Here is a 57,671-nt window from a genome sequence, read left to right as displayed (position 1 = left end):
TGTATCTGCCTCCGAGGTGAGTGGGCCGGTAGACGCCGCCCGAGTCGCAGAACCGACCGGCAGGTGCATTGCCGCCAGGCGTGTCCGTGGGGGCCGCCGGCTCGGATGTGACGGCCGCGGGGTCCGTAGGCGCGTCGGTGAGGTCCGTCTCCGCGGGATCGACCGGCGGCAGCGTGCTCAGCGTGCCGTCGTCGTCGTTGCCGTCGATGGAGAACCATCCTTGGAGGTCGACGATGAGCTGGACGGTGCCGCCGCTGGCGTTGTAGATGCTCACCGCGCCCTGGTCACCGGGCTGGGCGATCACCAGGTCGGTGGTCGGGGTGTTCGCCTGGAAGTTGTCCACCGACGTCGTCGACGGCATCGGCTGCCCGGTCGGCCACACGCGAAGATAGCCGGAGTTCTGCTGTCCGGTCGTGGTCAGGTTGAGTACGGCCGCGCCGAAGGAGGTGGGGATACCGTCATGGCCCGCCACGGTCACGCTGACGCTGCTGTCGGCCGGGATGGCGGTGGCGGTGCGGGTGTCGAGCAGGCGGTCCTGGGTGGCGGTGAAGACCCCGTCACCGGAAGTTGCCTGGGTGAAGTAGCCGTAGACGTCGAGGACCACGTCGACCGACTGGGTGGACGACCCGTTCTTCAGGGTGATCTGGCCATTTGCGCCTACGGGGATCACCGCGCCCTGCGACGTGGTGACGCTCTTGTAGTCGACGACCGGCTGCCCGGCCGATCCTCCGGTGGCGTACGCGTACAGGGTCCCGGCACTGCCGGGAGAGGGGACGGTGATGTTGGCGTAGACCGACGCCTCGTCGGTGATGCCGTCCTTACCGTCGATCTGGACGTTCAGCGTGCCACCGGGTGCGATCTTCGCCTGCGTGGCGCCGGTGCCGTCACGGGTGTCGACGAGTCGTGACTGCGTGACCGGAACGTACCCGCCCGGGGAGGCGGTGCCGCCGTCGGAGGTGAAATAGCCACTGACGCTCACGATGAGGTCGACGGTGCCGCTGGAGTTGTAGGCGTCGATCTTCCCGTCCGAACCGACTGCCACGATGGCCGAGTTGCTTGCGTCGGCGCTGCTGGAGAAGTTGATGACGGACGCCGGGTTGGGCCTGGAGGTGCCGTCGGGCCACAGCTCCAGGTAACTGCCGGACGAGGTGGCGTTGGCCGCGGTGATGTCCAGCGACACGGCCGAAACACCGGAACTGGGGATGCCGCCCTGCCCCAGTACCTGGAAGGCGGCGGTCGAAGCCGCACCGAGCGCGCTGCCGACGCCGAGCGCCGAGCGCGTGTCAACGATTTTGGCAGCGGGCGAGACAGCGGAGAAGTTCCCGCTCGTAGTGGTGGCACCTGCCTGGGCGATGCTGGTCAGGCCGAAGCCGGCAAGGACCGTGAAGAAGACGACAGCCAGGGACAGACGTCTGTGTCTTGTACGTCTTGCTTGCAACATATGTGAACCCCCCTATATTTCACGGAATTCACTCCCCGATAGGGGGCATGTCCATGTCGGAGGATCGTAAAGATCACCTACTTAAACAAACAACGATCTTTGACTAAAGGACACATAAAGAAGAGGAGGGCTGATGGGCTCTGACCTGCACGAATCCATCGCCCGATCACCCCTGGCGCCCCGTCAATAATCAGCACAGCACCAGCAGTTCACCGCCTACGCCCTCGTTTATCGATGAGAACCACCGACGCCTCTCCGAGACCACCGCCCTACCCCTGAAGTCCGAACTCGGAGAGACCGCGATCGGCACCGGCATCAACGGCCACCCTCCTACGCCGTGCCCGGGTGGCGTCGGCCTCGCAGCGGTGCTGGGCACAGACTGCCTCGGCCGGGGCCAGCGCATGGTCAGGCTCGGGGAACACACGTCGGCCGAGTTCCCGCATCGCACGGGTCTGCCGTTCGACCGCCTCCGTGACGTCCAGGTCCGCCAACCAAAGTGGGGCGGCGCCCCCCAGCGACGGCTCTCCGGTGACACCGCTGCCGAGCACACCGCGGAGAACACATGAATCGCAGCATCGAAGCCCTGGCACAGCCACCCGCCGACGCCGGGACAAACCGAGTCCGCCGTTCAGAAGGCACTGAAGGCAGCCCACAAGACACGCACCCCGGTGAGCGTGGCCCCCATCGCCAGAGCGGCCGGAGTGTCCACCGACTTCATCTGCCGACATCCCGTCGTCCTACGCCCGCAGGTCGAGGCGCTCCGCCGGGCACGACGTGATGCCATCCCGGGCGACGCAGCTCACGCCCCCGAGGCTGAGGCTGCCGCCAGTACGCTGGTCCACCGCCTCATCCAACAGCCGGCCGCCGGCCGCCGCAAACACCGTGAAGAAGGTGCCCAACTGCAGGCCGCTCTCGCTGCGGCACACGGCGAACTGCCCGCCCTGCGACGGCACTTGCAGGGGTGAGGCGGCCGCCCGGCGGGCCATCTCGACCGTCAGCAGCCTCCCAGGAATGACGACGCTACAAGATCTTGCCGCTCGCCTGGACCGAGTCGAGACCGAACTCGCACTGCACCGGCCGGCCCACGACTACTGCGTGTGTGCCGACCACCGCCACCCAGTCCGCTGAAGGCATTTTGGACAGCGGACGCCGTGTGGGAGACCAGCTCGGACCAGATGTTCACGGGGATCGAAGCCATCTGCGCGGCGGTCGAGCAGCAGCGGCAGGCATTCCCGATCATGCAGCATGCCACCGCCAACCACACGGTGGAAATCGACGGCGCTGTCGCGACCGGTCGATCTGACGTCGTGGTCCTGGCCCAACTTCGCGATCACCGCTGGATTGCCGGTGGAGGTACCTACGAGGACGAGTAGCGGCGCAAGGGAGGGTTCTGGCGCATAGCGCGGCGCCGGGTAGTACGTCCCTTCGACCCTGCGCCTTTGGCACCGAGTGACGGACCCGTCCATGTCGACGAACCAGTCCGGGTCAATGCTGGCGGTGCTGATGAGCCGCATCGGTAGAAGGCGTTCGTCAGCGGTATACCGCTGACGAACGGGCCAGGACGACCAATCCTTCACAGCGCCACCACGCAGGAGACGACGTGGTCGCGCAGGCCCACCTGGTGGCCGACCCAGAGATACGCCCTTCGTAACGTTCCCTGCGCCGAACGCGCAACCCATCGTGTTCCGCCCTCGCGAACCATCGCGCTCCCCGAAGCACGCGACCGGCACACTCCATGCGATCACTTGCAAACAACCGTGCTCTGTCATACGTGTGGCTGAGCCCCGCAGTTGGTTCTGACCGCTCTTCCGTGAGGCCCACGCCATCCGCGGGACACTGCCAGACGGTGGGCATCGCCGGATGCCCTGCTCCGCAGTGTCAGGGCGTGCTGAGATGCTGGCACCATCAAGTCCAGGTGGTGGGAGTGGTGCATGGGGACGTGGGGGACCGGTCCATTCGACAGCGACATGGCCGCAGACTTCGTCGATGGCCTTGCAGGGAAGTCGCCTGAGCAGGTAATTGAAGCGATGGCGAGGGCTTTCCAGCGAGTGGTGGACTCAGGTTCGCGCGTGGATGGTGGGGACGCGGCCGAAGCCGTTGCCGCTGCTGCTCTTGTCGCGGCCCAGATTCCGGGCAGTCAGGTAGTGATCGATCCTGATGACGGTCCTTCTGAGCCGTTGCCTGTCCTGCCGCTCTTGCTCCGGCCCGTGGCCGGTCGGGCACTTCGTTGTGTTCTGCAGGACGGTTCGGAGCTGGCCGCAGGCTGGGTCGAGAGCAGTGATGCCCAACAGTGGCGAACGACGGTTCAGACGATCACTCGTGCCCTGGACGTCGCCCCCTGACGGCTGGCCCTCGAAGGGCTGGACTGCAGGATCGTTCCGCCAGGGGATGACGTCGACATGAAGTTGGAATCGGTCGAAGACTTCCTCTTCCCGGGCCTGAACCTCACGGTGCGCCAGGCCGTGCTCGCGGACGACTATTTGATGATCGACGCGGCGGGCTGCGGACCCCCAGGACCATGCCCTCAGTGTCAGCATCCTGCCGCACGCGTTCACAGCCGCTACTGGCGTCACATAGCCGGGCTGCCCGTCGGTGGTCACCGGGTGATCGTCCGACTCTGCGTGCGTCGGTTCCTCTGTGATCAAAGCCAGTGCCGACGCCGGACATACGTGGAACAGGTGGCGGGCCTGACCGAGCCGCGCCTTCGTACCTCAACGGCGGCCCGGTCGGCGATGAGAGCGGTCGCCGTGGAACTCGGCGGCCGCCCGGGTCAACGCCTATGCACGAAACTGCGGATCCATGGTCGGCGGACGAACCTCCTGAGGCAGTTGGCCGCTCAGCCCGTGCCGGACCAGGCCCCACGGATCCTCGGAATCGACGAGTTCGCGTTCCGCAAGGGCCGGACTTACGGCACCGTCCTCGTCGACGTCGAGTCCTCCAGGCCGGTGGACGTGCTGCCGGATCGAGAAACTGGCACGGTCGCCGCCTGGCTCCAGGAGCATCCCGGCGCCGAGATCATCTGTCGAGACCGTCTGATGGCATTCACCAAGGCCATCAGGCAGGCCGCCCCGGACGCGCTGGAAGTGGCCGATCGTTGGCACCTCCTCCAGAACCTCTCGGCGGCCGTGGAGAAGACCTGCCGTCGGCATCGTGAGTGCCTACGGCGACCAGCCGGACCAGAGTCCAACCCACCGTTGGCCACTCCGCAGACGCCGCTCCTGGACCGGGTCCGACGACGCCACGCGGAGGTCAACGAGCTGGTCGACACCGGCCTGTCGCTCAGCGCCATCGGCCGCCGCCTGCAGTTGGACCGCAAGACGGTTCGGCGCTACCGGAACAAGGACCTGGCGGGGCTCCTCGCCTCCGCGCAGGACCGCGGGCACGGTGTCCTCGACCCGTTCATTGAGCACGTGCAGCACCGCTTCCAGACGGGCTGCACCAACTCGATGCAGCTCTATCGCGAATTGCTCGCTCTCGGCTACACCGGCGGATACCACGTTGTGAACCGCTACGTGATGGCCATCCGGGAGGGCATCGCGGTCCCTGCCCGCTCGATGACTCCCCGTCCTCGCGATATCACCTCATGGATCATGCGCCCCCAGGAGACACTTGGGCTCTCTGACGTTGCCCGGCTGGAGGCTGTTCGGAGTGCCTGCCCAGAGATCGCCTTGGCCTGCGACCTCGCGCGGGAGTTCACCGACATGCTTCGCGACCGTCGCGGCCACCTACTCCGGGATTGGATCCAGAAGGCCGAGCTGGGCGGCCCCGACGCCATTGGCATCTTCGCCGACTCCATCCGCCAAGACCTCCACGCCGTCACCGCCGGCCTCACCCTGCCCTACAGCTCCGGCATCGTGGAAGGACACGTCAACAGAATAAAAACGATCAAGCGGCAAATGTACGGTCGAGCCTCGTTCGCTTTGCTCAGAGCCCGCGTCCTCCTTGTGCCGTAGCTATCACGGAAGAGCGGTCAGAACCCCGCAGTTGGCCATTCAGCGCTCCAGTTGGCCACCGCGATCGTGGCAACGGTGAGCTGCGACGGGCCCGTGTCGGCCGGATGTCAGCCGTCGGGCGGGGCTGTCGGTGATCCATAGGCAATGTGTCGGGGACCGCTGGAACCGTGGGCGTCGAGCTGGCCTACAGGGCAGCCGCAGCCGCCTTCACCAGCAAGGGAGCCCCGCCGCAATGACGTCCGCATCCTCCGTCCTGCCCTGGGATGTTCAACGGCTACCGCGTGCCGATGGCAGCGTCTTCCTGGTCACCGGCGCCAACGCCGGCATCGGGTACTTCGTCGCGGAGCAGTTGTCCGCGACCGGAGCCACTGTCCTGCTGGGCAGCCGGAATCCCGCGAAAGCCGAAGTCGCCACGGCCTCGATCCGCTCGTGTGTCCCTGGCGCACGAGTGCGGGCCGTACGGCTGGACCTCGCCGACCTCTCGTCGCTCAGAACAACGGTGGAATCACTGGATGTGGACTGCCTCGACGCGGTGGTCCACAACGCCGGCGTCGCGCTCGACGACCCGCCGCGCAGGGAGACTGGGGACGGTCACGAGCTCATGTTCGGCACGAACCACCTCGGGCACTTCGCGCTGACCCACTGGCTGATGCCGCTGTTGTCGGCCGCACGGACGGCCCGCATCGTGACCACGGGCAGCTTCGCGGCGAAGTCCGAGCGGCTCGACGTCGACGACCTCCAATCCCGGAGGGACTACCGGGCGAAGCGCGCCTACGCATGCTCCAAGCTGGCGCAGATGTACTTCGGCCTCGAACTCGACCGCCGCCTGCGCGCCCTCGACAGCACGGTGGCAAGCGTGGTGGTCCATCCCGGCGGTGCGCTGGACTCCCTGACCCCGTCACGGCCGCCGGTCCATGTGCGGACCGCTGGTGCGCGGCTCGGCGGGGCACCAGCCGCCCTCCTCGTCCAGGGCAAGGACGCCGGCGCATGGCCTGCGGTCCGCGCGGTGCTCGACCCGACCGTGCGCGGAGGACAGCTGTGGGGACCGCGCGTCTTCAGCCTGCGCGGCAAACCCCACCGTGAACCGGTGTGGGACCACCTCGCCGACACTTCCGTAGCGGCGCGCTTGTGGGACGCAAGCTGCGACCTGACCGGAGTCGACCTCGGCGCCATCCCCGGATAACCCCGGCCGAGGGCCGGCCAACAAGCGTGCTCAGGGTCGTCGACTGCGGCGCTCAGTCATAGCTCGGAAGCGGCGGTCAGGCCCGAGGTGAACGGCCGCTGCACGGGGGCGGATTGGTCACCCCGTCACCCCGTCACCCCGTCACCCCAGCACGACCAAGCCCGTCGAACGGCTGGGGAGTCCCCACAGGCACCCGAGCAAGCGATACCGAACCGGACATCAGGTCACGTACCGCCCTCTGAGTTCTTCCGCCCAGCGACGCCCCTTCCCAGCAACGCGCCGACACCGTACAGGCCGTGCTGGCGGCACAGGGCAGTGATGGCCGCTACATCTCCAGGGTCGTACCCATGCCGTGGGTGCGGGCGACGTCATGGACCACCGCCGCCGCGGCGACGTCGAGCGCGGCATGGCCCGTCGACTTGAAGACGGTCAGTTCGGTGGGTCCCCGACGGCCGGGATGGCGGCCGTCGAGGACCGAGCCGAGGAGGGTGATCCGGTGCGGCGGGATGCCTTGCAGTTCGTGGGCCCCGGCCGGCGGAGCCGAGGCAGCGGCACCCGGCCATTCGACGAAGAGGGATCCGGCACGGACGGTGCCGGGGGCGAGTTCGTGACCGTGGGAACCGCCGACGGAGCTGATGTGGGCGCCCTTGGCCGGCCACGACGGGTCGAGCACAGGTACGCGGGCGCTGGTGCAGCAGAACACGACGTCCGCTCCGCGGGCAGCCTCCTCCACCGATCCCGCGGAGGCGTTCGGGTGCAGTTCCGCGAGCCGCCGGGCGCGCTCAGGGTCCTGCCCGCCTACGACGAGAGGAGCGTCGGCGTCGATTGTCGCGAGTAGTTCGACCTGGGCGCGGGCCTGAACTCCCGTGCCCAGTACGGCGATCCGGTCCGGGTGTGGGCGTGCCAGCGCCCGCATCGCGATCGTCGCTACGGCGGCAGTGCGTACGGCGGTGACAGGCTCGGCGTCCATCAACACGAGCGGGCGGCCGTCGTGTTCGTCGAAAAGGGCTACGACTCCCCTGTGCGCACTGCCTCCTGTCCGCCCGGGCACGGCGAAGACCGACACCAACTTGGCGGCCAGACCGAGGCCCGGCACGTAACCCGGCATCGCGCCGAGGAGTCCCCCGGGCGCTTGCGCGGCGATCCGGGCAGGGGCCGAGACCTCGTCACGGCTCATCGAGACGAGCGCCTGAGTGACCGCTGTCAGCACCCGCGCGGGATCAAGGCAAGCCCGGGTCTGCGAGCGGTCGAGGACCAGTACGCCGCTCACGCGGGATCCGCCTGAAGCGACGAGGAAAGGCCCGTCAGCACGTCCTGCAAGGCGTCCGTCGCGTCGCGGAGCTGCCGTTTCAGCTCGGACAGGTGCGGCTCGTCGAACTCGGCGTCGAGCCCGACCAGGGTGAGCGCGCAGATCGGCCACCCCCTTGCGGAAACCACGGCACGGCTCACCGACGCGACGAGCTGCTCGGCACGACCGCGCTCGAAGGCGTAACCGGTGCGCTCGGCCTCCTCGATGTCCGTCAGGAGGCCTTCCGGGCCGAGGAGCGGATGGCCGGCCTCCTCCGCCAGGCGAAGATAGGGGCGCCGTGCGTCCTTGTCGAGGAGTGCCACAAGTGCCACGGGACCGGCGAACCTGTGGACAGGGAGCATCTCGTCCCTCAGGTGATTGATCATCTCCAGCCGACGCGGTCGTACGACGTCGATCACACGCGAGCGATCGGCCTCCAGCACCTGGAGGTTCACCATCATGCCGGTGCGCTCCGAGAGTGCCTCCAGCGTCGGACGACCCACCGCGACAAGGGAGTTGCGCGCCGCCGAGTGCGACAACTGAAGCGCTGCAGACCCGAGGAGGTAGTGGTCGTCGGTGCGCAGTACCCAGCCTCGGCGGATCAGGTCGATCAGGACACGGTAGGCGGTCGCGCGATGCAGGCCGACCTCGACCGCGAGTTCACTGAGGCGGAGTGGGCGGTCGGACCGGGCGAGTGCCTCGATCAGGTCCAGTGCCTTGTCGACAGCGGAACTGGCTGGCTTCGACATGCGCGGCGCCCCTTGTCGCACTCCGGTGCTACATTCTCGATGTTGCGCACGATGATACACACGTTACGCCTGACGTAACACCACTGCTCGAGTCCCCACCACGGAGAGGTCAATTCGATGGGTCATGAGGTTCTCGGTGCGCCCACTCCCTGGGCCCCGCCCGCGACGGGCGCCGTGGTGGTCTACCGAGGGGCGACGGTGATCGACGGAACGGGCGGCCCGGCGCGGACGGCGACGTCGATCGTCACCGACGGCGCGACCATCCGGGCGGTCGTCCCCGATGCCGAGATCACCGACACCACGGCGACGGTCGTTGACCTCACGGGACGTTTCGTCGTCCCCGGCCTGATCGATTCCCATCAGCACATCGCGACGCCGCCCGATCGCGACGCCGCCGAGGCCGTGCTGCGCCGACAGGTCCACGGCGGTGTCACCGCGATCCGGGTCATGGCCGACGACCTCCGCCAGGTGGCCGAACTCGCCCGCGCCGCGCTGGTCGGCGAGATCCCCGGACCCGACATCCACTTCGCCGCGCTCATGGCCGGCCCGACCTTCTTCGACGACCCGCGCACCCAGCAGGTGTCACAGGGCGGAACGCCCGGCGCCGTACCGTGGATGCAGGCGATCACCGACGAGACCGACCTCCCCCTGGCGATCGCAATGGCTCGGGGCACCGGTGCCCGGGCGGTCAAGATCTACGCCGACCTCGCCGCCGGCACGGTCGCCGCGCTCACGGCCGAGGCCCACCGACAGGGGCTCGCCGCCTGGGCGCACGGCACGGTCTATCCCGCGAGCCCCGGTGAGGTCGTCGACGCCGGCGTCGACACCGTCTCGCACGCCTCGGCGCTCGCGCACGAGGGCGCCCGGCTCCCGCTGACCACGTACAAAGACAAGCCGCCTTTCGAGTACGACCGGTTCGCGGACGGCGACGACCCGCACCTGCAGAGGCTGTTCGAGCGCATGCTGGAGCAGGGCACGATTCTTGACGCGACCGCCGGCATGTGGGCGAACTGCTTCGCCGCCGAGGTGACGGACCCCGAGTCACAGACGCGTGTTCGGGCCAACTCTCACATGGCCGCCCGGATCACCGCCCACGCGTACCGCGTCGGCGTCCCCGTGTCCGCAGGCAGTGACTACGAGACCGCCCCCGAGCACCCCTCCCCCGCACTGCACGACGAGATGGCCTTCCTCGTGCGGGAATGCGGCATTCCCGCCGCACAGGTCATTCGCTCGGCCACTCTGGTCGGCGCCATGAGCATCGGCGCACAGGACGTCATGGGCACGCTCGAAGAGGGCAAGCTCGCGAACCTCACCGTCCTGTCGGCGAATCCCCTCGACGACATGACCCATCTCGCCGACATCGAGTTCGTCGTCAAACGCGGCCGCCGCTACGACCGTAGCGACTACCAGCCTGCCTCCCCCGGCCGCTGACAGCCGCCGAACCCCGGCCACGAGACATGCGCACCCAGAAGGGACACGACGCCCGATGACCGCCAATCCCCTTGCGGACACAGACCACTTCACACGCGACTACATGATCATCAACGCGCTGGGGGTGCTGGACAACCCCAACGCGCCCCGCTCGTCGGCGACCGCCGGCAACCTCGTCCAGACCGGCGAGGACATCACCGTCGACGCGCGCACGCTGGCCGAGGCGCACGCCTCGGGGCTGACCGCGGTGAACATCACGCTCGGATACGTGATGGGCGACATGGACCCCTACGAGCACACGCTGCACGACATAGCGGTCTGGGACACCATCCTGCGGAACAACGCGGCCGACCTCGTCAAGGTGCACACGGCGACCGACCTCCACCAGGCCCGGCGCGACGGCCGGATCGGCGTCATCTACGGCTTCCAGAACGCCGTCGCGCTCGGCGACGACATCACCCGCGTCGACACCTTCGACCGGCTCGGCGTCCGCGTCGTCCAGCTCACGTACAACCAGGCGAACGCACTCGGCGACGGTTCGATGGAACCGCGCAACCGCGGCCTGACACCCTTCGGCCGCGAGGTGATCGAGCGCCTGAACGACCGTCACCTCATGGTCGACCTCTCCCACAGCGGGGAGCGGACCTGCCTGGAGGCAGCTGAGATCTCCCGGCAGCCTGTCTCCATCAACCACACCGGCTGCCGTGCGCTCACCGACCTCCCGCGCAACAAGACGGACGAGGAACTGCGCCTGGTCGCCTCGCGCGGAGGGTTCGTCGGCATCTACTTCATGCCGTTCCTCCACTCCTCGGGCCATGCCCGCGCCGCCGATGTCGTCGAGCACATCGACCACGCCGTCAACGTCTGCGGCGAGGACCACGTCGGTATCGGCACCGACGGTCCCGTCACCGCCATTGACGACCTCGACGCCTACCGGGCCGACCTCGCCGAGCAGGTCGCCCGGCGCCGCGAGGCCGGCGTCAGCGCGACGGGCGAGGGCGACGACGTCTACCCGTTCGTCGTCGACCTGCGGGGTGTCGACCAATTCCGCGAGCTGATCCGGCTGTTGGAGAAGCGCGGTTACCGTTCGGAACGCATCGAGAAGATCCTCGGCACGAACTTCGCGGACTACGCGGAGCGCGTCTGGGCTTCTTGATACCGGCGTCAGAGGGAGCCGGCCGTCGTGATCGGCGGCATTTCCTAGCTGCCGTCGAGCAGCGCCGCGCCGGGCTGATAGGTGCCGCCATAGCGAGAGAGCTGCCGTCGCCTGGTGACACCGCCAAACCGACGGCTCCAGCTCTCACGGCGGGGTACCCGTCCGCGCTCACTCCTCCATCGCGCAGCCCGTCCGCTCCTGTCCGCATCACCGCCCTCGTCCAAGGCATCCTCGGCCTCCACATCGACGCCTGAGGCTGAGGCTGGGAAAGGCGCTCTGTTCCCGTTCGAGGTTTCGGGGCGCGGTCCGGCCCATCGCGGGCGGGGCGGGTGCAGTTCGTCGTGGGTTGGTCAGACCTGGACCAGTCCGCCGTCGACGAAGTGCTCGGCGCCGGTGATGAAGGAGCTTTCGGGTCCGGCGAGGAAGACGGCGAGTGCGGCAACCTCCTCGGGGCGGCCCATGCGGCGCAGTGGGATGTCCGCGGCCAGCACGCCGTGGAAGTCCTGCGCGCTCTGGCCGAGCCGGTCGGCTATGCGGTCGATGGCGGGGGTGGCGATGGGGCCGGGCGTGATGACGTTGACGCGGACGCCGCGCGGGGCCAGTTCCGCGGCCCACGTCCGGCCCAGGCTGCGTACGGCGGCCTTGGAGGCGGCGTATACGCCCATCCGGTCGGCGCCCTGGTGGATGGTGGAGGAGGCCAGCAGGATCACCGAGGCGGGCTGGGCGAGGAGGGGCAGCGACTTCTGCACGGTCAGCAGACTGCCTTTGGTGTTGACGCCGAAGACGAAGTCGAACTGCTCCTCGGTGACGTCCTGGAGGCGGGCGCCGTCGCCCAGGCCGGCGTTGGCCACGACGACGTCCAGCCGGTGGCCGTCGGCGCGGACGATGTCCATGACCCGGTCGAGGTCGGCGGCGCGGGAGACATCGGCCGGCACGGCGACCGCATCGGGACCGATGGCCTGTGCTGCGGCCTCGAGCTCGTCCTTGCGGCGGCCGGTCAGGTAGACGCGGGCACCGTCGTCGGCGAAGCGCTGGGCTATGGCCCGGCCGATTCCGCTCGAGGCTCCGGTGACAAGAGCTGTCTTTCCGTTCATGGAGGGCATGGCACTGATCCTTTCGAGATGGCAACGGCGTTTGCGCTGCTCGTGGCCATGGCCGGGACAGCCGACCGACTTTCTTGACTGCCTCGTCCAGAACGTACTCGATTCTGGACGAGACAGTCAAGAATTGCTATCGTTCGGCCATGGGACGACCCCGAAACTTCGATGAGAGCGAGGTCCTGCGCGCCGCCAGGGACCAGTTCTGGTCGACCGGATACGCGGCGGCGCGGGTGGACGACATCGCCGTCGCCACCGGCCTGGGCAAGGGCAGCCTCTACGGCGCCTTCGGCGACAAGCACCAGCTGTTCCTGCGCACCTACGCCGACCACTGCGCCGGGCTGGTCGAGGCCGTACGCCGGGCGCTCGACGGCCCGGACGCCGACGCGTACGAACGGCTGTCCGCGCATGTGATGAAGGTGGCAGAGGCCACCGCGTCGGACGTCAGCCGACGGGGCTGCCTGCTCGCCAAGGGCGCCGCCGAACTGTCGGAACAGGACCCGGCCGTCGCGGCGACGGCCCGCCGGACGTTCACGGCCATCGAGGAACTGATCACCTCCTGCGTCGCGGGAGCACAACGCGCGGGTGCCATCGCGCCGGACGCGGACCCGGCCCGGCTCGCCGGGCTCCTGCTGGCCGTGCTGCGCGGCATCGAAGCGCTGGGCAAGGGCGGCGGCAGCCCCGACTCACTTCGCGCTATCGCCGAAACGGCCCTGGCGGTCCTGCCACAGCCGTAGAACGACCGGGACCCCACGGGCGGACAGGTTGGTCTTGCCGGCATCTCATCCACCAGGAGCTTCACCTCCTCCCGCACTCAACTCACCGCCAACTCGGCCCGCCCTCGGTCATGTTGAAAACAGCTCAATGAGCAAAAGCCGCCGGGTCAGTGACCGACCCCTGCGAGCAGGTCAACCCCGGAGAGCGCCGATGCGCCGCAGCCACGACTGGACCTCGGCATCGGCCTCCGCGACGTCCTCGCCGCGCACCGCCAGCCCTTCCCCGATGGTTGCCCCCGAGCAGACCGCCGCGTAGTCGCGCTCGGTCGTGCCCAGTCCGCTCATCGCATACGTCGTGACCGGATGGACCGTCCTGCCGCGGAAGTCGTGCCTCTCGGCGAAGGTCGACATGATCATGGGTGCTCGGACGTTCCAGATGGGGCCGCCCAGTAGCACCACGTCGTAACGGTCGATGGAGGACAGGGGGTTGGCGATTGCCGGCCGCGTATCGGCGTCCTGTTCGCGGACGTTGCGCGCGACTGTGGCGTCGTAGTCCTCGGAGTAGGCATCGGCGGCTTCGATGCGGTGCACGTCGCACTCGACGTGCTGGCTGATCATGCGGGCGAGGACCTCCGTGTTTCCGACCTTGAGGTTGGTTCGTCCGCCGTTGAAGTAGTTCTCGCCCGGCCGGGAGAAGTAGGCCAGCAGGACCCGCTTCCCGGACGAGGGCGTCGCCGCAGGTCGCTCACTGGCTTCCGGTGCCGCCCCGCTGGACTGCGACGTGGAACAGCCTGTGATCTGGACACCGGTCATGACGGTCGCTCCTCCCAGAAGTACACCGCGCAGGAGCGTCCGTCGCCCTGGTGCGGCGGCTTGGCTCTTCCCTGTGCCGAATCCGCCGGTCGTCATCCGCTGGTTCCGTGAGGGGAACGGAGGGCGTCGAGATCCGCGCGCACTGCCTGCGGCTCGGCTTCGACGGGAAGGTCGGACGGGTCCAACACGCCGTCCACGGAGCCGGATTCGTCGTTCTTCAGGGCGGCGAAGAGTTCCGTCCAGTCGGGCGGCTCCTTCCCCTCTTCGGCGATGAGCTCGAACGTCTTGCCCAACGCGGTGTCCGTCAGCAGGCTTCGGACGAGTGTCTCGGCGATCTGGTCGCGGGCGATCCCGCCGTCGGCCGTGCCGCCCTGCTCCAGGACGAGGCGCCGCTGGGTGGGGCCGGCCTGGTCGAACCAGCCTGGTCGGACGATGGTGTAGGGCAGGCCGCCGGCCCGCAGAAGGCGCTCGGAGCGCCGCTTCCAGGGGGAGTTGCCCGGGATGTCGCTGCGGGTGGCGTAGATGGAGGTCATCAGTGCCACACGCGGCCGGGCGCCGTCGAGGACCTGCAGGATGTTGCGTACGCCGCCGTAGTCGACACGGCGACGGGTATCGGGGTCGCCGCCGGAGCCGTGAGTGAGGACGATGGCGTCGGCTCGGCTGACCACGCTCCGCAGGGAGGCGGGATCCTCAAGGTCGCCCCGCACCAGTTCGACGCCGGGGAGCAGTCGCTCGGCACGGCTCACGTCGCGTACCAGTGCCCGCGGGTGCAGGCCGTGCCGCTGTGCGGCCTGCACCGCGAGCCGCCCGATGCTGCCGGTCGCGCCGACCATGAGTACGTCGGTGATGTTCTGCTTCTGGGACACGGTGAGGTCCTGGTCCGTGAGGTGGGTGCCGTCTGAGGGCGGCAAGGAGTACCCCTCCCGGGCGGGTGGTCGGGGCCGTACGGGAGGAGTACTCGCGCGAGAGCTTGTCCGGTGCGGTGGCGCTGCCGCCTGTCGGCTCAGGCCTCCAGGCGCCGTGCGCTGAGCCAGTTGACCATCGCCGGGTCGTGGTGGTCGAAGAACAGAGTCGCCCCGGTCTCCAGCGTGGCGATTGCCGCCATCTGGTCGTCGGTGAGCTCGAAGTCGAAGATGTCGAAGTTCTCCGCCATGCGGTCGGCGCGGACCGATTTGGGGATCGCGACGACGCCGCGCTGGGTCAGCCAGCGGAGTACGACCTGGGCCACGGACTTGCCGTGCTTCGCGCCGATCTCGCTCAGGACCGGGTGGGTGAAGATGTCGTTCTTGCCTTCGGCGAACCCGCCCCATGACTGGATCTGGACCCCGTGCTCGCGCATGAGTTCCTGGTCGGCGGTGCGCTGGAAGAAGGGGTGGGTCTCGATCTGGTCGACCGCCGGGGTGATCTCGTTGTTGAGGACGAGGTCGAGGAGCCGGTCGGGGTAGAAGTTGGCGACGCCGATCGCCTTGGCACGGCCTGCGCGGTTGAGGGACTCCATGGCGCGCCACTGGCCGTAGACGTCGCCGAAGGGCTGGTGGATCAGGTACAGGTCGAGGTAGTCGAGGCCGAGCTTGGCCAGCGACGTCTCGAAGGCGCGCTTGGTGTTCTCCTCGGCGGGCGCGTCCTGAACCCACAGCTTGGTGGTGACGAACAGGTCCTCGCGCGGGACGCCGCTGTTCTTGATCGCGCGGCCGACGGCCTCCTCGTTGCCGTAGGCGGCAGCTGTGTCGAGCAGGCGGTAGCCCGCGGCGAGGGCATCGTCGACGGCCTGCTCGGTCTGCTCCGGCGGGATCTGATAGACACCGAAACCGAGGATCGGCATCTCGACGCCGTTGTTGAGCGTGACGGTCTGCATGGGGCGTTCCTTACCTTTCGCGGGTTCTTCGAGCATCCCGCCTTCGCGCCCCCGGTGGCAGGTCGAGCTGTGCCGGGGAGCGGCGTTCGGGGTAATGACAGAGCCCCCCACGCGCCAGCCACCCAGGTCAGCGCGGTGTGACACAGACGGCATGGCATCCGAGCAGAGCACCGACAGGGGTGACGGCGGAGAGCTGGGCCGGTTCCTGCGCGCACGGCGCACCCGGACGAGCCCCCACCAGGTCGGCCTCGCCGTCGGAACCGGCCCACGCCGCACCCCCGGTCTGCGCCGCGAGGAACTGGCCACGCTCTCCGGCATCAGCATCGACTACTACGTCCGCCTGGAGCGCGGCAAGGAGACCCACCCCAGCCCGGCCGTACTCGACGCTCTCGCCCGTGCCCTGCAGCTCGACGACGCCGAACACCAGCACCTGCACGAACTCGCCACCCGGGCCGCGCAGTACGCCCCCGAACCCCCGCCAGCGCCGAGCCGCACCGTGAGCCCGCACCTGAAGCTGGTCCTGGAGACGCTGCGACCGAGCCCCGCCTACGTCATCAGCCGCAGCATGGACCTGCTCGCCCGGAACCCCGGCGGCCTCGCCCTGTTCGCAGGCCTCGCCGACTGGCCCGCCACCTCTTCCTCCACCCCACCCATCCTCTTTCCCGACTGGGACTACCAGGTCCGCGGCTGCGTCGCCCGGCTGCGCGCCCAGTCCGGCGTCGACCCGGACGCCCCCGACCTCACCCATCTGATGGGCGAACTCCTGCTCAAGAGCCCCGACTTCGCCAAACTGTGGGAGCGCTACGGCGTCGCCGGCCGCAAGAAGGTCCAGAAGACCTTCCACCACCCCGAGGTCGGCATCCTCACCCTCAGCGGCCAGAGCATGCACCTTGAGGGCACCCCCGGCCAGCGCCTCGGCGTCCACACCGCCGAACCCGGCACCCCCGACCACGACGCCATGGTCCTGCTCGACCTGACCGCGCCGGAGTCCGCCGGGCAACCGGACACCACGGCCGACGAGCGGCGTACACGCTCCTGACCGACACGCACGAAGAATCCGGCATGCGCATGATGCAGCATTGACCCCAACCCTGTCCGGGGCCGCACGCTCACGGTCCAGCACCTTGGGCTCATGGCGCACGCTACGGCTCGGTGCGGGCGGCACCTCGGGCGAGCAACAGGCCGCACCACGCGTAAGATCCCGCAGGTGTTGAGTTTGCGCGTCCGTGGCCGTTCAGCCGTACGGGCGGGCCATGGGGGTGTCGGTGGCCAACCCGGTCCCGGTCTGAGGCTGCTCCGTGTCCAGGAGCATCATCACGTCGTCCGCGGGGGTGCCTGGCTCGGCGTAGTAGAAAATCAGGCGACGACCGCCGGTGCCGTCCAGGTCGAGGGCCTGAAATCCGAGCGTGAAAACGCCGAACTCCGGGTGGTGGAACGTCTTTGTGCCGGTGGTGTGGCCCTGAACGTCGTAGTTCTCCCACAACGTGGCGAAGTCCGGGCTCTTGTCACGCAGTTCGGCGATGAGGCGGGCGAGTCCCGGGGTGTTGGGGCGGGTGCCGGCCAGTGCCCGTAGCCGGGCCACGCAGCCGCGGATCTGGTTCTCCCAGTCGTCCCGATAGAGGGCGCGGGCCCCCGGATACAGGGCGAGCCACCGTACGACGTTGCGCCCCTCGGGCGGAGTGTCGGTCATACCGGGCAGCAGGCGCAGGCCACCGGGGGTGGCGGCGAGCAGTTCGTAGGTGCGGTTGACGACGTGGACAGGGTTGGGCCGCAGTGTCCGGAGGAGCAGTTCGAGACCCCGGTCCACGGCCGGATACTGCCCAGCGCGATCCGGTTGCCCGGCCCCGTTGCCGCCGCGGGCGGTACAGGCGGCCAGGTCGCGGAAGTACGCGCGCTCCGTCTCGCCCAACCGCAGCACGGAGGCCAGCGCCTCGACGACGGACGGGCTGGGCCGGGTCTCCTTGCCACGTTCGAGCCGGGTGTAGTAGTCGATGCTCACCCCGGCGAGCGTGGCAATCTCCTCGCGACGAAGGCCCGGCGTGCGGCGCGGCCCCGGACCAACGGACAGACCGACGTCCGCAGGCAGGACCTGGGTTCGGCGGGCCCGTAGGAAACAGCCCAGTTCACTGACGGCGCTCCGGCCGTCGGTCTGTCGCTTGGGATCCACTTCTCCAGTGTGGCACCTCTGTCATCACGCGGTCCTACGGCTACTACCGAACTCGCGGGCCGCCGCGGCCTGGCCGCCTGCTCCGGCCGAGGGCAGACCAACTTGTACACGACCCGGCGAGCTCGGTGGCGGAGTACCGGGGGGACGTGACACGGAGCCAGGCCCGCCACAGCCTGGCGGTCCAAGTCCACAGCTACGTCCAATTCTCCGACACCCCGCTGACCGCGTCCGACGAGGTTGGGACCCGTACCGGCTGGCGGCCCTGTGTCCGCCCCCTCGCCCGACTCCCATGCGGCGATCGTGTTGCCGCCGCTGATCCCACCGGCGGACCTCGGAAGCTCCCTCAGCCAGCCGTGTCTTCCGCGGGCGGAGCCGAGCCGGTGCCGTTCGCGCGCTGGTGGGCGACGATGCCGGGCAACTGCTCATAGATGGCGTCGATCAGGTCGCAGACACGCTCGGCGATCGGGCGGCCGAGACCGGTGAGTTCGTAGTCGACCCGCCTGGCGACCGTGGGGTGCGGTGTGCGTGCGACGAGGCCGTCGTCCTCCAGCCGCTGGAGGGTCTGCCACAGCATCCGGTCGGAGACGCCGGACACGTTACGACGCACCTCGGCGAACCGCAGGGGGCCTTCGACCAGGGCGGCGAGGGTCAGGGCTCCCCACCGGCCCGTCGCATGCTCCAGTACCTCCCGCGACGTGCACTGCGGATCGAACACGCTCATCCCGGCCACGCGGTCCGTCCCTCGGCTCATGCGTTCATGCTAGACGGGCCATGTACTTATTCTGAGTAAGTACTATATTTTCGTAAGCATCAGCCGTTACGGGCTCCCGAAGGGAGAAGTCGTCCGATGAAATTCCTCCTCCTTGGCGCCACCGGCGCCACCGGCACCCTGTTCACGGAACGGGCCACCGCGGCCGGACACGAGGTCGCCGCCTTCGTACGCGACGCCTCCAAGATCACCCCGGCCGACGGGCTGACCGTGATCGAGGGCGACGTCCGCGACGCCCGCGCTCTCACCGAAGCGATGCGCGGCACCGACGCGGTGGTCAGCACGCTCGGTCTGGGCAAGGTCAAAGACCCGGGCAACCTGATCGCGGACACCACGCGCGCGCTGGTCCGGGCCGCCGAAGACAGCGGAACCAAGCGCGTACTGATCATGTCGGCGTTCGGCGTCGGCGACTCCCTGGCCAAGGCCTCCGCGTTCGCCCGGTTCCTCTACAACTCGGGCGGCAAGGCCACGTTCGCCGACAAGGCCGCAGGGGAGCGGATCCTCACCGCCTCCGACCTGGACTGGACGCTGGCCTACCCGGTACTGCTGACCAACAAGCCCGCCACCGGCAACGTCCACGCCATCGACCTGGCCACGCTCGACCGCCTGCCCGGCCTGCCCAGGATCTCCCGGGCCGACGTCGCCGCCTTCCTGCTGGACGCCGCCGTCGAAGGCTCCTGGTCCCGGCGCACCGCAGTCCTCACCACAGGCCGCTGACCTCTCGTCACGCCACCTCACACACCCCACAAGGAGATCGACCCATGACCAAGACCCTCGGCCTCATCGGCGCCGGCAACATCGGCAGCGCATTGGCCCGACTGGCTGTCGCCGCCGGCCTGAATGTCGTCCTGAGCAACTCCCGCAGCCCCGAGACCCTCGCCGACCTTGTCGCCGAACTCGGCGAACACGCACGCGCGGCCACACCCACCGAGGCCGCGCAGGCCGGCGACCTCGTGGTGGCGACCGTCCCGCTGAACACCTACGAGCAGCTGCCCGCCGCCGCCCTGGCGGGCAAGACTGTCATCGACACCATGAACTACTACCCCGAGCGCGACGACCGGATCGCCGAGCTCGACTCCGGCGAGCAGACCTCCAGCGCCCTGGTCCAGCGACACCTGGCCGACTCCCAGGTGGTGAAGGCGTTCAACAGCATCGACTTCGTGCGCTTGTTCAGCTCCGCCCGACTCGCGGGGGCCGACGACCGCAGTGCCCTGCCCATCGCCAGTGACAACCCGGCCGCCAAGGCACAGGTGGCCGAGCTGCTGGACATCCTGGGCTACGACGCCGTGGACATCGGCACGCTGGCCGACAGCTGGCGCAGCGAGCCGGGCACGCTCGTCTACGTCCAGCCGTACTTGCCGGCACGGCCTGAGGGACTGACCGACGAGGAGATGGGGCGCTGGTTCTTCGAGGTCCAGGGCGTCCCGGTGCCCGCCGACAAGGTGAGGGAACTGACCGACACCGCCGTCCGGTTTTCCGCGGGCGACGCCCGCGCGACCCTCGCCTAGGAACCGACCGAGGAGACGCGGACCGTCGCGCTGCCGGGCGGCGTGAGCGATCGGCCTCCTGCCTTCCCACACCGGCCGGATCTCTTCTTCACGGACGCTCGGTGAGTACGGACTTGGACGTGCCGCCTGTTCGGCGGGTGGGGAGCCGTGTCACAGCCTGGAACACCGCTCCCCCGTACAGCCCGACCTGCCACCTACCAGGCCGAGCCCCTAGCTTGGCACTGGGCCAAGTAGCCACGCGTGACGCCTCGGTCCGAGGTAACCGGGCACATCGCGCGCTCGCGCAACGCCTGCGCGGGGACATCGAGGGAAACGCTCCTGTGCCGGCGGCGAGCAGCAGACCGGTCCATCGGCCACGTCCCGCACATGCGACCACCCCGAGAACATGGAACGAAGGAACCTGAAACATGCGCAACGAACACCATGCCGCGAGGGAAATCGTCGTCGTCATCGGGCCCGGCAGCATCGGCATGGCCATCGCCCGCCGGGTCGGCACCGGCCGCACTCTGCTGCTGGCCGCCCATGACGAGAAGGCCTCGCAGGCCGCCGCCGAGCAGCTGCGCGGCGAGGGCTACGAGGTGGCCGTCCAGACCACCGACATCTCCGATCCGGCCCAGGTCGAGGCACTGGCCACCACGGCCGCCGAGATGGGCGCGGTCACCCAGGTGGTCCAGGCCGCCGGCGTCTCCCCCACCCAGGCGACCATCGAGCGGCTGCTGCACGTCGATCTGCTCGGCACGGCGTACGTCCTGGACGCCTTCGCCCGTGTGATCGCGCCCGGCGGGGCTGGCATCGTGGTCGCCAGCATGGCCGGACACCGGGAGAGCCCCTACACGCGCGAGATCGAGCACGCGCTCGCGACCACCGAGACCTCGCAGTTGCTCGCGCTGCCCTTCCTGCAGCCTGACCAGCTCGGTTCTTCCGTCCACGCCTACGCCATGTCCAAGCGGGCCAACTCGCTGCGCGTGCAGACCGCTGCGGCCGCGTGGGGCAAGCGCGGAGCCCGTGTCAACGCCGTCAGCCCGGGCGTGATCATCACCCCGCTGGCCCTGGACGAGCTCTCGGGCCCGCGCCGCGAGTGGTTCGAGACGGTGCGCGAGGTTTCGGCCGCCAAGCGATTCGGCACCTCCGAGGAGGTCGCGGCTGCTGCCGCCTTCCTGCTCGGGCGCGAGGCCGGCTTCATCACCGGAGCCGACCTCCTGATGGACGGTGGCGTGACCGCGGCGCTGCGCGCCGGTGAGCTGACCATGCCGTAACGAGCCGAGTGCCGCGGCGGATCCAGGACCGCAGGCCGGACGGCTTTCACCACCTGGCGCCCCGGCCCCGACAAAGCGCGGCGGTGCCGACGAGGAACAGGCGAAACGTGAACCTGCGGCAGGTCGCCGACACCCCGAAGAACGGACCGCCGACGACGTCTGTGACTCGGTGAGGGCGATCCTGCTGTACGGGAGGAAGTCGTCGTCACGCGGGTGTCGTACACCAGGTAGAACAGGATCGCGATCCATCGGCTGAAGACCGAGGAAAGATCAGGACAAAGGGGAGGCGGGATCCTCCTCGACCGCCGACAACCGGTCGTCGCGTGCCGACGTCCGCTTCGCGGGTTTCTCCTGCCCCAGTAGGTCGAGCAGGACCATCGCGTCCTGATCGGCGGTGCCCGGCTCGGCGTAATACGTCACCAGGCGGTGGCCGGGGGTGCCTTCCAGTTCCATGGACTGGTAGCCGAGGGTGAGGTCGCCGACCTCGGGGTGATGGAAGGTCTTGCGGCCATGGAAGTGGCCCTTGACGTCGTAGCGCTCCCAAAGGCGGGCGAACTCCGGGCTCTTGAGGAGGAGTTCACCGGCGAGCCGGGTCAGGTCCGGAGCGTCGGGATCGGTGCCGGCCAGGGCGCGCAACCGCGCCACGCAGCCGCGAACCTGGTTGTTCCAGTCGTGGAACAGGTCACGCGAGGCGGGGTGGAGGAAGAGGTAACGGGCGATGTTGCGCTCCCCGGCCGGCCAGTCCTGGATGCCGGGAAGAAGGCGTATCCCGCCGGGGTTGGCGGCGAGCAGGTCGTTGGTACGGCTGATGACGTGCGCGGGGTGAGGGCGCAGACTCTCCAAAAGCAGCTTCACGCCGGGCCGGACGGTGCGGCTGGGCGCGGCGGAAGGCTCGGGCGCACTGCGGGCGGCTCGGGCGGCCAGGCTGCGCAGGTGCTCGTGCTCGTCGTCCTCGAGCAGGAGGGCGCGGGCGAGGGAATCGACCACGGACGCGCTGGGCCGGGTCTCCTTGCCGCGTTCCAGGCGGACGTAGTAGTCGATGCTGATACCGGCCAGGGTGGCCAGTTCCTCGCGACGCAGGCCGGGCGTACGGCGCAGGCCGGAACCGGCCGTCAGGCCGACCTCCTCCGGGGTCACGCGGGCCCGGCGGGCGCGCAGGAAACTCCCCAGCTCGTTGCCCCCGCCGTTCCGCTGCTCGCTGTTCATGTCTTCCAGTCTGCGGGCCCCACCACCACCTCGGCATATGCGTGGGGGGCCGTGTCACACCCCTGAATACCGCTCCCCTGCACAGCCCGCCCTGCCACGCGGCGGGAGATGGGGGAAGGGTCGATGTCATCGGAGATTTCCGTTCGGCGTCCCACCCCGGGCGGCTCGACGCCATGAGCGCGATCGTGCAACTCAAGGACATCGTCGAGGACAGCAAGGAGCAGAGCGTTGGAAATCCTGAAGAAGCAGCCCACCGTCAAGGCACCCGCCGACTGGTTCACCGGGGACGTCTGGTTCGACGTGATCCACGCCGGCGAGGAACCCTCACGGATGCGCGCCAACATGGTGCGCTTCTCGCCCTGCGCGCGCACCGACTGGCACTCGCACGTCATGGGTCAGACCCTGCACATCGTCTCCGGCCCCGCCCTGATCGGCACGCGCGACGGCACCGTCATCGAGGCTCACCCCGGTGACACGATCCACACACCGCCGGGCGAGGAGCACTGGCACGGTGCGACCTCCGACCGCTTCATGACCCACCTCGCGATGTGGGAAGGCGCGGGCGACGGCAGCCCGGAGACGACCTGGCTGGAGAAGGTCGAGGACGCCGAGTACAACGCGCCGAGCAGCAGCACCCGCTGAACGGCGAACCCCCTACCTGGCGGACAACGCAAGGGCGGCGGGTGCCGAGCTGAGCGGCGCAGACGTCGCCGAACTCGATGCGCTTCCCGTGCCTACGGGAGGCCGCTATTTCTGATCAGCACCATCGCACCCTGGGAGAAGGCTCATGCGAGCAACAGTGATGTACGGCGCCGGCGACGTCCGGGTCGAGAACGTGCCCGACCCGAAGATCCAGAACTCCACTGACGCCGTCGTACGCGTCGTGCGCTCCTGTGTCTGCGGCAGCGACCTGTGGCCGTACGGCTCGATGCCCGCCTCCGAGGAGGGCCGACGCATGGGCCACGAGTTCCTCGGCGTGGTCGAGGACGTCGGCTCCGACGTGTCCGGGCTGACGAGCGGTGACCTGGTGGTCGCACCCTTCGTCTGGGCGGACAACACCTGCGACTTCTGCCGCGAAGGCCTGCAGACCTCCTGCCGTCACGGCGGCCAGTGGGGACCGAACGGCGTGGACGGCGGCCAAGGCGAGGCGGTCCGCGTGCCGCAGGCGCAGGGCACGCTGGTGAAACTGCCGGTGGCCGAGGACTCGGCTCTGCTGCCGTCCCTGCTGACCCTGTCCGACGTGTACTGCACCGGCCACCACGGAGTCGTGACGTCCCGGGTCGCCCCCGGCAAGTCCGTCACCGTGATCGGTGACGGCGCGGTCGGACTGTGCGCCGTACTGGCCGCCAAACGGCTCGGCGCCGAGCAGATCATCCTCATGGGTCGGCACACGGACCGTACCGACCTGGGCCGCGACTTCGGCGCCACCGACATCGTGCCCGAGCGCGGCGAGGAAGGCGTCGAGCGCGTCCGGGAGTTGACCGGCGGCGACGGCACGCACGCGGTGATCGAGGCCGTCGGTGCCACGGAGGCGATGGACACGGCGCTGAGCATCGTCCGCCACGGCGGTGTGATCAGCCGGCTCGGTGTCGCCCAGTACACCGAGATCCCGCTCGGGTTCGAATCGATGATGGGCAACATCACGGTCACCGGCGGCGCCGCCCCGGCCCGCGCCTACATCGAGGAACTGCTGCCCGACATCCTCGACGGCACGGTCGATCCCGGCCGGGTCTTCGATCACACCGTCGGCTTCGATGGCGAACCGGACGGCTACCGGGCCATGGCCGACCGGACCGCTCTGAAGGTCCTGATCCAGCCCTGACCCGGTCGAGAGACCCCGTCGGCCGTCAGTTCCGCTTCTCTTCGGCGGGTTCGGCGTCCGGCCCGTCCGACCCGGTGGCGACCATGTCCAGCAGGACCATCTTGTCGTGGTCGGGGGTGCCGGGCTCGGCGTAGTGGGCGACCATCCGGTGACCGGGGAAGCCTTCCAACTGCATGGACTGATAGTCGAGGGTGAGGGTGCCGACGTCCGGGATGTGGAAGGTCTTGCGGCCGTGGGTGTGCGCCCGTACGTCGTAGCGGTCCCAGAGCTGTACGAACTCCGGGCTCTCGGCCAGGAGTTCGCCGACCAGCCCGACGAGGTCCGGAGCATCCGGGTCGGTGCCGGCCAGGGCGCGCAGACGCCCCACGCACGCGCGGATCTGCTCGTCCCAATGGTCGAACACGGTGCGGGCGCCGGGGTTGAGGAAGATCCAGCGCGCGACGTTCCGCTTCTCCACCGGCCACTGCTCCATCCCCACGAACAGCCGTAGCCCGCCCGGATTCCACGCGAGCAGGTCCATCGTGCGGCTGACCACGACCGCGGGGTGGGGCCGCAGGCTATCCAGCAGCAACCCGACCCCGGGCCCCGCCGAAGAGGTGGGCGCCGCCGGGGGCTCGGCCGCGGTGGGACGGGCGGCGCACACCGCGAGATCCCGCAGGTGCTCGTGGGCGTGCTCGTCCAACAAGAGCACACGGGCGAGCGCGTCGACGACGGACGGGCTGGGGTGGGACTCCTTGCCCCGTTCCAGGCGCGTGTAGTAGTCGATGCTCACGCCGGCAAGGGTGGCCAGCTCCTCACGGCGCAGCCCCGGCGTGCGCCGCAGGCCGGGACCGGCCTTGAGACCGGCCTGCTCGGGTGTCACCCGGGTGCGGTGAGCGCGCAGGAAACGCCCCAGTTCGGTGCCGTCACTGCCGTTGCGCTGCTCACGTGCCATGCAGCCAGTGTGTCAGGGCGGTCAGGACCGATCCACGGGCTGGACCTGGGGGGCCCTGTCACACCCCCGAACAGCGCTCCCCGGCACAGCTCGGCCTGCCACGCGAGACGTCCGGCACGCAGGCTGGATGACGGTCTGAAGAACCCGTTCCGCACCAACCACTCGTTTCCTCATCAGGAGATCCACCCGTGTCCAGTTCTGTCGCATCGGACAAGCCTTCGACGTCAGCCGATACCGCCGCCGGGCAGCCCCGCACCGCGAACGGTGCCCGGTGGGCCCTGGCGGCCGCGCTGCTCGGCTTCTTCGTGATGACGCTCGACGCCCTGATCGTCAACGTCGCGCTGCCCGAGATCGGGCGCGGTTTCGGCGGCGGGATGACGGGACTGCAGTGGGTGGTGGACGGTTACACGCTGATGTTCGCCGCGCTGCTGCTGTCCGCGGGGTCGGTGACCGACCGGATCGGTGCGCGGCAGGCGTTCGGGGCGGGGCTCGTGGTGTTCACCGTCGCCTCGGCGGCCTGCGGTTTCGCACCCAACCTGGGCGTGCTGATCGTGGCGCGGCTGGTGCAGGGCGCGGGTGCCGCGGTGATCGTGCCGGCCTCGCTCGCGCTGATCCGCGAAGCGTTCCCCGACCCGGCCGCGCGTGCCCGGGCGATCTCGGTGTGGGCGATGGGCGGCTCGGTGGGCGCCGCGGCCGGGCCCGTGCTGGGCGGTGTACTGAGTGAACTCAGCTGGCGGATGATCTTCTTCGTCAATCTGCCCGTCGGCGTACTGGCACTGTTCCTGCTCACCCGGACCACCCGCTCCCCCCGCCGGGCGGACGCTCCGTTCGACTGGACCGGACAGATGGCCGCGGTGGCGGCGATGGGCGGCCTGACCTACGCAGCGATCGAGGCCGGTGCCGTCGGCCTGGGCGCACCGCGCGTGCTGCTCGCCCTCGCGGTGGCTGTGGTGGCGGGTGCGGTCTTCCTGGTAACCCAAGCACGCGGCCGTCACCCGATGGTGCCCCTGGAACTTCTGCGCGCCCGGACGATGGCGCTCTCGGCGACCATCGGGTTCGCGCTCAACGTCGGCTTCTACGGGATGATCTTCCTGCTCGGCCTGTACCTCCAGCAGGAACAGGACCTCTCGCCGATGGCCACCGGGCTGGCGTTCCTGCCGATGACGTTGCTGACCGCGGTCGTCAGCCCGACCGCCGCCCGGCTCGCCGCGCGATTCGGACCGCGCACGCCGATCATCACCGGGCAGATCCTCATGACCGCGGGCTTGGTGGCGCTGTGTGTTCCGTCGGCGTCGGCACCCGCCTGGCTGCTGGTCCTGCTGATGATCCCGGTCGGCACCGGCGGCGGCCTCGCCGTACCGGCGGTGACCTCACTGCTCCTCGACCGGATTCCCGCCCAGCGCGCCGGCACCGCGAGCGGCGTGCTGAACGCCTCCCGCCAGCTCGGCGGCGCCCTGTCCGTGGCCGTGTTCGGCGCTCTGGTCTCCAATCACACGCACTTCCTGCACGGGCTGCGCACCAGCCTCCTGATCGCCGCGCTCCTCGTGGCCCTGACCGCGGCGGCCTCCGTACTCCTCGAGGAGAGGACCTCATGACCTCGACATCGGCGACATCGGCCTGGACGGGCCAGGAGCTCGACGGCATCGGACGCGCGGAGGAACTGGAGATCGCCTCCCTGCGGCGCGGCGGCGAGTTGGGCAGCCAGCGGACCATCTGGGTGGTCCGTGTCGGAGACGCCATCTACGTCCGTTCCGTCAACGGCCCCGGCTCCGACTGGTACCGCGGCACCCGGGCTCGCCAGGAAGGCCGTATCCAGGCCGGCGGGGTCGCCAAGGACGTCACGATCATCGACGCCGACGACGAGGTCAACGCCGCCGTGGACACCGCCTACCGGGCCAAGTACGGGCACTACGCCGCGTACATCATCAAGGCCATCACCAGCCCCGAGGCGGGCTCCACCACGATGCGACTCGAACCACGTTGACCGAATTCCCTTACAGACAACGGCAGTTGAACCAGAACCATCAGACCGGAGAAACCATGCTCACCGTCAACGCATACGCCGCCACAGCCGCCACCGAACCCCTCGTCCCGACCACCGTCGAGCGCCGTGACGTCGGCCCGCACGACGTCCTCATCGCGATCGAGTTCGCCGGCATCTGCCACTCCGACATCAGCAACGCCCGCAGCGAATGGGGCCCGTCGACCTACCCCCTGATCCCCGGCCACGAGATCGCCGGCGTGGTCACCGAGGTCGGCGCCGAGGTCACCCGGCACTCGGTCGGCGACCGGGTCGGCGTCGGCTGCATGGTCAACTCCTGCCGCGAGTGCGCGTCCTGCCTGAAGGGCGAGGAGCAGTACTGCCTCAAGGGCAACACCCTCACCTACGGCTCCGTCGACAAGAACGGCACCATCACGCAGGGCGGATACTCCACCCACGTCGTGGTGACCGAGGACTTCGTCGTACGGATCCCCGACGGCATCGACCTCGACGAGGCCGCTCCGCTGCTGTGCGCGGGCATCACCACCTACTCCCCGTTGCGCCGCTGGGGCGCGGGCCCGGGCAAGAAGGTCGCCGTCATCGGTCTCGGAGGACTCGGCCACATGGCCGTGAAGCTCGCGCACGCGATGGGCGCCGAGGTCACCGTGCTGTCCCAGTCGCTGAAGAAGGTGGACGACGGCCTGCGCCTGGGCGCCGACCACTACTACGCAACCAGCGATCCGGCGACCTTCGAGCAGCTGACCGGCACCTTCGACTTGATCATCAACACGGTCAGCGCGAAGCTCGACCTCGACGCCTACCTCGGCCTGCTGGCCGTGAACGGCGCCCTGGTCAACGTCGGCGCCGCCGCCGAGCCACTGTCGCTCAACGTGTTCTCGCTGATCATGCGCGGCCGCTCCTACGCCGGTTCCCTGATCGGCGGCATCCGCGAGACCCAGGAGATGCTCGACTTCTGCGCCGAGCACGGTATCGGCTCCGAGATAGAGGTCATCCCGGCAGACAGGATCAACGAGGCGTACGAGCGTGTCCTCGCCTCCGACGTGCGCTACCGCTTCGTGATCGACACCTCGACGCTGGTCTGACCCACGGCCACGGTCACGTCGACCTGAGACCGCCCCGTAGGAGGAGCCGCGCCCCCGAAGCCCTCGTACGGGGTGCCGCGTGAGGGGGCCTGACACACCCTGGAACGTCGATTCCCGGCATGGCACGGTCTGCCGTGGTGCGAGGACGGTGACCAGGCTCGATGCTCGTCGAAGACCCTCCCGCACCCGCAGAAGTCCGCCTCCCCGTGTCCCATGCCCGCCCCGCAGACACAGCCGCACGAGAACCGAGGAGATGAACGGATGACCACCACCGCCCCCTGGACCGACGACGAACTCGACCGGGTCGGATCGGCCGAGGAACTGGACATCGCCTCCCGGCGCCGGGACGGCGAGCTGAGCGGCCCGCGCACCATCTGGGTCGTGCGCGTGGGCGACGACATCTACGTCCGCTCCGTGAACGGCCCCACCTCGGCCTGGTTCCGCGGCACCCGGGCCTGCCACGAGGGCCGTATCGAGACCGGCGGGGTCGAGAAGGACGTGGCGTTCGTGGACGTCGACGGCGACATCAACGCCGCGGTCGACGCCGCCTACCGGACCAAGTACGGCCGCTACTCGGCCAACACCATCCAGCGCATCACGAGTTCCACCGCGGGCTCGACGACCATGCGGCTCCTGCCTCACTGACCGGCCGCGGGAGAGGAACGATGTTCACCGTCAGCGCCCCTGGGGCCGCTGCGCACTGCGCCCCGACCAAGGGCGAGCAAGGTCCCCACGATGTTGTGCGGTGGGCCGTACGACCCCCGAGCCGACCGGGAGACATGCCGTGATCGGTCTCGAACTCGTCGTGGTCCTCGGTCTGGCGGTGCTCCTGGGCAACGCCGCCGGCGACCGCTATCAAATCGCCCCGCCGGTCGTGCTGCTCGTCCTCGGCGCGCTGCTCGGCTTCGTGCCCGCCTTGCGGGAGGTGGAGCTGCCGCCGGAAGCCGTCCTGCTCATCTTTCTTCCGGTGCTGCTGTACTGGGAGAGCCTGACCACCTCGCTGCGGGAGATCCGCCGGGACCTGCGCGGCATCATCCTGATGAGCACCGTGCTGGTCATCGGCACCGCCGGCGCGGTGGCAGCAGTGGCGCACCAACTGGGCCTGGCCTGGGGCCCGGCGTGGGTGCTGGGCGCGGCCGTGGCCCCCACCGACGCGACCGCCGTCGGCGTACTCGCCAAAGCGCTGCCCCGCCGCAACGTCACCCTGCTGCGCGCCGAGAGCCTCATCAACGACGGCACCGCGCTGGTGGTCTACGGGCTGGCCGTCGGCATCACGGTCGGCGAGGAGCACTTCACCGTCCCGCACGTCACCTGGCTGTTCGCCCTCTCCTACGTCGGCGGAGCCGCGGCCGGAGCACTGGTCGCGTGGCTGGTGATCAGGGCGCGCCGGGTCTTCGACGACCCGCTGCTGGGCAACGTGGCAATGATCCTCACCCCGTTCACGGCATACCTGCTCGCCGAACTGATCGAAGCCTCCGGCGTGCTCGCGGCCGTCGTGGCAGGGCTGATCATGAGCCAGGCCGGGCCGCGGGTGGCGGGGGCCGCGATGCGCCGCCAGGCGGAGGAGTTCTGGTCGCTGGCCACCTTCCTGCTCAACGGCTCCCTGTTCGTCCTGGTCGGCCTGCAGGCACAGGCGGCCGTGCGCGAACTGCACGGCAGCGACCTCACCCATGCCCTCATCGCTGTCGGGGCGGTCTCCGGCGTGGTGGTCGCGGCGCGCTTCGCCTTCAACTTCACCTTCCCGTACCTGATCCGCCTCCTCGACCGCCGCCCGCAGCAGCGCCTGCGGCGGATGAACTACCGCGCGAGGGTGGTCACTTCGATCGCCGGCTTCCGGGGCGCGGTCTCACTGGCCGTGGCCCTGTCGGTGCCGACGACGCTCGACTCGGGCGCCCCCTTCCCCGCCCGCGACACGATCGTCTTCGGCACCTCCGGAGTCATCGTCACCACGCTCATGGTCCAGGGCCTGCTGCTGCCCGCCGTGGTGCGCTGGGCCCGGCTGCCCCACGACACCTCGGTGGAGGAGGAGCGCTTCCTCGCGGAGACGACCGCCACCGAGGAGGCCCTCAAAGCCCTCTCCACACTCGCCGAGGAACTGGACACGGACCCGGCGGTCACCGAGCGCATGCGTCAGGAGTACGAGTCGCACCTGCTCGTCGTCCGCGCGGGCGGCGGCGAGACCGCCGACGACGAAGACGTCCTGCGCCACCACTGGCACTACACCGCCCTGCGCCTGGCCCTCCTCGCCCACAAACGTGCCACTGTGCTCCGCCTCCGTGACGACCACGAGATCGACGACACGGTGCTGCGCCAGGTCCAGCGTCATCTCGACATCGAAGAAGTACGGCTGTCCCGACGCCAAGCCGCCGAGTGACCCCCACCAGGACAGGAGCCACCATGCCCGCACCGTCACCCGACGAGAGCGCCCGCGAAGAAATCCTCGCGGCCTACCGAGCCCATCTGCGGGCGATGACCGACGGCGACACGGACGCCCTGGACGACCTGCTCGACGACCGCTTCACGCTCACGCACATCACCGGGTACGAACAGCCGAAGGCCGAGTGGCTCTCGCAGATACGGGCCGGCCAGTTCGTCTACCACCGCGTGACCGAGAAGAACGTCACCGTCGACGTGGAGGGCGACTCTGCCCGCCTCGTCGGCCGCATCGTCACCGAGGCGACGGTCTACGGCACCCACGCCGACTGGCCGCTGCAATTCACCATGGACTACGCCCGCGACGGCGACACGTGGATCGCGCTGCGCTCCGTGGCCACGACCTGGTAGCAGGTGAGGGGCCCGGTCGATGCTCCCCGACACCGGCCCCATCGACGGCGAGGTCCTCGCCAACGGCGTCTCGGCGCTCTTCGACGAGATCGGCGCAGGCATCCTCGTCACCCACTCGCACGCCGGCGGCTTCGGCTGGGACGCGACGATGAGGAACAGGAACATCAAGGCGGTCGTCGCGCTGGAGCCGGGCAGCGGCTTCGTCTTCCCGGCGGGCGAGGTGCCGGACCCGATGCCGAGTTCCGCGGGCACCCTCGCGGGCGAGGCCGTGCCGCTGAAGGACTTCCAGCGGCTGACGAAGATCCCGATCGTCGTCTATTACGGCGACAACATCCCGACCGAGCCGACCGACATCGCCGGCCGGGACAACTGGCGCGTCCGGCTCGCGATGGCCCGCCTCTTCGTCGACGCCCTCAACCGCCACGGCGGCGACGCCACCCTCGTCCACCTCCCGGAGACCGGCATCACCGGCAACTCACACTTCCTCTTCTCCGACCTCAACAACATCCAGATCGCCGACCAGATCTCCGACTTCCTCGCCGAGAAGGGCCTGTCCCGATGACCCAGAACGACGCCGTCACCACTCGGAAGGTCAGCTTCCCGCACGGCACGCACCAGGTCGTGGGCAATCTCTTCCTGCCTCCGGGCTTCGACGAAAGCAGGACCTATGCCGCCATCGTCGCCACCCACCCCTTCGGCGGCGTGAAGGAGCAGACCTCCGGCCTGTATGCCGAGAGGCTCGCCGAACAGGGCTTCATCACCCTGGCCTACGACGCCTCCCACTACGGCGAGAGCGGCGGCGAGCCGCGCCTGTACGAGGTCCCCGGCGACCGCGTCGAAGACATCCGCCGCGCCGTCGACTACCTCAGCAACCACCCCCAGGTGGACCAGGACCGCATCGGCGCCCTGGGCATATGCGCGGGCGGCGGCTACACCGTCAACGCGGCGCAGACCGAGGCACGGATCAAGGCCGTAGGCACAGTCAGCGCGTTCGACGTCGGCTCGGCCCGCCGCGAGGGCGTGCCGCGTGGGCTGTTCTCCGAGGAATTCCGCGTGCAGCGGCTCAGGGAGATCGGCGAGCAGCGCACGAAGGAGGAGGCGGGCGACCCCCACCGCATGATCAACTTCGTGCCCGCGTCCGCCGACGAGATCACGGAGGCCACTCCGGAGCTGTACCGCGAGGGCTACGACTACTACTGCACTCCCCGCGGGCAGCACCCGAACTCGCCCGGCAAGTACGTCTTCACCAGCCTGGACAAGCAGATGGCGTTCGACGCCTTCACCCACGTCGAGTCGATCTCGCCGCGGCCGCTGCTGATGATCGCCGGCTCCCATGCGGACACCCTCTACTCCAGCAAGGAGGCCGTCGCCCAGGCCAAGGAGCCCAAGGAGGTGTTCGTCATCGACGGCGCCACCCACATCGACCTGTACGACAAGCCGGAGTTCGTCCCGCAGGTCGTCTCGAAGCTGACGGACTTCTACACCAAGCACCTCTGATCCGAAGGATCCAAGCGGATCGCGAAAGCTGGTGCGTCGCGAGGCGGGCGCGACCCCCGGCGCTGGTGGTCGGCCCCCTGGTCGATCACGACCGGAGGTCGCGTTCGTCCGACGTCGCCGAACCCCGTCGCGACCGGAATCACCCAGCCCCACACGCCAGCTGGCTGCCGGTGTACAACCCGCCGTCGGCCTACGAGTTGACGACCAACAACCGGCAGATCCACACTCCATGACCGAAATGACCGACTCGGTGAAAGCCCCTCGGGACCACGCTCGGCATTCACGACACTGCAGGTCAGCGAGTCCGTTCCCCGCACCCGCAGGATTGGTCCCTTGACCACGGCGTCGCCGTTCGGCGTGACCCGCTGCTCTCCACACCCACAGGGACAGTCCCGATGCCGGGGACTTCCGACGCGCTCAAGCGCAGGGCCTCTGTTTGTGAAAGAAGGCCCCAACCCGCCAAGATCCGGACCAGGAGCAGACCAACTTCGCCTCCCGTCAGGCAATTTCACTCGTTTCTGCAGCTCAGGAGCAGTTGGACTCGTGTACCACCAGCAGACCAAGAACCTCTTGGTGTTGTACTCGCCGAAGAAGCCGGGCTTCTTCTAGAGCCTGAAGTCGGTTGCCCGGAGGCATCGTTGCGCTCCGGGCAACCCGACACGACCGCCACACAACGTAACGGTTTGGATTGTTCTCGTTACTCCACGGCGTTCCGTCGCATTCCACCCGGACCAGTCGCAGACCAATTGGCACCGGAGAACATCACCTCGCGAGCCGCCCGATCATGAGCGCAGCGACCCGGCGAATACTCGTAGGCAGCGTCCGAATCTGCCAACGCCTTCCTCGCCACCGGCTGGCCGGCCGTCTCCGACCTCACGTGCGCTCCCGTACGACCGCCACCTACCGCCGCACCCGCCCGGCGGCGCGCTGAACCCGGTCGCGACGTTACCGACTTCGACGGATGAACTCCCGGCCGTCAGGCTCGATCCAGCGCTGAGCGGAGCTTGTTCCGCGAGTTGACATCGAGCTTGGTGAACACCTTGTGCAGGTGCCATTCCACCGTGCGGGGGCTGATGAACAGCTCGGCGCCGATCTCGGAGTTCGTCTTTCCGCGGGCGGCCAGTCCGGCGATCTGGGCTTCCTGCGCGGTGAGTGCGTCACGTACGTCGGCCGCGTGTTGCCGTACCGACTCGCCGGTGGCCAGGAGTTCGCGACGGGCGCGCTCGGCAAAAGCGCTCGCCCCGAACCCGTGCAGCATGTCGTAGGCGATGCGAAGCTGCTCGCGCGCGTCGATTCGCCGGTTCTCACGGCGTAGCCACTCGCCGTACACCAGATGGGTGCGCGCGAGATGGACGGTGACCCGGCTGCGCTGGAGGCGCTCGATGGCCTCGCGGTACAGCGGGTCGGCGGCTGGGCCGTCGCAGAGCAGGGCTCTCGACCGGGCCAGAACGCCAAGGGCCCAGTCCGTGCCGGCGGCGCCGGCTTGTTCCTCAAGGCGGCGCAGGGCCGCCTCGGCCGTCTCGGGGGCGCCACTGCGAGCGCCCGCCTCGACTATCTCGACGAAGGAGAATCCGGTGCCCGCGAAATCCTCGTACTCCCCGGCCTCTTCGGCGTGGGCCAGGGCGTCCTGGTACTGGCCGAGGCCGTTGTACAGAATCGCCAACATGTACGAGCGCAGACCGATCGTCCGCCCCTCGCCCCAAGCGGTCCCGTCGCGGGTGCCGGCCTCGATCACCTCCAGCGCCCGGAGATCGCCGCGCCAGACCATGAGCAGAGCCATGGGGTACCCGAGGCGCGAGTTGCCGGTCACCTCCGTGAGAGTGTCGGACTCGTCGATCAAAGCCGCGGCAAGGTCGAACTCTCCGGCGTGCACATGCACGACCGCCCGGTAGCAGAGGGCCAGCGGAAGGAAATTGAGAGCACCGGTCTCGCGGGCCGCCCGGACCGCGTGCGTGGTCAGTTCGTGCCAGGTCTCGTCGTCCCACAGGTCGCCGGCGACCAGCCACGTCAGCCAGAGCCAGCGCATGACGTCGTCCTTGTCGCGTCCGGCGGCTTGCCGGAGCGCCCGCAGCGTGGGCCTCAACAGCGACGCGCCTTCGACGTAGCCCTCGACGAAGCGCGTCGCCAGGCCGTCGAGCAGTGCGTCAGCCAGCCGGGGAGGCTGCGGGCCGCGCGGTGCGGCGCGGGCGGCCTCGGCCACCGCCCGCACCCCGCCATGTCCGCACAGGCGGCCAGCGACGACCGCTGAGCCGAGTGCTTCGAGGTACGCCTCACGCGCCTGTGCGTCGTCGACCCCCTCCAGTCGGCCGGCCGCGTCGAGCAGCAACGGCAGAGCCTCACCACCGCGCCTGCGCGCGAAGACGATCTGGGCGCGCAACCGGATCAGCCGCGCGCTCTGGGCTTCGTCCAACGGCCCCATCTCCGCGGCGGCGAGGAGGTCCAGCGCCGTGTCGGGAGCCCCGGCCTCGAAGGTGGCCTGCGCCGCGGCCACCGCTCGCGTTCCTCGTACGGCTGGATCGGGCGTCAGCTCTGTCGCGCGCCTCAGGAACGCGGCCTCCGCCGCGAAACCGCCGCGGGCCTGGGCCCTGGCTGCCGAGCGCTCCAGCTCGCCCGCCAGGGCCTCGTCGGGTCGGACCGCCGCGTGGGCACGATGCCAGGCTCGGCGATCCGAGTCGAACTCAGGGTCGGTCGCCTCGGCCAGTGCACGATGCACGTCCCGGCGCACCCCTGGGTCGGCCGCGCGATAGGCCGCCGAGCGCACCAGCGGATGACGGAACCGTACCTGTGCCCCGAACTCGATCAGTCCCGCCCGCTCGGCCTCCCCCGCGGCGTCCGCCCCGATGTCGAGCCGCTCGGTCACCCGCCGCAGCAGCGGCACGTCCCCCACCGGCTCGGCCGCCGCCACCAACAGCAGCCGTTGCGCCGCGTCCGGGAGCGACGTGATGCGCCGCAGGAAACTCTGCTCGATCTGACTCGCCAGCGGCCGGGTGTCCGGACGCCCGAATCCGCCTGCCAGCTCTGTCGTGGTCAATCCCCGCGTCAGTTCCAGCAGGGCCAGCGGGTTGCCGCGGGTCTCGGCGACGATCCGGTCCCGGACCCGTTCGTCCAACCGCCCGGGGACCACCGAGTCCAGAAGCGCACGCGCATCGTCGTCACGCAGACCCCGAACCACCAGCTCGTTCAGCGCCGCCCACGGGTTGTCCCCCCGAGGAAGCGTCGACGTGCGCACCGCGAAGACCAGTGCCACCCGCTCCGCGAGCAGTCGGCGCGCGACGAAGGTCAGCGTCTGGGCGGAGACCCGATCCAGCCACTGGGCGTCGTCCACCACGCAGACGAGCGGCTGCTCCTCCGCCACCTCGGCCAGCAGGCTGAGCACCGCCAGCCCGACCATGAATCGGTCCGGCGCGCTTCCTGCACGCAGGCCGAACGCGACGGCCAAGGCATCACGCTGCGGGCCGGGAAGGCGATCGAGCTGCCCCATCACCGGCATGCACAGCTGGTGCAACCCGGCGAACGCCAGCTCCATCTCGGACTCGACGCCTGTGGCCCGGAGGATCTGACACCCTGTCGCACTGCCCACGAGGTACTCCATCAACGCGGACTTGCCGACCCCGGGCTCGCCGCGCAGTACCAGTACCTGGCTCCGACCGGTCCTGGTGTCGGCCACCAGCTGGTCCAGCGCTCCGCACTCACCACGCCGGCCGCGCAGCCCGCGCCGAGGAACACTGCTCGACATCCACCACCCACCGCACAGGTAAGAAGAGCCCGATCCTGATCAACTCGGATCGCCCCCATCATGCACTCCTGCGCGCGGCACGGACAATCGCCGGACGGCCACCGTCAGAACCCTGCCGACGGCTCTCCACCACGCCGGCGATCCAATCGAACGGCTATTCGAATGCCTGGCGAAGTACGCACACGGCACGTTCGACTGGGGACAACCGTTCCATCAGGAGCCGGACCGCACACTTGAGCACCTACCCACGTTCGGCCTCGTGTGCCCGATCGGCGGCTGCGCGATCTCGTTCCGGACTCCTCTTGCCGACACCGGCCTCTCGGCGAGCGCGAGCGCAACCTCGGAACGAGGAGGCCCGAACGACACGGTGGGAAACCGCCGCCCTCGCGGCCCGAGGCCGCCACGAGGATCCGAGGTGATCCGGATGCCCCGCCGACCGCTTTCCGGTATCTATACATGCGATGTATAGTCCGCACCGTGTCAGGCGGCACTTTCGGCCGCCAATTGTTCAATGCCTCGATGCACACAAGGTGTGTTGCCGTACAGCATGGCTTGTAGGTCAGAAGCTTCAGGCATCGGCCCTTCAAAGCGCTCTTGCGGACACATCTTGGGTGGTTTGTCACCTCACGGCCAGAGGCAAGGTCGTCGGCGCTCCGCGCCCAGCACGAGAGGTTGCCAGTGAACCCACGTCTGCAGCATGTGCGACAGACCGTCTCCCCATCGGCCCCACGTCGTCGACAGCGATTCGGAAGTCTTCGCGCTCTCGGCTTCGGCGCACGGCTCGCCATGACCGGCGGCCGGGACGGTTCGGTGCGTACCGTCCTGATGGCCGTGGGCATCGGACTGGGGGTCGCACTGCTGCTGCTGGCCTCGTGCGTACCCACTGCCAGACACCACCGAGACGAACGGATCCACAACCGGATCGACATCAACCTCGACGACCGGGTCATCACACCCTCTCGCAGCACAGTGTTGCTCAGCGAAATTGACACAGTGTTCCGAGGCAGGGAAATCCGGGGAAGGATGCTGGAACCCGAGGGGCCCAAGGCGCCGCCGCCTCCCGGAGTCACGCGATTCCCGCGTCCCGGGGAGATGGTCGTGTCACCGGCGCTCCGGAAGCTGCTGGCCGCGCCCGGGAGTGACTTGCTTCGCGAGCGCCTCGACCATCCCATCGCGGGAGAAGTCGCGGACCGGGGTCTGGTCGGGCCCGGTGAGTACGTCTTCTATCTGGGCGGCGAGCACATGGCGGACGGTGTCGCAGGAGCTCGTCGACTGGACCACTTCGGCAAGGTCTATCCAGCGAAACCGCTCGACCCCGAGCTCGCGCTGCTGAGTATCGTCGGGATGGTCGTGCTGCTCGTTCCGGTGGCGGTGTTCATCGCCGCAGCCGTCCGGTTCGGCGGCGAACACCGCGACCGAAGGCTGGCCGCGCTACGGCTGGTAGGCGCGGACCGTCGGATGACCGCCCGTATCGCCGCAGGCGAGACGCTGGTCAGCGCGCTGCTCGGCGTCGCCCTGGGCGCGGTCCTGTTCCTGTTCGGCCGACAGTTCGTCGGGTTGATGGACATACAGGGACTCAGTGTGTTCACCGAGGACCTCAGCCCGCAGCCCGTTCTGGCGGCGCTCACGGTGGTCGGCGTGGTCGTGCTGTCTCTCGCCGTAACGAGGCTGGCGATGAACGGGGTGGTTGTCGAACCCCTCGGGGTGGTTCGCAAGTCCGGTGGTGCCACACGACGGCTGTCGTGGCGCATCGCCGTTCCCGTAGTCGGACTGCTTCTGCTACGGACGTCCGTGCGGGGCGGATCCGACCTGCGCAGTGCCACCAGCGTCATTCTGATCGTTGTCGGCATGCTGGCGTTGCTCGTCGGCGTGACCGCCATTCTGCCCTGGATCCTGGAGCAGCTCACCAGGGTCTCCGGCGGATTCGGTCCCCTCTCCTGGCAACTGGCCGTCCGTCGGCTGCAGTTGAGCAGCGAAGCCTCCACCCGCTCGGTCAACGGTATCGTCGTCGCCGTGGCCGGTGCCGTAGCACTGCAGACCCTCTTCACCGGCATCGCGCACGGTCACAACGGCGGCAGCGGGGCAGCCAGGAACGGTTCCACGCCGAGCACGCGTATCGGCGTCGCCAGTCTCGACGACGGCAAGGGGTACACGGATCGGTACACCTCAGTGTTCTCCGCAACGCCCGGCGTACAACAAGCAATCGGCTACGCGGAGTTGTCCGTCAGCGGGTCCGATGACGATTTCCCGCAGACGGTCCGCGTCGCAGGATGCGGCCAGCTGAGATTGCTTGCCTCGCTGCCCGGCTGCACCGATGGAGATGCCTTCGTCGTCACCCCGCGGAGCAGCACCAGCTCCGCCGACACGACCGTGTGGAAGTCGGGCAGCACGATGCGCTTGGACATGAAAGGCCCCCTGTGGAAGGTGCCGCACATCACCGCCACCGTCGAGGACAGGAGCAGCGATCCACAAGGTGCCTTCCCCGAGGAAATGCTGCTCGCCACCCCCCGAGCAGCTGGCTCCTCGGCGATGGCGGACGCTGTGAGCACCATCAGCATCAGGTACTCGACGTCCAGCGAAGACATCCAGGACCGCCTTCGCACGGCAGCCGCCCGGCTGAACCCTTTCTTCACCGTCGATTTCCCCACACAGGCCAAGGGGGGCGACATGGCTCTCGACGGGTTCAGGCGGGACCTGTTGGCCGGGGTGACCGCCGTCCTGCTGCTGATCGCGGCAAGTTTGCTGCTCGGTACGATCGAACAACTCCGGGACCGCAAACGCGTCCTGGCCGTGCTCGTCACCTTCGGCACCCCGCGGCGCACCCTCATCCACTCGATCCTGTGGCAGACCGCGTTGCCGGTCGCAACAGGACTACTCGTCGCGGGAGTGGTGGGAACCGCCCTCGGCAGCGCGCTGCTCGGTCTCATCGGCAGGACAGCGGTCTACGACTGGAACAGCATGCTGGCGATAGCCGGCATCGGAGCTGCCGCCAGCGTCGCCGTGACCCTGCTGACGCTCCCCACATTGTGGCGGTCCTCGCACCCGGAGAACATCCGCTTCGAGTGAGCGATGTCCATCCCTCACGGCGGGGGATCCTTCGTGCGAGGTTCCCCCGCAACCGCCTGACCCTTCTCAGCCTGGCTGCAGCTCTCCGCTGCTACCGACGATTCCTCCGGCTGACCCACGCTGGACACCGTCTGGAGCCGACACGCCGTCAGCCGGTGTTGGCCCCTGGCGAATCGGCCGTCGGGTGTTCGTCGTGGAGCGCGGCGAGTGCGGCGGCGAGCCTGCCGCGGCTGGTGATGCCCAGGCGGGGATAGATGCGGTACAGATGGGCTCCGACGGTGCGGTGCGAAATGAACAGGCGCTGGGCGATCTCCCGGTTGCTCAGCCCCTGCGACGCCAGCACCGCGATCTGCATCTCCTGGGCCGACAGCCGGTCGCTGGTGTTCGCATGCCGCCGACCGCTCGACTCGCCGGCGGCGCGCAGCTGCTCACGAGCCGTCTCGGCCCAGGGCCGGGCACCGATCCGGTCGAACTCGTCGCGGGCGCTGCGCAGCGGACTCCGGGCGTCGACGTTGCGCCGTTTCCGGCGGAGCCAGCGGCCGTGGTGCAGGTGCAGCCGAGCCTGCGCCAGGGCCCAGCCGGCGGGCAGCGCGGCCAGCGCCGCGGTGTAGCGCTCCTCCGCCGTGTCGTCCGGCGCCAGCACCGCCTCCGTGTAGGCCTGGGCCACCACCATCATTTCCGAGGGCAGCCTGGCGGCCAACTCGGGGAGTCCGTCGAGTAGTTCCCGGGCCTGCTGCACGGTGCCCGCGGACACCGCGGCGTCCGCCAGGTCCGGTGCGAGCAGCCACCGGCTGACCGAGTGGTAGTGCGGGTCGGCGGGATCGAACGCGCGGGAGATGGCATCGTACGCCTCGGTCGCGCGGCCGTCGAAGAGCGCCAGCAGGCCCTCGACCTGCTGCGCCATCACGACGGCGAACGGCATGCCGGGGAACAGCCGGTGGGCACGGAGCTCGCCGAGCATCCGCGCCGCGGCCTCGGTCTCGCCGCGCAGCGCCGCCACCAGACTCCCCGTCGCCTTCACCCCCAGCCAGACGATCCATTCCCCGCTCTCCTCGGCCAGGGCGAGTCCTTCGCCGGACTCCTCGCGGGCCCGATCGAGCTGACCGAGGTACACCCGCGGCCAACTCCCGGCAAGTGACCGGGCGAGCAGCCCGAGCCTGCCCTGCGACCGCCACGCCGCGGCCGCCAGCGACAGGTACCGGGCGGCGCGGGTGACGTCGCCCAGGACCATCGCGCCGCTGCCGAGGAAGTGCGTGATCCGGCCGTCCTCGTGGTCCGGCCGAAGGCCGTCGAGTCGTGCGATCACCTCGGCGCCGTACCGGTACGGCTCGGTGTACGCCCGTACCGTCAGGACGACGGGAGCGTCCGGATCGGGGTTCCATCGGTCCAGCTCGGCCGAGGCCAGGGTGCGCACCCGTGCGTCGCCGTCCTGGAAGAAGCACCGGGCGGCCGCCCGCCACAGCAGGTTCTCGGCGACCCGCACACCGCCTGCGTCGAACGCGCCGGCCGCCGTGGTCACCATGTCCTCGATCCGGCGGTGCGGCTCGTCGGGTTCGAACGCCGCCTTGTCGGACACGACCATGAGGCGAGCCCGTTCCAGTGGGCCGAGTTCGCTCATGTCGGCCCGGTCCAGCAACAGTTGGGTGTGAGCCCGGTCATTGATCTCGCTGGCCGACTCCACTGCCCGCACCAGGATCTCGGTCCTGCGGCGCGGGTCCTGGACCAGCTCGGCCGCCTGACGCAGGGCCGGAACGGCCGACGCCACCTTGCCCCGGGCCAGCGCCGTGTCGGCAAAACGTTCCAGCCGGGCGGCGAGATCCTCGTCCGGGCCGAGCGATGCGGCGGCCAGGTGAAGGAGCTGGTGCTCGGGCGTGTCGGCCATGGCCCCGGCGATGGCGCGGTGAGTGTCCAGCCGATCGAAGACGGTGGCACGCGTATAGATCGCCGAACGCATCAGCGGATGCCGGAACTCGAGAGTACGGCCGACCAGGGTGACCAGACCCGCGTCGACCGCCTCCTGCACCGCCTTCACGGAAACCGCCGTGCCTGTCAGACGACTCGACACGTCCAGCAGCCGGTTCAGTGGCGCGTTGGGCTCGGCGGCCAGGGCCAGCAGGAGCCTGCGGCACTCCGGGCTCACCGAGTCCGTACGCGCGGCGAACGCGTCCTCCAGGCGCTGGGTCAGCGGCAGATCGTCCAGCTGCGGTGCCAAGTCCTGCACCGTCTTGGGCAGCTCGACCAGGGCCAGCGGGTTGCCCGCCGCGCGTTCCAGGATGAAGGCCCGGATCGTCGCCGACAGATCCGGTGCGGCCGCATCGAGCAGTTTGGCGGCGGCCGACGACCCGAGTGGCTGCAGAGGGAGGTCCGGTTGCGCGCTCGGGTCGTAGGAGTCCGGAGAGCGGACCCGGGACGCGGCGATGATCAGTACGGGGAGGTCGCGGGTGCGCCGGGCCACGAATCTGAGGACGTCCCGGCTCGGTGCGTCGATCCACTGCAGATCGTCGACGATCAGCAGGAGCGGCTGCCGGTCGGCCTCGTCGGCGAGCAGTTCGAGTACGGCGAGCGCGACCCGGAAGATGTGGGGTTCGGTCTGCGTGGCGCTGAACGCGTCGACCAGCGCGGTCCGGTGCGGGGTCGGCAGCTTCTCGATGCCGTGGGCGACCGGTCTCAGCAGCAGTTGCAGGGCCGCGAACGGCAGCCACAGCTCGGTCTCCACACCGGCCGCGCTCAGCACGTTGAATCCGTCCTCGGTGCCGTCGGCGCCGACAGTGCGCAGCAGCGCCGACTTGCCGACACCGGCGGGGCCGTGCATCAGCAGCGCACCACCACGTCCGTCCGCCGCGTCCGCCAGCAGCGTGCGCAGGATACGCAGCTCCTCGTCCCGGCCGATCATCGCGCGGGTGCTGGGTTCGGCCTCGGGAAGGCTCCGACTGCTGGGCTGAGCATGTGCGGCTTCCTCCGTGCAGAAGGTCACGTCGCACGGCATTCTAATCGCGCCTCATTACGCCCTCGGTGCGCCCGCACCATCAGTCAAACGACTCGACCTCGTCGGTACTGCCGCGCCGACGCCGGGATTTGAAGGCGCCGTCATCGACAGAACCCGCCGGGACGGTGGTCTCCGGCGGGTTCTGTCGATGACGGCGCTGTTGGGATCAGTTCGGCGTCAGGAGGGACACTTCGTGGGTCCCATGCGGATGAGGGTTTCGCGTGTCTCCTCGGTCAGACCGCCCCAGATCCCGTGCCGTTCCCGGTGGTCGAGTGCGTACCGGCGACACGGAATCCGTACCGGGCACCGATCGCAGATCGTCAACGCCCGTCGGACGGTCGCCAGGTCGCCCGGAGGAGGGAAGAAGGTCTCGATGTCGGCGCCGCGGCAGGACGCGACAAGCCACCAGCCCGCCACCGAACGGACAGGCAGGGCACGGTTGTTCAGCCGAGGGGTGCGCGGCTCTGTCATCCCATCTCCTCCAGCTTCTTGCCGTTGGTCTCACGCACCCGTACCGCGACGAAGACGAAGGACAGCACGGCGAAGCCCGCGTAGACGGCGTAGGTGGACGACAGGTTCCAGTCCGACAAGCGGGGGAAACTCTCGGTGACGGCCCAGTTGGCGATCCAGTTGGCGGCGGTCGCCACTGACATCGCGGCGGCGCGGATGCGCAGCGGGAACATCTCGCCGACCATCACCCAGAGCACCACACCCCAGGAGACCGCGAAGAAGAAGACGAAGGCGTGGGCGGCGACCAGTGCCACGGTGCCCTGGGTGTCCGGGATGGACAGGCTGCTGCCACTGCCTGTCCGGTACGAGAACGCCCAGCTGGCCAGAGCCAGCGACACGGCCATGCCGGCCGAGCCGGTCAGCGCGAGCGGTTTGCGGCCGATCCGGTCGATCAGCAGCATCGCCACGACGGTTCCGACGATGTTGATGATGGACGTGGAAAGGCTGATCAGCAGGGAGCTGGCCTGGTCGATGCCCACCGACTGCCACAGCAGCGACGAGTAGTAGAAGATGACGTTGATGCCGACGAGTTGCTGGAACACGGCCAGCCCGATGCCGACCCACACGATCGGCAGCAGCCCGAATCGGCCGTCGAGCAGATCGCGTACCCGCGGCTTGTGGTCGGTGCTGAGCGCCTGCTGGATCTCGGCGATCCGGTCCTCGGCGCCTGCGTTTGTGCCCTGCAGGTCACGCGCTACGGCAAGGGCCTGGACTTCGCGGCCCGTGGCGACGAGGAAGTGCGGCGACTCAGGGATGCGCAGGGTGAGAAGCAGATAGGCGAGTGCCGGTACGACGGCGGCCATCAGCATCCATTGCCAGGCGTGCAGGGCACCGAGCTGGTTCTCGCTCCTGCCGTCGGCCCCTTGGGCGATGGCCCAGTTGACGAGTTGGGAGGCGGTGATGCCCAGCACGATGGCCGCCTGCTGGAACGAGGCAAGTCGGCCGCGGTGGTCGGGCGGCGCGACCTCGGCGATGTAGGTGGGGCCGATCAGCGAGGCGAGGCCGATCGCCATGCCGCCGATGACGCGCCAGGCTCCCAGGTCCCAGGCGGAGAAGGGCATGGACGAGCCGAGCGCACTGATCGCGAAGAGAACCGCGGCCAGGTGCATCACGCGCCGACGGCCGACGCGGTCGGCGAGACGCCCGGCGACGGCCGCACCGAAGGCGGAACCGAGCAGGGCGGAGGCGACGATGGTGCCCGTCTCGCTGGAGGTGACATCGAATCGGTGCTGGATTCCGGTGACGGCGCCGTTGATGACGGCACTGTCGTAGCCGAACAGGAAGCCACCGATCGACGCGGCCGCCGATATGTAGGTAATGCGCCGGAGGTTGGTCGGGCGGAGCGCGGCCCTTGGGTGGGCCGGCCCCGCGGAAGAGGCATTCGAGGTCATGGACAAGCACTCCTTCACGGGACCGGGTGCCCGGACTCGCGGGCGGGAGCACCGGTCGTAGAGGACGCGGATCGGGAGGACGACTGCGCAGGCGCCCCTGGGCCGCTCTTCGGGCCTGCGGGCGAACCCGTCGCGGGTCAGAGAACGGAGGCCGGGGACGACAGCAGTTCGTAGAGGCGGGCCAGGTTGGCCGCGCCGACAAGGCCGGCATCCGATCCGACGGTGGCGGTGCGGACCTCGGCGTAGACACGGTGCTCCCCGCCGCCGAGGGCCCGACGGTAGGAGATCTCGGCCGGACGCCTGATCAGTTCGCCGGTGTCGCCGAGGCCGCCGCCGATGACGATGACGGACGGGTCGAGGATGGACGCGAGGTCGGCGAGAGCCTGGCCCAGCCAGCGGCCCGACTGCGCGAACACGTCGAGGGAGAAGGGGTCGCCGCTGAGGGCGGCCTTGGTCACATGGTGGCCCTCAAGGCCGGAGGGGGTGCCGTTGCCGAGCGCGAGCACCACCGCGGCCCGTGCCGGATCGGCGACCGCCATCTCGCGGGCGCGGCGCGTGTGGGCGGCTCCGCTGGCGTACTGCTCCATACAGCCGTGCTGGCCGCAGGGGCACGGCAGGCCGTCGGGGACCGCCCGGTAGTGGCCGATCTCGCCTGCCATGCCGAAGCGGCCTCGGAAGAGCCGGCCGCGGCTGATGATCCCTCCACCGAGGCCGGTGCCCGCCATGACCATCAGCATGTCGTCGTGCCCGGCACCGGCTCCGTGGATGAACTCGCCCCATGCGGCCGCGTTCGCGTCGTTCTCGACGACGACCGGAAGCCCGGTGGCCTCCTGGACGATGTCCCGGATCGCCTTGTCGTGCCAGCCCAGGTTGGGCGCGAAGCGCACCGTCGAGCGGTCCGCGTCCACATATCCGGCGGCTCCGACGCCGACCGCCCGGACCTCGTCCCGACCCGCGCGGACCCGCTGTACCGCCTCGGCGATCGCCTCGGCGATCCGGTCCGGGTCGTGCGGGGTGGGGATGCGCACACGGGAGACCACCTCCCCTGCCGGGTCGACCGCCCCTGCGGCGATCTTCGTGCCGCCGAGATCGACGCCGACGGTCAGACCGCCGTTCTGTTCGTTCATGCGGCACCGCCCACACGGTCGAACCCGTGGGGCGCGTGCCGCCGTGTGTGTCCACCTGACCGCTCCAGGCCGACGAAAAGGAGAAACATGGTGTGGTTCCTAACGTTGTTCTGCCATGTGAAGGAAAGGAAGGAGAGTCGGCTCATCACCATCCGGAACGCCGGGCAGGTGGCTTCGGCCCCGAAGATGACGGTTCGCCGCCGGTCCAGGGACTGCCTCAGCTTCCGCGATCCGGCGTCGAGTTGCTTGAGTCATTCGACTGCGTCCTGGATTCCGTCCGCCCGCCGTGTCACACACGCGGGCCGTGCCCGGTCTCCTCCCGTGAAGCAAGCAGATCGACGGAGGTGTCACACGATGTTGGAGACGGGATCAACGGGCGGCCACGGCGAGCGCGAGGACCGGCAAGCGACCGGCCCCAGGATGGTGGCGAACGTCAGGCCGCCCTTCGTACCGGAGGGTGCTTCGGCGATGACCGTGCTGGTCGAGTGGCCGCCGGGCCATCCCGGTACGCCACCGCACCGGCACTCGGGGCCGTGTTTCGGCTACGTCACCGAAGGCGCCGTCCGGTGGGAACTCGAAGGCGGGCCCGAGCGTGTGATCAAGGCCGGTGAGACGTTCTGGGAGCCGGGCGGTGACGTGATCCATTACCAGAACGGCAACGCCCTGTCGGACACGCCGGCCAAGTACGTCGTCGTCATGTTGGGCGCCCCCGGCCGGCCGATGCTCACGCCGGTCGACGAGGACGAGCTGGAGAAGCGGGCCCATCTGCGTGCCCCGCGGCCTTCGGCCGACTGAACCACCGCTCGGAGACGCTGAGTTCGTCACGGCAGTTCTCGAAGGGGGCCACTGTGGCCGGTGATGGATCGATGTCGCACAGGACAACCGAGGGGCTGGTGGGACGCGATCGGGAGCTGGAGCTGCTCCGGTCGTACGTCGACCAGGTGCTCGTCCGCGGTGGGGTGCTGTTGCTGTCCGGGGAGCCGGGCGTCGGCAAGTCCGTTCTCCTGGATGCCGCGGCGGAGGCGGCGACGACGGCCGGTGCGCTGGTGCTGCGCTCGGCCGGGGTCGAGTTCCTCGCGGATCTGAGCTTCTCCGGACTGAACCACGTACTCGAACCCCTGCTGCACGAGTACGACGGACTCGACCCGGCACACCGCGAGGCCCTGACCGTCGCGCTGGGGGCGCGTGACGGGGCCACAGTGGATCGGCTGGTCGCCTACGGGGCAGTACTGGCGCTGCTCCGAAGGACCGCGAGCACCCGTCCGGTTCTGTTGGTCATCGACGACCTGCAGTGGATCGACCGGGCCAGCGCCTCGGCGCTCGCGTTCGTCGCCCGGCGGCTGACCGGTAGCCGGGTGGGCCTTCTCGCCGCTTCACGGCCGGGATTCGAGAGCTTCTTCGAACGTGCGGGACTTCCCGAGCTCACCGTGTCGCCGCTGAACGACGAGGCCGCGACCGACCTGGTCGGCACCCGGTTCCCGATGCTCGCCGGGCGGGAGTTGCGGCATGTCCTCGCACAGGCCCAGGGCAATCCGCTGGCCCTGCTGGAACTGCCCGCCGCACTCGACGACTCGCGGGGCAGCGCGGGAGTGGTGCTGTCCGAGGTGCTCCCGCTCAGCCGTCGGCTGCAGGACCTCTATGCCTCCCGGGTCGCGGAGATGCCGGCAACTACCCGCCGCCTGCTGCTTCTGGCCGCGCTGGAGGACAGCGGCGACCTGCCGGTCCTGCGGGCCGCCGCCCCCGGCGAGGACGTACTGTCCCTGCTCGCCCCCGCGGAGCGGGCACAGTTGCTGCGGGTCGAGCACGGCGGCCTGGGGCGGCTGTCCTTCCGCCATCCACTGATCCGCGCGACGATCGTGTCGGGCTCGACCAGTGGTCAGCGCCTGGACGCCCACCACGCTCTGGCCCGGGCACTGACCGATCAGCCCGATCGCAGGGCGTGGCACCTGGCCGAGGCCACACCCGATCCGGACGAGCGGGTCGCGGCACTCCTGGAGCACACCGCCCACCGGGTCCGCCGGCGTGGCGACGCCGTCGGCGCGTTCAACGCGCTGATACGGGCCGCCGACCTCACTCCCGGGCCCGCGGACCGCAGCAGACGGCTGGCCGAAGCCGCCTTCGTGGGCGCGGATGTCGCCGGAGAGCTGCGCACGGCGGCGGAACTGCTGGTCCAGGCCCGGCGCGCCGACCCCGACCTGAGGGGATCGCTGCGGGCGGCGGCCGCGGCCTCCCACGTACTGCTCAACCGTGACGGTGACGTCAACACCGCGCACCGGCTGCTCGTCGGTGCGATCACGACCCGCGAGGGCAGGTCCGACGGTGATGACGAGTCGCTCTTCGAGGCGCTGTGCACCTTGCGCAGGGTGTGTCTGTGCGCGGGCAGATCCGAGCTCTGGGGCGCGTATCACGCGGCCATGTCCCAGCTGACCGTGCCGATGCCTCCCCTCCAGGAAGTGCTCGGCGATGTCTACGCGGACCCGGCACATTCCTCCACGGCCTCCCTCGGCCTGCTCGACGCGGTGATCCGCGACCTGCACCTGGAATCGGACCCGACCCGGATCGAACGGATCTCGATGGCGGCGCTCTTCGTGGACCGGGCGACGGGGTGCCGTGCGGCTCTCTGGCCCGTCGTCGACGACGGGCGGGAGGGCGGCGCGGTCACCTCGGCCCTCATCGCACTGGTGGTGCTGTGCCTGGACGACTTCATGACCGGTCGGTGGGACGAGTGCGGCCGTCTCGCGGCAGAGGGGTTGGCGCTGTGCGAAGCCCACGGCTATCAACTACTGGCCCAGCAGTTCCACCGGGCCCGGGGCCTGCTCGCCGCGGCGCGGGGCGACGACGGCACGGTGCTGGAACTGGCGCAGGGAATCACGGAGTGGGCGGTGTCCCGCGGCGCCCGAACCATCGAGCACTTCGCACTGCACATGACGGCACTGGCCGCCCTTGGACGTGAGGACCACGAGGAGGCCTACCTCGCCGCATCGGCGATCAGCCCTTCAGGTGTGCTGGCCCCCCATGCCCCGATGGCCCTGTGGGTTCCCATGGACCTCGTGGAAGCCGCCGTCCGCAGCGGGCGGCGGGCCGAGGCACTCGCGCATGTCGCGGCGATGCGGCAGACGGGGCTGCCCGGCATCTCCGCCCGCCTGGCACTGGTCACCGCCGGTTCGGCCGCGATCGCCGCCTCGGAGGACCGGGCCGCCGACTACTTCGAGGAAGCTCTCACCGTTCCCGGTGCCGAGCGCTGGCCCTTCGACCTCGCGCGGGTCCGTCTGGCCTACGGGCAGCACCTGCGTCGCACACGGGCCGTCAGGGAAGCCCGGGTGCACCTCGCCGCCGCCCTCACAACCTTCCGCCGTCTCGGGGCCGCACCATGGGCCGCGCGAGCGGCGGAGGAACTGCGGGCCACCGGCCGCACCGCCACGCGGGTCCGCCAGGACCTGGGGACCATCCAGCTCACGGAACAGGAACACCGGATCGCCGCACTCGCCGCCTCCGGAATGACCAACAAACAGATCGGCGAACGTCTGTTTCTCTCCCACCGAACCGTGGGGGCCCACCTGCACCGGATCTTCCCGAAGCTCGGCATCACCTCTCGCGTCACCCTCGGCGAGGCCCTCGCCGCACTGCCGCCGGAGCGGCCCCGGGCGGAGCGGTCTCCCACCTCGACGCAGCCCTAGGACGCGGTACTCGGGGGAAGAGACGCGAGTGCGTCCCTGAGTGCCGCGCGTGAGGCGATTCCGAGTTTCGGGAACAGCTGATAGAGGTGCGAGCCCACGGTTCGGGGCGAAAGGTGGAGACGTTCACCGATCTGCTTGTTGGTCATCCCGGAAGCCGCGAGTGCGGCGATCTCCTGTTCCTGCGCGGTGAGAGTCACGGAGCCGTGCTTCGTCCCGGTCCGGGACCGACGGGTGGCGCGTAGTTCGCCCGCCGCCCGTTCGGCCCACGGCCGGGCGCCCAGGCGCTCGAACGCCTCGGCCGCCGCGTCCAGTTGGGTCCGGGCCTCCGTGACGAAGCGCATGCGCCGCAGACGCTCACCGTAGGCCAGCCGTATCCGGGCCAGGTCGAAGGGCCAGCCCTGCGCCCCTGGGACGGCCAGTGCCTGCTCGAAGCCGACGATCGCGCCGTCAGCGGGTGCGACGAGCGCGGCGGAGCCCGCCACCAGCAGCGCCAGCCGCGGGGAGAACGCCGCGACACCGGCTTCCCGCATCGCACGCACGTGTGCCTCTGCCTCACCGGTGCGCCGGGTGTGCACCGCCGCCTCCACGAGGTCCATGCCGGCCCACAGCACGTGCGGAGCGTGGGACGCGAGGCGGCCGGCGGGGCTGATCGCCACAGCGTGGCGATACGCGCATTCGTAGTCGCCCGCACCGAGTTCGGCGAGGACCCGGGCGTGGTCGGCGAAGGCCGCCGCCCCCAGAACCCCACGGGGCACGGCCCACTGCGTGATCCGGTCGGCCAGGCTCCGGCTCTCCTCGAAGCGCCCGTGGACGGCGGCGAGCAGAGCTTGGTGGTACTCGAAGTACCAGGCGAAGAAGGGGTATTGGCGCTCGTCGCAGATCCTCAGTCCTTCGTCGGCCAGCGTTCCGGCCTCCTCCCACCGGCCTGTCGGGAAGGCCTGCAGGCACAGGTGCACGAGCGCGTCGAGGTGCCGGCGGACGTGGCCGCCCCGGCGGCCTTGACGAACCGCGTGCCAGGAGACGTCCCGTAGCTCCGCGAGCCGGTCGGCGTGGACGGGGCCCGTACCGATGCGGACGATCTGCCCCGGGTCCTCGCCGTTCCGGATGCCGTCGAGGATCGAGTCGAGCTGCTGACGGCCGGCCGAGCCGGTGCCGACCAGGTCCGCCGGCCTCTTGCCATAGGCGGAGAGTATGGGCGGAGCAGCCGGCTTCAGACGGTCGAGGACGGCGTGGAAGGGTTCCCACAGGGCGTCGCGACCACCGGACCAGCACACGAGCAGCAGCACGCGCAGTGCCTCGACGAGGGCGTCGTCCCCGGCGTCGTATCCATGGGTACCGTTGTCGATGGCTGCCACCAGGAGGCGGTGAGCCATGTCGATGTCACCGTCACCGCCGTTGAGCAGGAGGAGCGCCCCGGTGGCGGCAGCGAGCGGAGACCTGGTGAGGTCCGGGTCCGCGCGCCGGGCACGGTCGAGGAGCTCCGACGCCGCACGCAGCTCACCGGTCGCGTCCGCACCGAGGTAGGCGGCCCAGGTCAGCCTGCGTCCTCGGTCCGCGGGACGGGCGCTCAGCTCGGCGGCCCTGGTGAAGGTGGCGACGGCCGCTGAGGCGTCACCTCGTCGGGCGGCGCGATGCCCGGCCTCCTCAAGCAGGGCGGCAACACGCTCGTCGGGAACGAGGGTTGCCCGGCCCAGGTGCCAGGCACGCCGCTCAGGTGTCTCCGCGCAGATCTCGGCGAGTGCGCGATGAGCCTGACAGCGCTCGGTCAGGGTACTGGTGTCGACGACCGCGGCCCTCATCAGCGGATGGCGGAAGGCGACCCGGCCGTTCGTGCCGTCGACGGTGATCAGGCTGTCCGATTCCGCCGCTGCCAGCGCCGTAAGAGCGTTCGGGTCCTGCGTCCCTGCATGGAGGACACCCGGATCTCCGGTGTCGTCGAGGGCGAGGAGCAGCAGGAGCCGGCGCGATTCTGCCGACAGGCCGGCCACGCGCGAAGCGTGGCGGCTCCGAAGACGTGGAGAGAGGGGCAGTACGTCGGGCAGATCGGCCAGCGCGCCGCGCTGCGCGCTGCTCAGCGCGGCGGGCAGCTCCACGAGCGCCAGCGGATTGCCCTGCGCCTGCTCCAGGACGCGGTCCCGGACAGATGCGGCCAGCCCCGGAAAGCGGGCTCCGAGCAGTTCCGCGGCCGCGTCGCGATCCAGCGGCGGCACCTCGTACCGGGTGAGCCCCTCCCGATCGAAGAAGGTTCCGGCTCCCGACCTGGCGGCGGCGAGGAATCCGATACGACTGCCCGCCAGCCGACGGGCGACGAAGCCCAGCACTGCCGAACTGGCCCGGTCGAGCCGGGCGAGGTCGTCCACGACGATGAACACAGGGCGTTCGGCTGCCGCTCGGCGCAGCAGCAGGAGCACCGAGTGGGAGACGGGAGGCCCGTCGGGCACCGGATCGCCGCCGTAGCCCAGCGCACTGCGCAGAACCTTCCGATGTGGGTCTCCCAAGCTCTCGAACCGGTCGTTCAGCGGCAACAGCAACTGGTGAAGACCTGCGTAGTCGAGTTCGGCCTCGAACCGGACGCCGACGGCCGACAGCACCCGGGCCCCCGCCCCGGACATGCCCCTGGCGACCTCGCCGAGCAGCACGCTCTTGCCCACCCCCGGCTCTCCGGAGAGCAACAGGGCACGGCCCGTGGCCGTTCCCGGCCCGAGCAACGCCTTGATCTCCTGGATTTGCCGCGCACGGCCCACCACCTCAGGGGGCCGACCGCCGTCCGCGGCCAACCGCACGGTCCCACCCGACGGTTCGGGCATGGCCCTACGCACTGCGAGGTCCGGACGGTGCTGCGGCCATCGTGGGGGGAGGTCTCCGACAGGGGGCCGGGGCAGCCGTTCGACACGCGAGCCGAGTGACATGGGTACTCCGTACGTTGCGCCGTCCCTCCCGCCGCACGGCGGGAAGACCTGGGCTCACCGTGCACCCGGCCCGCGAGGACAAACATCAGTAACGTGACTGCACGGCGACTCGCGGGTCATTTGACTGATGGTGCGGGCACACGGGGGCCTCGCAGAATCGTGTTGTCCCTGAATCACACGACCGGGCGCATGACGCATCACACCGTGTGCCCTCCGAGCCCCCCCTTGATCCCACCGGTTACCGAGCGGTGATGTGATGAGAGAACCTGACAGTTGCACCCTGGCGGTGTGCCGGATGCTTGTCCGCCTGGTCGTCGCCGAAGGAGTGGACCGGCCAGTGATGCTCGATCTTTCCTACGACACGGCCGATCCCTACGCGGTGTCCTTGACGTTCCACATGTACACCGACGCGACCGTGCGTTGGGTGGTCGGCCGCGATCTCCTTCTCGACGGGCTGGAGAAGCTCACCGGCGTCGGCGACATCCAGGTGTGGCCCTCCCGGCTCCCATGGGCGGGCACGGTTCACATCGCGCTGTGCCCGTGTCCCAGGCAGGAGGCGGTCGTCGTGACCGTCTCGGCACGAACCCTGGGAACCTTCCTGCGACGAACCCTCGCGATGGTGCCCGCCGGTACCGAGGAATGCCACCTGGACGTGGATGCAGCCGTCCACCGGCTCCTGAGCGATCCGGGCGGGTCGCTTCGGTAGGAGCCCGTTCCGAGCCCGACGGACCGGCACCGCGAACCCCGTCCCCGGCGCATGTCACATCGGCGCGGCCTGCGCGGTCTACGTGGTGACGGACAACAAAGCAGAGGGAACCATGCGAAAGATTCTGATCGTCGGCGGCGGCTACGCGGGCTTCTACACCGCATGGGGCCTGCAGAGGAAGCTGCGTCCGGGCGAGGCGCAGGTCACGGTCGTCGACCCGCGCCCGTACATGACCTATCAGCCCTTCCTGCCGGAGGTGGCCGCCGGTTCGGTGGAGGCACGGCACGCCGTCGTCTCGCTGCGGCGGCACCTGAGCCGTACCCGGGTGATCGCGGGGACCGTGACCGAGATCCGTGCGGCGGACCGTTCGGTGACCGTCCGCCCCGTGCGCGGAGACGCCTACGAGCTGCACTACGACGTCCTCGTGGTCACCGCCGGCGCCGTGACCCGTACCTTTCCCATACCCGGACTCGCGCAGCAGGCCATCGGCCTCAAGCACGTCGAGGAGGCCGTGGCGATCCGGGACCGGCTGATGACCGCGTTCGACCAGGCCGCGTCGCTGCCCCCCGGCCCCGAGCGGCGAAAGCTGCTCACCGTCACGTTCGTGGGAGGCGGGTTCTCCGGCGTCGAGGGTTTCGGTGAACTCCTCTCGCTGGCGACCTCGATGCTCAAGTCCTATCCGGAACTGACCATCGACGACCTGTCCTTCCACCTGGTCGAGGCCCGGGGCCGCATCCTGCCCGAGGTGAGCGACAACCCCGGTGCCTGGGTGGTGCGCCACCTGGAAGGCCGTGGCGCCCACGTCCACCTGAACACACAGCTGCTGTCCGCCGAGGACGGCCACGTCGTCCTCTCCGACGGCCAGGAGTACGACTCCACACTGATCGTCTGGGCCGCCGGCAACGCCTCGAACCCGGTCGTGCACAACCACACGGACCTCCCGCTCGACGAGCGTGGCCTGCTGCTCGTCCGCGCCGATCTGCGCGTGGGCACGGAAAACGAACCGGTGCCGGACGTGTGGGCGGCCGGCGACGACGCGTCCATCCCCGACCTGGCCTCGCCGGTGCCGGGAGCGCGCACGGTGCCGAACGCCCAGCACGCCGTGCGACAGGGCAGGCGCCTCGCCAAGAACCTCGTGGCCGACCTGCGCGGAAAGCGAGTCCGGAACTACCGCCACAGCAGCCTGGGCGTGGTGGCGACGCTGGGGCTGGGGCGGGGCATCTTCCAGTACAAGGGCGTCGTCATCAAGGGATTCCCGGCCTGGCTGATGCACCGGGGCTATCACGTGCTGGCGGTGCCCAGCTGGGAGCGGAAGATCCGCGTTCTGGCGGTCTGGCTCACCGCGGCCCTGACGGGCCGGGACCTCGTGTCCCTCGCCTCTGTGCAGCGCCCCCGGGACGCCTTCGTCACGGGCGGGCGGACACAGGACCCGGGTGCCGACCGTACGAAGGAAGGAAGTACGGCATGACCATGTGGGGTTCTCGTTTCCACCGGGGGTACGCCATGGCCGCACGCGAGGAGGCCGCTCGCGGCCTGCCCGACATCGAGGGCTACCTGTACCAGGAGGCTCACATGGGAGCGACGCACCGCCGCGTGGCGGCCCTCACCGCGCGCGTGGAGGGGCTCACCCCCGAGCAGAAGCGGGACATCGGAAGGTGGTACGTCGATGAGCAGAGACACGTCGCCCGCATGGTGACCGACCACATCGCCGAGCGCGTCGACGCGATGGAGGCGCAGCACCAGGTCCGGATCCGACAATGGCTGCGGGGAACACTCACCGCCATGGTCCTGATCACCCTCGCGATGACCGCCTGCGTCGTGGTGATCCTGGGATCGTCGCGCTGACCGCCGCGCCGCCTAGGAACGCCCGGCGCGATACAGGCCCCTGCCGGCGCGCTGGACACGGGAGGAGGCGACGAGCCGGTCGAGCGTGCTGCGGACCGCGTTGATGCTTGCGCTGTCGGTGTCACGGTCGAGCGCCGCCGCCACATCACGGGCCCGCACGTCGACGTCGCCGACCTCGGTGAAGTACTTCATGATCTGCTCGGTGAGCCTGCCGTACTGCTTGTGCGCGTCCTCGTCGTGGTCCGGCCGGGAGGTGGCGGGCGCGATGTCCTCATCCTCCGGCGCCTCGTCGGCCGGGGCGCCGATCACGCTGGCCAGGGCCCCGAGAGCACGCTGAACCGACCCGAGATGTGCCACGACGGCGGCCAGCTCCCTTTCCAGCGCCTGCTTCTGGATCTGCAGCCGGGCCAGTTCCTCCTGAAGGCCCTCGGCGGTGACCTCGATGCTGTGTGCCGTTCGGCTCGTAGAGACCATGTTTTCTCCCCTCCTCAACCCTTGTCGACATCATATGCAGTGCTTCGGGTGCCAGACAGAACATCTCAGTGTGCCGAACAGTGGGATTTCGGCGACTGGTGAAAAACATTGTCCGCTTCTGTCACAGGCAACGGTCGGCCGCGGTCTATGCAGCGGATGAAACGGAGCAACGGAGGCCAATGGATCATGTACGTCGAACCGTCCCCCACCCCAGCCGACGACCTCGACGGGGCCGTCGCCGTCTTCGTACTCCATCGCAAACGGCTCTTCGGGATCGCCTACCGCGTACTCGGCAGCGCGGTCGAGGCCGAGGACGTGGTCCAGGAGGTGTGGCTGCGCTGGCAGAAGACCGACCGCTCGGTGGTGGCCAATGCCGCGGGCTTCCTTTCGAGCGCGACGACTCGTCTGGCCATCAACGTCGCGCAGTCGGCGCGCGTGCGCAGGGAGACGTACATCGGACCGTGGCTGCCGGAGCCCGTCGACACGAGCGCGGACCCGGAGGTCGGCGCTCAGCGCGCTGAGGCGGTGGAGCTGGCCCTGCTGCTGGTGCTGGAGAAGCTGACTCCCGTCGAGCGTGCCGTCTATGTACTGCGTGAGGCGTTCGACTACGCCTACGCCGAGATCGCGGACATGCTCGAACTCAGCGTCGTCAATGTGCGGAAGATCGTGAGCCGTGCTCGTCGTCACCTGCTGGACGAGCGACGGGAGAGCGTGGACGCGGCCCAGCACCGACGTCTTCTGACCGCCTTCGTCTCAGCGGCCCGGACGGGAGACGTGGCGTCACTGGAGGCCCTGCTCGCACCCGATGTCGTCAGCCTCTCCGACGGCAACGGAATGCGGGGCTGTGCCCGGGTGCCTGTGCTGGGCCGCGCCCGGGTGGCCAGACTCTCGGCCTATCGGCACCTCTGGCGGGAGGCGGAGCTCGAGCTGGTCGATGCCAACGGTGCTACGGGCGTGGTGGTCCGCCGGGACGGGCGGACCCTCACCTTCATGACCGCCGCCGCGTCGAAGTACGGCATTCACCAGGTGCTGTGGGTGTTCACTCCGAGCAAGATCGCCGCCTTCCTCGATTCGCGTTCCCGTCTCGCGAGGTCCCTCGAGGCCGTGCCGGACGGTGTGTGACGGTGGCGTGAGGCCCTCCTCGCTGTCACGGGCTCGCGACCGAGCCTGCGCCACCGTCGGTGTGGGGCTGGTTCCAGGACCGCAGTTTGTCGGGATTGAGCATGACCCAGAGCTGGGCGACACGGTCGTTCGCGACGTCGAGGCTGATGACGGCGGCGACCTGGCGGCCGTAGCGGGCGACGAGGCCGGTCCGGCCGTTGACGGAATGGGTCGTCAAAGTGGTGCGTGGGCGGCGGGCCAGGAGGGTCAGCAGACTGTCGGTGACCGGCTGACTGCCGTGGACCGGTCCGGTCAGTGCCCGTACCTTGCCGCCTCCGTCGAAGAACGCCGTGACGTCCGGGCACAGCAACGACGTGAGCAGTTCGCCGTCTTCCTTGACGCACGCCCGGCGCACGGCTCGGACGGCGGCGTCATGCTGTTGTGGCGTCGTGGAGCGGGTGCGCTGTGACTGCAGCCACTGCCTGGCCCGTTCGGCGAGCTCGGCGAGCTCGGGTTCAGTGCGGCCCACGATGTCGGCGACCGCGCCCGGCGCCAAACCGAAAGCGCGGAGCACGAACGCCGCGCGCTCGGCCGTCGACAACGACTCCAGCGCGTTCAGTACGACCCGGCCGGCCTCCTCCTCCACCTCGGACGGCCGTCCGTCCTCCGCCTCCGGGCCGGCCGAGCCCCGGCTGGGCAGTGCGAGCAGGCCCAGGCAGATTCCACCCACGGTCTTCGCCAGCCAGGACCGGGGGACGGTGATCTGTCGGCGCGCCGCGTCGGACAGCCTGTACCACCGCTGATACGCCTCGTCGACGACGCTCTCCGCCGTACCCGGGTCACCGAGCATCCAGTGGGCGACATCGAGCAGGAACCGCCGCTCCTCCCACAACTCGGCGATCGGTACCGCATCGCCCTGGTCCATACGGCATCCTCCCTCTCGCTCGCACGGCCCCACACATGGCGGGGCGTCGGCTTACCCCCTAAGACCGGGACTCCCCGGATCTTGTGACACGGGCTCGCCGCGACCGTGTGTCACACATACGGCGGCTGCCCGGTCTTACAGGAGAGCACCGTACTTTTTCCTTGACTGCCGAACGAGGTGACCATGCCATGCAATGGCGTGAACGGGCAGCTTGCCTGCACGTAGATCCCGAGCTTTTCTTCCCCATATCGAACAGCGGTCCCCTACTTCGGCAGATCGACGAGGCGAAGGCCGTGTGCGGCCGTTGTCCCGTCGCGGAGCAGTGTCTCGAATGGGCCGTGCGAGTGGGGCAGGCGGACGGTATCTGGGGAGGAACGACGGAATGGGAACGCCGTGCGATGCGCGGACTCGATACTCAGCGGGCGCAACCCTGCCCGAGCGATCTGTGACGGGCGGCAGCGACATGGGCACGGGTGAAAAGGTGGCCGATTGGGCAAACGGACGACTGG

The 57,671-nt window shown here is 69.5% G+C and carries 50 protein-coding genes (2 of these 50 running past the window's edge); 30 read left to right on the top strand and 20 right to left on the bottom strand.

The window, feature by feature from the left end:
• Together OG504_RS52050 and OG504_RS52045 are read right to left on the bottom strand one after the other, a co-directional pair.
• Positions 1-1,441 carry the 5' portion of a hypothetical protein gene (locus OG504_RS52050; protein ID WP_405996187.1) on the bottom strand. 374 nt of this gene lie to the left of the window's left edge, so only the first 1,441 of its 1,815 coding nucleotides appear in the window; the start codon lies at positions 1,439-1,441; its stop codon lies off the left edge, out of view.
• Between the two features lie 737 nt (positions 1,442-2,178).
• Complete coding sequence (locus OG504_RS52045) at positions 2,179-2,394, bottom strand: hypothetical protein (protein WP_405996186.1); 216 nt, start codon at positions 2,392-2,394, stop codon at positions 2,179-2,181.
• Positions 2,395-2,538: 144 nt separating this feature from the next.
• On the opposite strand from OG504_RS52045, the gene OG504_RS52040 reads away from it, so the two are divergent.
• The 4 genes from OG504_RS52040 to OG504_RS52025 all read left to right on the top strand — a co-directional run bounded on the left by OG504_RS52040 (position 2,539) and on the right by OG504_RS52025 (position 6,577).
• Positions 2,539-2,814, top strand: a complete 276-nt coding sequence (locus OG504_RS52040) for a nuclear transport factor 2 family protein (protein ID WP_405996185.1) — start codon at positions 2,539-2,541, stop codon at positions 2,812-2,814.
• 558 nt (positions 2,815-3,372) lie between these two features.
• Positions 3,373-3,783 (top strand): DUF4259 domain-containing protein, encoded by a 411-nt coding sequence (locus OG504_RS52035; RefSeq protein WP_405987881.1) that lies wholly within the window; start codon positions 3,373-3,375, stop codon positions 3,781-3,783.
• A gap of 57 nt (positions 3,784-3,840) precedes the next feature.
• Complete coding sequence (locus OG504_RS52030) at positions 3,841-5,394, top strand: ISL3 family transposase (RefSeq protein ID WP_405987882.1); 1,554 nt, start codon at positions 3,841-3,843, stop codon at positions 5,392-5,394.
• 232 nt (positions 5,395-5,626) lie between these two features.
• Positions 5,627-6,577 carry an SDR family NAD(P)-dependent oxidoreductase gene (locus OG504_RS52025; RefSeq protein ID WP_405996184.1) on the top strand — a complete coding sequence of 317 codons (951 nt, stop codon included), beginning with the start codon at positions 5,627-5,629 and terminating at the stop codon, positions 6,575-6,577.
• Positions 6,578-6,902: 325 nt separating this feature from the next.
• Here the strand turns inward: OG504_RS52025 and OG504_RS52020 are convergent, their stop codons facing one another.
• Positions 6,903-7,847: an ornithine cyclodeaminase family protein gene (locus OG504_RS52020; RefSeq protein ID WP_405996183.1), complete on the bottom strand. Its 945-nt coding sequence runs from the start codon at positions 7,845-7,847 to the stop codon at positions 6,903-6,905.
• Positions 7,844-8,614: an IclR family transcriptional regulator gene (locus OG504_RS52015; RefSeq protein ID WP_405996182.1), complete on the bottom strand. Its 771-nt coding sequence runs from the start codon at positions 8,612-8,614 to the stop codon at positions 7,844-7,846. Before OG504_RS52015 ends, OG504_RS52020 begins: the two co-directional genes overlap by 4 nt.
• Positions 8,615-8,731: 117 nt before the next feature.
• Here OG504_RS52015 and OG504_RS52010 point away from each other — a divergent pair, with 117 nt between their 5' ends.
• Both OG504_RS52010 and OG504_RS52005 read left to right on the top strand, forming a co-directional pair.
• Entirely contained in the window at positions 8,732-10,045 is a 1,314-nt protein-coding gene (locus OG504_RS52010) for an amidohydrolase family protein (RefSeq protein ID WP_405996181.1), read from the top strand.
• Positions 10,046-10,100: 55 nt separating this feature from the next.
• Entirely contained in the window at positions 10,101-11,201 is a 1,101-nt protein-coding gene (locus tag OG504_RS52005; RefSeq protein WP_405996180.1) for a dipeptidase, read from the top strand.
• Between the two features lie 350 nt (positions 11,202-11,551).
• Here the strand turns inward: OG504_RS52005 and OG504_RS52000 are convergent, their stop codons facing one another.
• Positions 11,552-12,304, bottom strand: a complete 753-nt coding sequence (locus tag OG504_RS52000) for an SDR family NAD(P)-dependent oxidoreductase (protein ID WP_405996179.1) — start codon at positions 12,302-12,304, stop codon at positions 11,552-11,554.
• Between the two features lie 140 nt (positions 12,305-12,444).
• On the opposite strand from OG504_RS52000, the gene OG504_RS51995 reads away from it, so the two are divergent.
• A complete protein-coding gene (locus tag OG504_RS51995) occupies positions 12,445-13,035 on the top strand; it encodes a TetR/AcrR family transcriptional regulator (RefSeq protein ID WP_405996178.1) in 591 nt (196 codons plus the stop codon).
• 171 nt (positions 13,036-13,206) lie between these two features.
• On the opposite strand, the gene OG504_RS51990 is transcribed toward OG504_RS51995, so the two are convergent.
• The 3 genes from OG504_RS51990 to OG504_RS51980 form a co-directional block, all read right to left on the bottom strand.
• Complete coding sequence (locus OG504_RS51990; protein WP_405996177.1) at positions 13,207-13,827, bottom strand: flavodoxin; 621 nt, start codon at positions 13,825-13,827, stop codon at positions 13,207-13,209.
• A gap of 92 nt (positions 13,828-13,919) precedes the next feature.
• Complete coding sequence (locus tag OG504_RS51985; RefSeq protein WP_405996176.1) at positions 13,920-14,738, bottom strand: SDR family oxidoreductase; 819 nt, start codon at positions 14,736-14,738, stop codon at positions 13,920-13,922.
• Positions 14,739-14,830: 92 nt separating this feature from the next.
• Positions 14,831-15,682, bottom strand: a complete 852-nt coding sequence (locus tag OG504_RS51980; RefSeq protein WP_405996175.1) for an aldo/keto reductase — start codon at positions 15,680-15,682, stop codon at positions 14,831-14,833.
• Positions 15,683-15,833: 151 nt separating this feature from the next.
• Here OG504_RS51980 and OG504_RS51975 point away from each other — a divergent pair, with 151 nt between their 5' ends.
• Positions 15,834-16,721: a helix-turn-helix transcriptional regulator gene (locus OG504_RS51975; RefSeq protein WP_405996174.1), complete on the top strand. Its 888-nt coding sequence runs from the start codon at positions 15,834-15,836 to the stop codon at positions 16,719-16,721.
• Positions 16,722-16,916: 195 nt separating this feature from the next.
• Here OG504_RS51975 and OG504_RS51970 read toward each other — a convergent pair whose 3' ends face one another.
• Together OG504_RS51970 and OG504_RS51965 are read right to left on the bottom strand one after the other, a co-directional pair.
• Positions 16,917-17,849, bottom strand: coding sequence for a helix-turn-helix transcriptional regulator (locus tag OG504_RS51970; protein WP_405996173.1), 933 nt, complete (start codon positions 17,847-17,849; stop codon positions 16,917-16,919).
• Between the two features lie 343 nt (positions 17,850-18,192).
• Positions 18,193-18,600 (bottom strand): winged helix-turn-helix transcriptional regulator, encoded by a 408-nt coding sequence (locus tag OG504_RS51965; protein ID WP_405996172.1) that lies wholly within the window; start codon positions 18,598-18,600, stop codon positions 18,193-18,195.
• Between the two features lie 96 nt (positions 18,601-18,696).
• On the opposite strand from OG504_RS51965, the gene OG504_RS51960 reads away from it, so the two are divergent.
• The 3 genes from OG504_RS51960 to OG504_RS51950 all read left to right on the top strand — a co-directional run bounded on the left by OG504_RS51960 (position 18,697) and on the right by OG504_RS51950 (position 21,382).
• The gene (locus tag OG504_RS51960; protein ID WP_405996171.1) at positions 18,697-19,335 is read left to right on the top strand and encodes an NAD(P)-dependent oxidoreductase; all 639 of its coding nucleotides are present in this window, start codon (positions 18,697-18,699) and stop codon (positions 19,333-19,335) included.
• Positions 19,332-20,126 (top strand): NADPH-dependent F420 reductase, encoded by a 795-nt coding sequence (locus tag OG504_RS51955; RefSeq protein ID WP_405996634.1) that lies wholly within the window; start codon positions 19,332-19,334, stop codon positions 20,124-20,126. Before OG504_RS51960 ends, OG504_RS51955 begins: the two co-directional genes overlap by 4 nt.
• Positions 20,127-20,533: 407 nt before the next feature.
• Positions 20,534-21,382 carry an SDR family oxidoreductase gene (locus OG504_RS51950; protein ID WP_405996170.1) on the top strand — a complete coding sequence of 283 codons (849 nt, stop codon included), beginning with the start codon at positions 20,534-20,536 and terminating at the stop codon, positions 21,380-21,382.
• Positions 21,383-21,652: 270 nt separating this feature from the next.
• Here the strand turns inward: OG504_RS51950 and OG504_RS51945 are convergent, their stop codons facing one another.
• Entirely contained in the window at positions 21,653-22,588 is a 936-nt protein-coding gene (locus OG504_RS51945) for a helix-turn-helix transcriptional regulator (RefSeq protein ID WP_405996169.1), read from the bottom strand.
• Between the two features lie 228 nt (positions 22,589-22,816).
• Between OG504_RS51945 and OG504_RS51940 the strand changes: the two genes are divergently transcribed.
• Together OG504_RS51940 and OG504_RS51935 are read left to right on the top strand one after the other, a co-directional pair.
• Positions 22,817-23,230 (top strand): cupin domain-containing protein, encoded by a 414-nt coding sequence (locus OG504_RS51940; RefSeq protein WP_405996168.1) that lies wholly within the window; start codon positions 22,817-22,819, stop codon positions 23,228-23,230.
• A 145-nt stretch (positions 23,231-23,375) separates the two neighbouring features.
• On the top strand, positions 23,376-24,410 hold the full coding sequence (locus tag OG504_RS51935) for a zinc-binding dehydrogenase (RefSeq protein ID WP_405996167.1): 1,035 nt from the start codon (positions 23,376-23,378) through the stop codon (positions 24,408-24,410).
• A gap of 25 nt (positions 24,411-24,435) precedes the next feature.
• On the opposite strand, the gene OG504_RS51930 is transcribed toward OG504_RS51935, so the two are convergent.
• Entirely contained in the window at positions 24,436-25,344 is a 909-nt protein-coding gene (locus tag OG504_RS51930) for a helix-turn-helix transcriptional regulator (RefSeq protein WP_405996166.1), read from the bottom strand.
• Positions 25,345-25,532: 188 nt separating this feature from the next.
• Here OG504_RS51930 and OG504_RS51925 point away from each other — a divergent pair, with 188 nt between their 5' ends.
• From OG504_RS51925 to OG504_RS51890, 8 genes are all read left to right on the top strand, one after another.
• Positions 25,533-26,939: an MFS transporter gene (locus tag OG504_RS51925; RefSeq protein ID WP_405996165.1), complete on the top strand. Its 1,407-nt coding sequence runs from the start codon at positions 25,533-25,535 to the stop codon at positions 26,937-26,939.
• The gene (locus OG504_RS51920) at positions 26,936-27,328 is read left to right on the top strand and encodes a DUF2255 family protein (RefSeq protein WP_405996164.1); all 393 of its coding nucleotides are present in this window, start codon (positions 26,936-26,938) and stop codon (positions 27,326-27,328) included. Before OG504_RS51925 ends, OG504_RS51920 begins: the two co-directional genes overlap by 4 nt.
• A 56-nt stretch (positions 27,329-27,384) precedes the next feature.
• Positions 27,385-28,428, top strand: a complete 1,044-nt coding sequence (locus OG504_RS51915; RefSeq protein WP_405996163.1) for an NAD(P)-dependent alcohol dehydrogenase — start codon at positions 27,385-27,387, stop codon at positions 28,426-28,428.
• Positions 28,429-28,689: 261 nt separating this feature from the next.
• Positions 28,690-29,073 carry a DUF2255 family protein gene (locus OG504_RS51910; RefSeq protein ID WP_405996162.1) on the top strand — a complete coding sequence of 128 codons (384 nt, stop codon included), beginning with the start codon at positions 28,690-28,692 and terminating at the stop codon, positions 29,071-29,073.
• A 100-nt stretch (positions 29,074-29,173) separates the two neighbouring features.
• Positions 29,174-30,802, top strand: coding sequence for a Na+/H+ antiporter (locus OG504_RS51905; protein WP_405996161.1), 1,629 nt, complete (start codon positions 29,174-29,176; stop codon positions 30,800-30,802).
• Positions 30,803-30,825: 23 nt separating this feature from the next.
• Positions 30,826-31,212 carry a nuclear transport factor 2 family protein gene (locus OG504_RS51900; protein WP_405996160.1) on the top strand — a complete coding sequence of 129 codons (387 nt, stop codon included), beginning with the start codon at positions 30,826-30,828 and terminating at the stop codon, positions 31,210-31,212.
• Positions 31,213-31,231: 19 nt separating this feature from the next.
• Complete coding sequence (locus OG504_RS51895; protein ID WP_405996159.1) at positions 31,232-31,774, top strand: hypothetical protein; 543 nt, start codon at positions 31,232-31,234, stop codon at positions 31,772-31,774.
• On the top strand, positions 31,771-32,709 hold the full coding sequence (locus tag OG504_RS51890; RefSeq protein ID WP_405996158.1) for an alpha/beta hydrolase: 939 nt from the start codon (positions 31,771-31,773) through the stop codon (positions 32,707-32,709). The genes OG504_RS51895 and OG504_RS51890 overlap by 4 nt, the downstream gene beginning before the upstream one ends.
• Positions 32,710-33,685: 976 nt before the next feature.
• On the opposite strand, the gene OG504_RS51885 is transcribed toward OG504_RS51890, so the two are convergent.
• The gene (locus OG504_RS51885) at positions 33,686-36,445 is read right to left on the bottom strand and encodes an AAA family ATPase (protein WP_405996157.1); all 2,760 of its coding nucleotides are present in this window, start codon (positions 36,443-36,445) and stop codon (positions 33,686-33,688) included.
• A gap of 1,098 nt (positions 36,446-37,543) precedes the next feature.
• Between OG504_RS51885 and OG504_RS51880 the strand changes: the two genes are divergently transcribed.
• Positions 37,544-39,511, top strand: a complete 1,968-nt coding sequence (locus tag OG504_RS51880; protein ID WP_405996156.1) for an FtsX-like permease family protein — start codon at positions 37,544-37,546, stop codon at positions 39,509-39,511.
• A 148-nt stretch (positions 39,512-39,659) separates the two neighbouring features.
• Here the strand turns inward: OG504_RS51880 and OG504_RS51875 are convergent, their stop codons facing one another.
• The 4 genes from OG504_RS51875 to OG504_RS51860 all read right to left on the bottom strand — a co-directional run bounded on the left by OG504_RS51875 (position 39,660) and on the right by OG504_RS51860 (position 45,525).
• Positions 39,660-42,485, bottom strand: a complete 2,826-nt coding sequence (locus OG504_RS51875; RefSeq protein WP_405996155.1) for an ATP-binding protein — start codon at positions 42,483-42,485, stop codon at positions 39,660-39,662.
• 189 nt (positions 42,486-42,674) lie between these two features.
• Entirely contained in the window at positions 42,675-42,968 is a 294-nt protein-coding gene (locus OG504_RS51870) for a WhiB family transcriptional regulator (RefSeq protein ID WP_405996154.1), read from the bottom strand.
• Entirely contained in the window at positions 42,965-44,398 is a 1,434-nt protein-coding gene (locus tag OG504_RS51865; protein WP_405996153.1) for a sugar porter family MFS transporter, read from the bottom strand. The genes OG504_RS51870 and OG504_RS51865 overlap by 4 nt, the downstream gene beginning before the upstream one ends.
• A gap of 137 nt (positions 44,399-44,535) precedes the next feature.
• A complete protein-coding gene (locus tag OG504_RS51860) occupies positions 44,536-45,525 on the bottom strand; it encodes an ROK family glucokinase (protein ID WP_405996152.1) in 990 nt (329 codons plus the stop codon).
• A gap of 354 nt (positions 45,526-45,879) precedes the next feature.
• Here OG504_RS51860 and OG504_RS51855 point away from each other — a divergent pair, with 354 nt between their 5' ends.
• Both OG504_RS51855 and OG504_RS51850 read left to right on the top strand, forming a co-directional pair.
• Positions 45,880-46,320, top strand: a complete 441-nt coding sequence (locus tag OG504_RS51855) for a cupin domain-containing protein (RefSeq protein ID WP_405996151.1) — start codon at positions 45,880-45,882, stop codon at positions 46,318-46,320.
• A 71-nt stretch (positions 46,321-46,391) separates the two neighbouring features.
• Complete coding sequence (locus OG504_RS51850) at positions 46,392-49,202, top strand: ATP-binding protein (protein WP_405996150.1); 2,811 nt, start codon at positions 46,392-46,394, stop codon at positions 49,200-49,202.
• On the opposite strand, the gene OG504_RS51845 is transcribed toward OG504_RS51850, so the two are convergent.
• A complete protein-coding gene (locus OG504_RS51845) occupies positions 49,199-52,009 on the bottom strand; it encodes an AAA family ATPase (protein WP_405996149.1) in 2,811 nt (936 codons plus the stop codon). The genes OG504_RS51850 and OG504_RS51845 overlap by 4 nt on opposite strands.
• A 358-nt stretch (positions 52,010-52,367) precedes the next feature.
• On the opposite strand from OG504_RS51845, the gene OG504_RS51840 reads away from it, so the two are divergent.
• The 3 genes from OG504_RS51840 (at position 52,368) to OG504_RS51830 (ending at position 54,662) form a co-directional block, all read left to right on the top strand.
• The gene (locus tag OG504_RS51840) at positions 52,368-52,817 is read left to right on the top strand and encodes an SsgA family sporulation/cell division regulator (RefSeq protein ID WP_405996148.1); all 450 of its coding nucleotides are present in this window, start codon (positions 52,368-52,370) and stop codon (positions 52,815-52,817) included.
• 112 nt (positions 52,818-52,929) lie between these two features.
• Positions 52,930-54,285, top strand: coding sequence for an NAD(P)/FAD-dependent oxidoreductase (locus OG504_RS51835; RefSeq protein ID WP_405996147.1), 1,356 nt, complete (start codon positions 52,930-52,932; stop codon positions 54,283-54,285).
• The gene (locus tag OG504_RS51830) at positions 54,282-54,662 is read left to right on the top strand and encodes a hypothetical protein (protein WP_405996146.1); all 381 of its coding nucleotides are present in this window, start codon (positions 54,282-54,284) and stop codon (positions 54,660-54,662) included. Before OG504_RS51835 ends, OG504_RS51830 begins: the two co-directional genes overlap by 4 nt.
• Positions 54,663-54,674: 12 nt before the next feature.
• Here the strand turns inward: OG504_RS51830 and OG504_RS51825 are convergent, their stop codons facing one another.
• Positions 54,675-55,136, bottom strand: a complete 462-nt coding sequence (locus OG504_RS51825; RefSeq protein WP_405996145.1) for a hypothetical protein — start codon at positions 55,134-55,136, stop codon at positions 54,675-54,677.
• 186 nt (positions 55,137-55,322) lie between these two features.
• Between OG504_RS51825 and OG504_RS51820 the strand changes: the two genes are divergently transcribed.
• A complete protein-coding gene (locus tag OG504_RS51820) occupies positions 55,323-56,258 on the top strand; it encodes a sigma-70 family RNA polymerase sigma factor (RefSeq protein ID WP_405996144.1) in 936 nt (311 codons plus the stop codon).
• A 25-nt stretch (positions 56,259-56,283) separates the two neighbouring features.
• Here OG504_RS51820 and OG504_RS51815 read toward each other — a convergent pair whose 3' ends face one another.
• Positions 56,284-57,162 carry an RNA polymerase subunit sigma gene (locus OG504_RS51815; protein ID WP_405996143.1) on the bottom strand — a complete coding sequence of 293 codons (879 nt, stop codon included), beginning with the start codon at positions 57,160-57,162 and terminating at the stop codon, positions 56,284-56,286.
• Positions 57,163-57,350: 188 nt separating this feature from the next.
• Here OG504_RS51815 and OG504_RS51810 point away from each other — a divergent pair, with 188 nt between their 5' ends.
• Positions 57,351-57,611, top strand: a complete 261-nt coding sequence (locus OG504_RS51810; protein ID WP_329264342.1) for a WhiB family transcriptional regulator — start codon at positions 57,351-57,353, stop codon at positions 57,609-57,611.
• Between the two features lie 14 nt (positions 57,612-57,625).
• A protein-coding gene (locus tag OG504_RS51805) for a cytochrome bc complex cytochrome b subunit (RefSeq protein ID WP_405996633.1) crosses the window boundary here: on the top strand, positions 57,626-57,671 show its beginning. It continues 1,553 nt past the right edge of the window; 46 of the gene's 1,599 nt are visible here — the first part of the coding sequence; the start codon lies at positions 57,626-57,628; the stop codon falls past the right edge of the window.

Source organism: Streptomyces sp. NBC_00986, assembly GCF_045162565.1.
Taxonomy (GTDB): Bacteria; Actinomycetota; Actinomycetes; order Streptomycetales; family Streptomycetaceae; genus Streptomyces.
This window is presented reverse-complemented; position numbering and strand designations above follow the sequence as displayed.

Coding starts and splice junctions, on each gene's coding strand:
- OG504_RS52035 (WP_405987881.1), top strand. CDS start 3,373: ATGGGGACGTGGGGGACCGGTCCATTCGACAGCGACATGGCCGCAGAC.
- OG504_RS52030 (WP_405987882.1), top strand. CDS start 3,841: ATGAAGTTGGAATCGGTCGAAGACTTCCTCTTCCCGGGCCTGAACCTC.
- OG504_RS52025 (WP_405996184.1), top strand. CDS start 5,627: ATGACGTCCGCATCCTCCGTCCTGCCCTGGGATGTTCAACGGCTACCG.
- OG504_RS52015 (WP_405996182.1), bottom strand. CDS start 8,614: ATGTCGAAGCCAGCCAGTTCCGCTGTCGACAAGGCACTGGACCTGATC.
- OG504_RS52010 (WP_405996181.1), top strand. CDS start 8,732: ATGGGTCATGAGGTTCTCGGTGCGCCCACTCCCTGGGCCCCGCCCGCG.
- OG504_RS52005 (WP_405996180.1), top strand. CDS start 10,101: ATGACCGCCAATCCCCTTGCGGACACAGACCACTTCACACGCGACTAC.
- OG504_RS52000 (WP_405996179.1), bottom strand. CDS start 12,304: ATGCCCTCCATGAACGGAAAGACAGCTCTTGTCACCGGAGCCTCGAGC.
- OG504_RS51995 (WP_405996178.1), top strand. CDS start 12,445: ATGGGACGACCCCGAAACTTCGATGAGAGCGAGGTCCTGCGCGCCGCC.
- OG504_RS51990 (WP_405996177.1), bottom strand. CDS start 13,827: ATGACCGGTGTCCAGATCACAGGCTGTTCCACGTCGCAGTCCAGCGGG.
- OG504_RS51980 (WP_405996175.1), bottom strand. CDS start 15,682: ATGCAGACCGTCACGCTCAACAACGGCGTCGAGATGCCGATCCTCGGT.
- OG504_RS51975 (WP_405996174.1), top strand. CDS start 15,834: ATGGCATCCGAGCAGAGCACCGACAGGGGTGACGGCGGAGAGCTGGGC.
- OG504_RS51965 (WP_405996172.1), bottom strand. CDS start 18,600: ATGAGCCGAGGGACGGACCGCGTGGCCGGGATGAGCGTGTTCGATCCG.
- OG504_RS51960 (WP_405996171.1), top strand. CDS start 18,697: ATGAAATTCCTCCTCCTTGGCGCCACCGGCGCCACCGGCACCCTGTTC.
- OG504_RS51950 (WP_405996170.1), top strand. CDS start 20,534: ATGCGCAACGAACACCATGCCGCGAGGGAAATCGTCGTCGTCATCGGG.
- OG504_RS51945 (WP_405996169.1), bottom strand. CDS start 22,588: ATGAACAGCGAGCAGCGGAACGGCGGGGGCAACGAGCTGGGGAGTTTC.
- OG504_RS51935 (WP_405996167.1), top strand. CDS start 23,376: ATGCGAGCAACAGTGATGTACGGCGCCGGCGACGTCCGGGTCGAGAAC.
- OG504_RS51930 (WP_405996166.1), bottom strand. CDS start 25,344: ATGGCACGTGAGCAGCGCAACGGCAGTGACGGCACCGAACTGGGGCGT.
- OG504_RS51920 (WP_405996164.1), top strand. CDS start 26,936: ATGACCTCGACATCGGCGACATCGGCCTGGACGGGCCAGGAGCTCGAC.
- OG504_RS51915 (WP_405996163.1), top strand. CDS start 27,385: ATGCTCACCGTCAACGCATACGCCGCCACAGCCGCCACCGAACCCCTC.
- OG504_RS51910 (WP_405996162.1), top strand. CDS start 28,690: ATGACCACCACCGCCCCCTGGACCGACGACGAACTCGACCGGGTCGGA.
- OG504_RS51900 (WP_405996160.1), top strand. CDS start 30,826: ATGCCCGCACCGTCACCCGACGAGAGCGCCCGCGAAGAAATCCTCGCG.
- OG504_RS51895 (WP_405996159.1), top strand. CDS start 31,232: ATGCTCCCCGACACCGGCCCCATCGACGGCGAGGTCCTCGCCAACGGC.
- OG504_RS51890 (WP_405996158.1), top strand. CDS start 31,771: ATGACCCAGAACGACGCCGTCACCACTCGGAAGGTCAGCTTCCCGCAC.
- OG504_RS51885 (WP_405996157.1), bottom strand. CDS start 36,445: ATGTCGAGCAGTGTTCCTCGGCGCGGGCTGCGCGGCCGGCGTGGTGAG.
- OG504_RS51870 (WP_405996154.1), bottom strand. CDS start 42,968: ATGACAGAGCCGCGCACCCCTCGGCTGAACAACCGTGCCCTGCCTGTC.
- OG504_RS51865 (WP_405996153.1), bottom strand. CDS start 44,398: ATGACCTCGAATGCCTCTTCCGCGGGGCCGGCCCACCCAAGGGCCGCG.
- OG504_RS51860 (WP_405996152.1), bottom strand. CDS start 45,525: ATGAACGAACAGAACGGCGGTCTGACCGTCGGCGTCGATCTCGGCGGC.
- OG504_RS51855 (WP_405996151.1), top strand. CDS start 45,880: ATGTTGGAGACGGGATCAACGGGCGGCCACGGCGAGCGCGAGGACCGG.
- OG504_RS51850 (WP_405996150.1), top strand. CDS start 46,392: ATGTCGCACAGGACAACCGAGGGGCTGGTGGGACGCGATCGGGAGCTG.
- OG504_RS51845 (WP_405996149.1), bottom strand. CDS start 52,009: ATGCCCGAACCGTCGGGTGGGACCGTGCGGTTGGCCGCGGACGGCGGT.
- OG504_RS51840 (WP_405996148.1), top strand. CDS start 52,368: ATGAGAGAACCTGACAGTTGCACCCTGGCGGTGTGCCGGATGCTTGTC.
- OG504_RS51835 (WP_405996147.1), top strand. CDS start 52,930: ATGCGAAAGATTCTGATCGTCGGCGGCGGCTACGCGGGCTTCTACACC.
- OG504_RS51830 (WP_405996146.1), top strand. CDS start 54,282: ATGACCATGTGGGGTTCTCGTTTCCACCGGGGGTACGCCATGGCCGCA.
- OG504_RS51825 (WP_405996145.1), bottom strand. CDS start 55,136: ATGGTCTCTACGAGCCGAACGGCACACAGCATCGAGGTCACCGCCGAG.
- OG504_RS51820 (WP_405996144.1), top strand. CDS start 55,323: ATGTACGTCGAACCGTCCCCCACCCCAGCCGACGACCTCGACGGGGCC.
- OG504_RS51815 (WP_405996143.1), bottom strand. CDS start 57,162: ATGGACCAGGGCGATGCGGTACCGATCGCCGAGTTGTGGGAGGAGCGG.
- OG504_RS51810 (WP_329264342.1), top strand. CDS start 57,351: ATGCAATGGCGTGAACGGGCAGCTTGCCTGCACGTAGATCCCGAGCTT.